At 26.0% G+C, this 57671-nt stretch carries 53 protein-coding genes, 2 tRNA genes and 1 pseudogene (2 of these 56 only partly in view); 26 read left to right on the plus strand and 30 right to left on the minus strand.

The annotated features are described in order from the left end of the window. Together asnS and rpoN are read left to right on the plus strand one after the other, a co-directional pair. Window positions 1–1312, plus strand: partial view of an asparagine--tRNA ligase gene (gene asnS / locus H0H47_RS02620; protein WP_185865932.1) — the 3' portion only. It extends 98 nt beyond the left edge of the window; only the last 1312 of its 1410 coding nucleotides appear in the window; its start codon lies off the left edge, out of view; its stop codon occupies window positions 1310–1312. Between the two features lie 13 nt (window positions 1313–1325). Then, window positions 1326–2795 (plus strand): RNA polymerase factor sigma-54, encoded by a 1470-nt coding sequence (gene rpoN / locus H0H47_RS02625; protein ID WP_185865933.1) that lies wholly within the window; start codon window positions 1326–1328, stop codon window positions 2793–2795. Here rpoN and H0H47_RS02630 read toward each other — a convergent pair. The 6 genes from H0H47_RS02630 to H0H47_RS02655 all read right to left on the minus strand — a co-directional run bounded on the left by H0H47_RS02630 (window position 2790) and on the right by H0H47_RS02655 (window position 9626). After that, window positions 2790–4148, minus strand: coding sequence for an aldehyde dehydrogenase family protein (locus tag H0H47_RS02630; RefSeq protein WP_185865934.1), 1359 nt, complete (start codon window positions 4146–4148; stop codon window positions 2790–2792). The genes rpoN and H0H47_RS02630 overlap by 6 nt on opposite strands. Window positions 4149–4159: 11 nt before the next feature. Then, a complete protein-coding gene (locus tag H0H47_RS02635) occupies window positions 4160–4606 on the minus strand; it encodes a SufE family protein (protein WP_185865935.1) in 447 nt (148 codons plus the stop codon). Window positions 4607–4656: 50 nt separating this feature from the next. Continuing rightward, window positions 4657–6960 (minus strand): 5-methyltetrahydropteroyltriglutamate--homocysteine S-methyltransferase, encoded by a 2304-nt coding sequence (gene metE / locus H0H47_RS02640; RefSeq protein ID WP_185865936.1) that lies wholly within the window; start codon window positions 6958–6960, stop codon window positions 4657–4659. A 73-nt stretch (window positions 6961–7033) separates the two neighbouring features. After that, the gene (locus H0H47_RS02645; protein ID WP_185865937.1) at window positions 7034–8224 is read right to left on the minus strand and encodes a putative sugar nucleotidyl transferase; all 1191 of its coding nucleotides are present in this window, start codon (window positions 8222–8224) and stop codon (window positions 7034–7036) included. A 34-nt stretch (window positions 8225–8258) separates the two neighbouring features. Then, on the minus strand, window positions 8259–8513 hold the full coding sequence (locus H0H47_RS02650; RefSeq protein ID WP_185865938.1) for a type B 50S ribosomal protein L31: 255 nt from the start codon (window positions 8511–8513) through the stop codon (window positions 8259–8261). Window positions 8514–8525: 12 nt separating this feature from the next. Beyond that, a complete protein-coding gene (locus H0H47_RS02655; protein ID WP_185865939.1) occupies window positions 8526–9626 on the minus strand; it encodes a 3-oxoacyl-ACP synthase III family protein in 1101 nt (366 codons plus the stop codon). Window positions 9627–9733: 107 nt separating this feature from the next. On the opposite strand from H0H47_RS02655, the gene H0H47_RS03190 reads away from it, so the two are divergent. Genes H0H47_RS03190 through H0H47_RS02680 form a run of 6 tightly spaced genes read left to right on the plus strand, consistent with a single transcriptional unit; the run spans window position 9734 to window position 15365 of the window. Next, on the plus strand, window positions 9734–9907 hold the full coding sequence (locus H0H47_RS03190) for a class I SAM-dependent methyltransferase (RefSeq protein ID WP_262887354.1): 174 nt from the start codon (window positions 9734–9736) through the stop codon (window positions 9905–9907). 23 nt (window positions 9908–9930) lie between these two features. Further along, window positions 9931–10455, plus strand: coding sequence for a class I SAM-dependent methyltransferase (locus H0H47_RS02660; protein ID WP_262887355.1), 525 nt, complete (start codon window positions 9931–9933; stop codon window positions 10453–10455). 41 nt (window positions 10456–10496) lie between these two features. After that, complete coding sequence (locus H0H47_RS02665) at window positions 10497–12014, plus strand: GH3 auxin-responsive promoter family protein (RefSeq protein WP_185865940.1); 1518 nt, start codon at window positions 10497–10499, stop codon at window positions 12012–12014. 24 nt (window positions 12015–12038) lie between these two features. Next, window positions 12039–12302: a 30S ribosomal protein S15 gene (rpsO, locus tag H0H47_RS02670; protein WP_185865941.1), complete on the plus strand. Its 264-nt coding sequence runs from the start codon at window positions 12039–12041 to the stop codon at window positions 12300–12302. Between the two features lie 32 nt (window positions 12303–12334). Beyond that, window positions 12335–14482 carry a polyribonucleotide nucleotidyltransferase gene (gene pnp, locus H0H47_RS02675; RefSeq protein WP_185865942.1) on the plus strand — a complete coding sequence of 716 codons (2148 nt, stop codon included), beginning with the start codon at window positions 12335–12337 and terminating at the stop codon, window positions 14480–14482. Between the two features lie 19 nt (window positions 14483–14501). After that, entirely contained in the window at window positions 14502–15365 is an 864-nt protein-coding gene (locus H0H47_RS02680) for a sigma-70 family RNA polymerase sigma factor (protein WP_185865943.1), read from the plus strand. A gap of 13 nt (window positions 15366–15378) precedes the next feature. Here the strand turns inward: H0H47_RS02680 and H0H47_RS02685 are convergent. The 3 genes from H0H47_RS02685 to H0H47_RS02695 all read right to left on the minus strand — a co-directional run bounded on the left by H0H47_RS02685 (window position 15379) and on the right by H0H47_RS02695 (window position 16746). Then, a tRNA-Arg gene (locus tag H0H47_RS02685) sits at window positions 15379–15452 on the minus strand. A 20-nt stretch (window positions 15453–15472) separates the two neighbouring features. Continuing rightward, complete coding sequence (gene tpiA, locus H0H47_RS02690) at window positions 15473–16231, minus strand: triose-phosphate isomerase (protein ID WP_185865944.1); 759 nt, start codon at window positions 16229–16231, stop codon at window positions 15473–15475. Between the two features lie 20 nt (window positions 16232–16251). Further along, window positions 16252–16746 carry a nucleotide modification associated domain-containing protein gene (locus H0H47_RS02695; RefSeq protein ID WP_185865945.1) on the minus strand — a complete coding sequence of 165 codons (495 nt, stop codon included), beginning with the start codon at window positions 16744–16746 and terminating at the stop codon, window positions 16252–16254. Window positions 16747–16802: 56 nt separating this feature from the next. Between H0H47_RS02695 and folP the strand changes: the two genes are divergently transcribed. The 5 genes from folP (at window position 16803) to H0H47_RS02720 (ending at window position 22005) form a co-directional block, all read left to right on the plus strand. Next, window positions 16803–17636, plus strand: coding sequence for a dihydropteroate synthase (folP, locus tag H0H47_RS02700; protein ID WP_185865946.1), 834 nt, complete (start codon window positions 16803–16805; stop codon window positions 17634–17636). 24 nt (window positions 17637–17660) lie between these two features. Next, the gene (locus H0H47_RS02705; protein ID WP_185865947.1) at window positions 17661–18455 is read left to right on the plus strand and encodes a diadenylate cyclase; all 795 of its coding nucleotides are present in this window, start codon (window positions 17661–17663) and stop codon (window positions 18453–18455) included. 12 nt (window positions 18456–18467) lie between these two features. Beyond that, the gene (locus H0H47_RS02710) at window positions 18468–19772 is read left to right on the plus strand and encodes a UDP-N-acetylmuramoyl-tripeptide--D-alanyl-D-alanine ligase (RefSeq protein WP_185865948.1); all 1305 of its coding nucleotides are present in this window, start codon (window positions 18468–18470) and stop codon (window positions 19770–19772) included. 69 nt (window positions 19773–19841) lie between these two features. After that, a complete protein-coding gene (gene pdhA, locus H0H47_RS02715; protein ID WP_185865949.1) occupies window positions 19842–20864 on the plus strand; it encodes a pyruvate dehydrogenase (acetyl-transferring) E1 component subunit alpha in 1023 nt (340 codons plus the stop codon). Between the two features lie 4 nt (window positions 20865–20868). Then, window positions 20869–22005, plus strand: coding sequence for a dihydrolipoamide acetyltransferase family protein (locus tag H0H47_RS02720; protein WP_185865950.1), 1137 nt, complete (start codon window positions 20869–20871; stop codon window positions 22003–22005). Here the strand turns inward: H0H47_RS02720 and H0H47_RS02725 are convergent. Next, window positions 22002–22709, minus strand: coding sequence for a TerC family protein (locus H0H47_RS02725; RefSeq protein WP_317168672.1), 708 nt, complete (start codon window positions 22707–22709; stop codon window positions 22002–22004). The two genes, H0H47_RS02720 and H0H47_RS02725, sit on opposite strands and share 4 nt — an antisense overlap. Window positions 22710–23156: 447 nt before the next feature. On the opposite strand from H0H47_RS02725, the gene secD reads away from it, so the two are divergent. Next, the gene (secD, locus tag H0H47_RS02730; RefSeq protein WP_185865952.1) at window positions 23157–25886 is read left to right on the plus strand and encodes a protein translocase subunit SecD; all 2730 of its coding nucleotides are present in this window, start codon (window positions 23157–23159) and stop codon (window positions 25884–25886) included. A 4-nt stretch (window positions 25887–25890) separates the two neighbouring features. After that, window positions 25891–26142, plus strand: coding sequence for a Sec-independent protein translocase subunit TatA/TatB (locus H0H47_RS02735; RefSeq protein WP_185865953.1), 252 nt, complete (start codon window positions 25891–25893; stop codon window positions 26140–26142). On the opposite strand, the gene H0H47_RS02740 is transcribed toward H0H47_RS02735, so the two are convergent. The 3 genes from H0H47_RS02740 to H0H47_RS02750 are packed head-to-tail and all read right to left on the minus strand — an operon-like array spanning window position 26139 to window position 29890. Continuing rightward, a complete protein-coding gene (locus H0H47_RS02740; RefSeq protein ID WP_185865954.1) occupies window positions 26139–28250 on the minus strand; it encodes a SurA N-terminal domain-containing protein in 2112 nt (703 codons plus the stop codon). The two genes, H0H47_RS02735 and H0H47_RS02740, sit on opposite strands and share 4 nt — an antisense overlap. Further along, entirely contained in the window at window positions 28247–29521 is a 1275-nt protein-coding gene (locus tag H0H47_RS02745) for a hemolysin family protein (protein WP_185865955.1), read from the minus strand. The genes H0H47_RS02740 and H0H47_RS02745 overlap by 4 nt, the downstream gene beginning before the upstream one ends. A gap of 6 nt (window positions 29522–29527) precedes the next feature. Beyond that, window positions 29528–29890, minus strand: coding sequence for a hypothetical protein (locus H0H47_RS02750; RefSeq protein WP_238785081.1), 363 nt, complete (start codon window positions 29888–29890; stop codon window positions 29528–29530). On the opposite strand from H0H47_RS02750, the gene H0H47_RS03160 reads away from it, so the two are divergent. Together H0H47_RS03160 and H0H47_RS02755 are read left to right on the plus strand one after the other, a co-directional pair. Next, window positions 29889–30041 (plus strand): hypothetical protein, encoded by a 153-nt coding sequence (locus H0H47_RS03160; RefSeq protein WP_238785082.1) that lies wholly within the window; start codon window positions 29889–29891, stop codon window positions 30039–30041. The genes H0H47_RS02750 and H0H47_RS03160 overlap by 2 nt on opposite strands. 40 nt (window positions 30042–30081) lie before the next feature. Further along, window positions 30082–30154 (plus strand) — tRNA-Phe (locus tag H0H47_RS02755). 4 nt (window positions 30155–30158) lie between these two features. Here H0H47_RS02755 and H0H47_RS02760 read toward each other — a convergent pair. Genes H0H47_RS02760 through H0H47_RS02775 form a run of 4 tightly spaced genes read right to left on the minus strand, consistent with a single transcriptional unit; the run spans window position 30159 to window position 34870 of the window. Then, window positions 30159–30659, minus strand: a complete 501-nt coding sequence (locus H0H47_RS02760; RefSeq protein ID WP_185865957.1) for an OmpH family outer membrane protein — start codon at window positions 30657–30659, stop codon at window positions 30159–30161. 21 nt (window positions 30660–30680) lie between these two features. After that, window positions 30681–33182: a BamA/OMP85 family outer membrane protein gene (locus tag H0H47_RS02765; RefSeq protein WP_185865958.1), complete on the minus strand. Its 2502-nt coding sequence runs from the start codon at window positions 33180–33182 to the stop codon at window positions 30681–30683. Window positions 33183–33194: 12 nt separating this feature from the next. Further along, window positions 33195–33926, minus strand: a complete 732-nt coding sequence (locus tag H0H47_RS02770) for an isoprenyl transferase (RefSeq protein WP_185865959.1) — start codon at window positions 33924–33926, stop codon at window positions 33195–33197. Between the two features lie 59 nt (window positions 33927–33985). Continuing rightward, window positions 33986–34870, minus strand: a complete 885-nt coding sequence (locus H0H47_RS02775) for an NAD kinase (protein ID WP_185865960.1) — start codon at window positions 34868–34870, stop codon at window positions 33986–33988. 106 nt (window positions 34871–34976) lie between these two features. Between H0H47_RS02775 and H0H47_RS02780 the strand changes: the two are divergent. The 3 genes and pseudogenes from H0H47_RS02780 (at window position 34977) to aroQ (ending at window position 37057) form a co-directional block, all read left to right on the plus strand. Beyond that, window positions 34977–35905: pseudogene (locus tag H0H47_RS02780) on the plus strand (mevalonate kinase family protein). A gap of 13 nt (window positions 35906–35918) precedes the next feature. Beyond that, window positions 35919–36629, plus strand: a complete 711-nt coding sequence (locus H0H47_RS02785) for a pseudouridine synthase (RefSeq protein WP_185865961.1) — start codon at window positions 35919–35921, stop codon at window positions 36627–36629. Then, window positions 36626–37057, plus strand: coding sequence for a type II 3-dehydroquinate dehydratase (gene aroQ / locus H0H47_RS02790; RefSeq protein ID WP_185865962.1), 432 nt, complete (start codon window positions 36626–36628; stop codon window positions 37055–37057). The genes H0H47_RS02785 and aroQ overlap by 4 nt, the downstream gene beginning before the upstream one ends. On the opposite strand, the gene yihA is transcribed toward aroQ, so the two are convergent. The 5 genes from yihA to H0H47_RS02815 are packed head-to-tail and all read right to left on the minus strand — an operon-like array spanning window position 37018 to window position 40698. After that, on the minus strand, window positions 37018–37647 hold the full coding sequence (gene yihA, locus H0H47_RS02795) for a ribosome biogenesis GTP-binding protein YihA/YsxC (RefSeq protein WP_185865963.1): 630 nt from the start codon (window positions 37645–37647) through the stop codon (window positions 37018–37020). The genes aroQ and yihA overlap by 40 nt on opposite strands. Further along, on the minus strand, window positions 37622–38413 hold the full coding sequence (locus H0H47_RS02800; RefSeq protein ID WP_185866314.1) for an alpha/beta fold hydrolase: 792 nt from the start codon (window positions 38411–38413) through the stop codon (window positions 37622–37624). The genes yihA and H0H47_RS02800 overlap by 26 nt, the downstream gene beginning before the upstream one ends. A gap of 13 nt (window positions 38414–38426) precedes the next feature. Continuing rightward, window positions 38427–39161 carry a ribonuclease III family protein gene (locus H0H47_RS02805; protein ID WP_185865964.1) on the minus strand — a complete coding sequence of 245 codons (735 nt, stop codon included), beginning with the start codon at window positions 39159–39161 and terminating at the stop codon, window positions 38427–38429. Next, window positions 39151–40410, minus strand: coding sequence for a beta-ketoacyl-ACP synthase II (gene fabF / locus H0H47_RS02810; RefSeq protein ID WP_185865965.1), 1260 nt, complete (start codon window positions 40408–40410; stop codon window positions 39151–39153). The genes H0H47_RS02805 and fabF overlap by 11 nt, the downstream gene beginning before the upstream one ends. A gap of 27 nt (window positions 40411–40437) precedes the next feature. After that, entirely contained in the window at window positions 40438–40698 is a 261-nt protein-coding gene (locus H0H47_RS02815) for an acyl carrier protein (RefSeq protein WP_185866315.1), read from the minus strand. Between the two features lie 108 nt (window positions 40699–40806). On the opposite strand from H0H47_RS02815, the gene H0H47_RS02820 reads away from it, so the two are divergent. Continuing rightward, window positions 40807–42390, plus strand: coding sequence for a phosphoenolpyruvate carboxykinase (ATP) (locus H0H47_RS02820; protein ID WP_185865966.1), 1584 nt, complete (start codon window positions 40807–40809; stop codon window positions 42388–42390). Here H0H47_RS02820 and H0H47_RS02825 read toward each other — a convergent pair. After that, entirely contained in the window at window positions 42377–42985 is a 609-nt protein-coding gene (locus H0H47_RS02825; protein WP_185865967.1) for a riboflavin synthase, read from the minus strand. The two genes, H0H47_RS02820 and H0H47_RS02825, sit on opposite strands and share 14 nt — an antisense overlap. A gap of 34 nt (window positions 42986–43019) precedes the next feature. Here H0H47_RS02825 and pdxA point away from each other — a divergent pair, with 34 nt between their 5' ends. Continuing rightward, window positions 43020–44069, plus strand: coding sequence for a 4-hydroxythreonine-4-phosphate dehydrogenase PdxA (gene pdxA / locus H0H47_RS02830; protein WP_185865968.1), 1050 nt, complete (start codon window positions 43020–43022; stop codon window positions 44067–44069). On the opposite strand, the gene H0H47_RS02835 is transcribed toward pdxA, so the two are convergent. Next, the gene (locus tag H0H47_RS02835) at window positions 44064–44297 is read right to left on the minus strand and encodes a F0F1 ATP synthase subunit epsilon (protein WP_185865969.1); all 234 of its coding nucleotides are present in this window, start codon (window positions 44295–44297) and stop codon (window positions 44064–44066) included. The two genes, pdxA and H0H47_RS02835, sit on opposite strands and share 6 nt — an antisense overlap. Then, window positions 44278–45801: a F0F1 ATP synthase subunit beta gene (gene atpD, locus H0H47_RS02840; protein WP_185866316.1), complete on the minus strand. Its 1524-nt coding sequence runs from the start codon at window positions 45799–45801 to the stop codon at window positions 44278–44280. Before atpD ends, H0H47_RS02835 begins: the two co-directional genes overlap by 20 nt. 87 nt (window positions 45802–45888) lie before the next feature. Between atpD and H0H47_RS02845 the strand changes: the two genes are divergently transcribed. Together H0H47_RS02845 and H0H47_RS02850 are read left to right on the plus strand one after the other, a co-directional pair. Next, window positions 45889–46827 (plus strand): bifunctional riboflavin kinase/FAD synthetase, encoded by a 939-nt coding sequence (locus H0H47_RS02845; protein WP_185865970.1) that lies wholly within the window; start codon window positions 45889–45891, stop codon window positions 46825–46827. Next, the gene (locus H0H47_RS02850; RefSeq protein ID WP_185865971.1) at window positions 46811–49483 is read left to right on the plus strand and encodes a PD-(D/E)XK nuclease family protein; all 2673 of its coding nucleotides are present in this window, start codon (window positions 46811–46813) and stop codon (window positions 49481–49483) included. Before H0H47_RS02845 ends, H0H47_RS02850 begins: the two co-directional genes overlap by 17 nt. Here H0H47_RS02850 and leuB read toward each other — a convergent pair. Genes leuB through H0H47_RS02870 form a run of 4 tightly spaced genes read right to left on the minus strand, consistent with a single transcriptional unit; the run spans window position 49477 to window position 53717 of the window. Then, window positions 49477–50538 carry a 3-isopropylmalate dehydrogenase gene (gene leuB / locus H0H47_RS02855; RefSeq protein ID WP_185865972.1) on the minus strand — a complete coding sequence of 354 codons (1062 nt, stop codon included), beginning with the start codon at window positions 50536–50538 and terminating at the stop codon, window positions 49477–49479. The genes H0H47_RS02850 and leuB overlap by 7 nt on opposite strands. Further along, the gene (gene leuD, locus H0H47_RS02860) at window positions 50535–51131 is read right to left on the minus strand and encodes a 3-isopropylmalate dehydratase small subunit (protein ID WP_185865973.1); all 597 of its coding nucleotides are present in this window, start codon (window positions 51129–51131) and stop codon (window positions 50535–50537) included. Before leuD ends, leuB begins: the two co-directional genes overlap by 4 nt. Further along, complete coding sequence (leuC, locus tag H0H47_RS02865; RefSeq protein WP_185865974.1) at window positions 51106–52500, minus strand: 3-isopropylmalate dehydratase large subunit; 1395 nt, start codon at window positions 52498–52500, stop codon at window positions 51106–51108. The genes leuD and leuC overlap by 26 nt, the downstream gene beginning before the upstream one ends. Before the next feature lie 2 nt (window positions 52501–52502). After that, entirely contained in the window at window positions 52503–53717 is a 1215-nt protein-coding gene (locus H0H47_RS02870; protein ID WP_185865975.1) for a 2-isopropylmalate synthase, read from the minus strand. Window positions 53718–53860: 143 nt separating this feature from the next. Here H0H47_RS02870 and H0H47_RS02875 point away from each other — a divergent pair, with 143 nt between their 5' ends. Beyond that, window positions 53861–55414 carry a hypothetical protein gene (locus tag H0H47_RS02875; protein WP_185865976.1) on the plus strand — a complete coding sequence of 518 codons (1554 nt, stop codon included), beginning with the start codon at window positions 53861–53863 and terminating at the stop codon, window positions 55412–55414. A 389-nt stretch (window positions 55415–55803) separates the two neighbouring features. After that, window positions 55804–57081: a tyrosine--tRNA ligase gene (gene tyrS / locus H0H47_RS02880; protein WP_185865977.1), complete on the plus strand. Its 1278-nt coding sequence runs from the start codon at window positions 55804–55806 to the stop codon at window positions 57079–57081. A 2-nt stretch (window positions 57082–57083) separates the two neighbouring features. Here tyrS and era read toward each other — a convergent pair whose 3' ends face one another. Beyond that, window positions 57084–57671: the 3' portion of a GTPase Era gene (gene era / locus H0H47_RS02885; protein WP_185865978.1), read on the minus strand. It continues 291 nt past the right edge of the window; the window shows 588 of its 879 coding nt (coding positions 292–879); its start codon lies beyond the right edge, outside the window — the gene reads right to left on this strand; it ends in the stop codon at window positions 57084–57086.

Genomic DNA, 57671 nt, shown 5'->3' on the forward strand with positions numbered 1-57671 from the left:
TTCTATTTTTATCACTTTAAATGACGGATCTACAATCAGGAATCTGCAAATTATTTTATCCAAAGAATTTAGAAAGAAAATTACAAAAGAAATAACAATTGGAACTTCAATTCAAGTTATAGGAATTATAAAAGAAAGTATAGGGGCAAAACAATGTATAGAACTGCATTCTTTAGAGATTAACATATATGGATCTGTTCCTTCGTCTATTCTTCAAAAAACTATTTTACAACCTAAAAAACATAGTTTTGAAAAACTTCGTAAACAGGCTCATTTACGTTTTCGAACAAATATTTTTAGCTGTATCATGCGAATTCGTCATCATATGGCTTTTTGTATCCATAAATATTTCCATGAAAATGGATTTTTTTACCTTCATACTCCAATAATTACTACTTCAAATTGTGAAGGAAGTGGAAAGATGTTTCAAATTACTACTATAGATTTAAAAAATAATCCAATAGATTATAAAAAAGATTTTTTTAAATGTAAAACTTATTTAAGTGTATCCGGACAACTAGAAGCTGAAACAGCTGCTTTGGGATTAGGAAAAGTGTATACATTTGGACCTGTATTTCGCGCAGAAAATTCCAATACTTCACGGCATTTATCCGAATTTTGGATGATAGAACCAGAAATAGCATTTTATCATCTAGAAGAAAATATGAATTTAGCTGAAGATTTTTTAAAATTTATTATCAGATACATTCTTGATAAGAATATGGAAGATTTATCATTTTTAAATGAACACTTAAAAAAATGGAAAAAGAAGGAGAAAGAATCCCTTTTAAAAAAATTAGAACTTGTACTAAAATTTCCATTTCAAAGAATCAGTTATACAGAAGCTGTCAAAATTCTTATTCAAGAAGAAAAAAAACAAAAAATAAAATTTTTTAATCCTGTTGTTTGGGGAATGGATTTGCAATCTGAACATGAACAATATTTAGTCGATAAGTATTTTAAGATTCCTGTTATTGTGTTTGATTATCCTTCTTGTATAAAAGCTTTTTATATGCGTATAAATAATGATGGGAAAACAGTTAGAGCTATGGATATTTTATTTCCAGAAATAGGAGAGGTTATTGGGGGGTCTCAAAGAGAAGAACGTTATGAAATTTTATTACAACGCATAAAAGATACAAATACGGATAAAAATAAACTTTGGTGGTATTTAGATACACGTCGTTTCGGTTCTGTTCCTCATAGTGGATTTGGTTTAGGTTTTGATCGTTTAGTTCAATTCATAACAGGAATGAATAATATTCGTGATGTTATTCCATTTCCAAGAACTCCAAATAATGCAGAGTTTTAAAACATATTTTTTTATGTTAAAACAGCAATTATCACAAAAAGGACAACACAAACTATCTCCACAACAAATTAAACTCATGAAATTAGTTCAGTTATCTACTTTAGATTTTGAACAAAGAGTAAAACAAGAATTGGAAGAAAATCCAGCATTAGAAGAAGAAAATTCTTCTGAATTAGAAGAAGAATTTTCAGAATCAGAAACATCTGAAAATGATTTTGATCTTCTAGAAGATCAAAATCAATCCATAGATATTTCAGAAATAGATGAATATTTGAGTGATGATGAAATTGAAGATTATAAAAATAATATCAATCATCAAAATTACGGTGTAGAAAAACATATTCCTATTATTTCTGGAATTTCTTTTCAAGAATATTTGAAAAATCAATTGCATACTTTTCGTTTGAACGAAGAAGATTTACTGATAGCAGATTTTGTATTAGGAAATATAGATGATGACGGTTATATAAGAAGAAAGATCACATCTATAGCAGATGATATTCTTTTAATACTTGGAATATCAGTTAATTCAGAAAAAATAGAACAATTAATTTTAAACTATATACAAAAATTAGACCCTGTGGGTGTAGGATCCAGAAACTTACAAGAATGTCTACTTATTCAATTGGAAAAAAAAAAAATGACAAAAGAGGTTCTTATCGCCAAAAAAATTATACAATATAATTTTGAATCTTTTGTAAAAAAACATTATCAAAAACTGCAAAAAAAGTTAGGAATAACAAAAAAAAATTTAAGAAAATCTATTTATCAAATAGAAAAATTAAATCCAAAACCAGGAAAAATTTATTCAGAAAATACCAAAAATTTAAATCACATCATTCCAGATTTTACTATTTGTATTTTAGATAATAAACTAGAACTTTCTTTAAATCAAAGAAATATACCAGAAATAAAGATATCACCTATATATTTAGATATGTTAAAATCTTATAAATCTTCAAAAAATAAAAATTTAAAGAAAAATGAGGAAACCATTGTTTTTCTGAAACAAAAAATAGATTCTGCGAAATGGTTTGTAGATGCAATCAAAAAACGTCAAAATACGTTGATGTTAACAATGAATGCTATTATGGATTATCAAAAAGAATATTTTTTAACTGGAGATCCAGTTAAAATAAAACCTATGATCTTAAAAAACATTTCACAAAAAATTGGAGTAGGAATTTCTACCGTTTCACGTGTAGCTAATAGAAAATATGTTAATACACCATACGGTACTTTTTTGATTAAAAGTTTTTTTTCTGAGAAAATGAAAAACAAAGAAGGAGAAGAAATATCCTCTATTGAAATCAAAAAACTTTTAGGAGAATCCATAGATAAGGAAAATAAAAAAAAACCTCTTACCGATGAAAAACTATCTAAAATACTCAAAAAAAAAGGCTATCTAGTAGCTAGAAGAACTGTTGCTAAATATAGAGATCAAATGCATATTCCTGTTGCAAGAATGCGAAAAAATTTATAATTTTTTTATAATCACCGTTTTCCAATTGGACAATTCTTTTATAGATAAAATAGATAGTTCTCTTCCATATCCAGATTTCTTGACTCCTCCAAAAGGAAAACGAACATCTGATTTCACAATATCATTAATAAAAATCATTCCAGTATCTATTTTCTTGGATAATTTTTCAGCTTTTTCCAAATCTTTTGTCCAAATAGATGCTCCTAACCCATAACATGTATTATTAACAATATCAGGAATTTCTTCTTCTCTAGAAAAAATAGAAACAATTCCTATTGGTCCAAAAATTTCTTCTTTTTTCACAATAAAATTATCTTTTTCTATTCTTAATAAAGAGGGAGAAAAAAAATTTCCATCTTTATTAGTTTCTAAACAGATTTTTCCTCCATTTAATATGATATTTTTATATTGATGATATAATTTTTCAGATAAATCATAACGAGATATATAACCAATCTTGGTAGATTCATTATATAAATCTCCTTTTTGATATTCTTTCATTTCTTGGATAACTATATCTATAAAATCATTTACTATAGATTGATCTACAATAAACCTTTTTGCCGAAATACATGTTTGTCCTGTATTATTTAATCGGGATTCTGTAGCTAATTTAGCTGTTTTTTTAATATCTTCAACATCTTTCATGACTACAAAAGCATCATTTCCTCCCAACTCCAAAACGGATTTTTTGATATATTTTCCAGATAATGATCCTATAATACTTCCAGAAAAAGAACTTCCAGTAAATGTCACTCCTTGTATCACTGTATTAGCTATAACTGATTCTATTTTGGGAATATCTATTAATAAAATTTGAAAAACACCTTCAGGAAAACCAGCCTTTATAAATATTTTTTCCAAAATCATAGAGCATCCTGCTGTATTTATAGCTGGTTTAATAAGAATTACATTTCCTAATAATAAATTAGGAATAGAAGATCTTATGGTTTGCCAAATAGGATAGTTCCAAGGCATGATTCCTAATATAGGACCTATAGATTCAAATCTTACATAAGATTTTTCATATTCAGTAGATATTTTTTGAAAAAAAATGGACTCTTTCTGTTGACAATAATATTTACACAAATTTATGCTCTTATTTACTTCTAAACGAGACTGAGTGATAGGCTTTCCCATTTCTTGGGTAATTAAATAGGATGTAATATCTATAGTTTTTTGCATGCAAGAGTATAATGTCGTTAAACATTGAACTTTAGATTCAAAAGAATAATCTTTCCACTTTTTGTATGCATGATGAGCTATAGATAATTTAGTTCTAATATCCTTTTCAGATAGAAAATAATAAGTATTTAAAATATTATTGTCTACAGGATTAATAGTTTGAAACATCTCATTTTTTTTTAAATTTGATCATTTGATCCAATAGAAATTTTGGCATTAAGAGCTATGGCATAAATTTTTATTTTTTTTAAAAATAAAAGCATGCCATTGGCTCTAATAGGGGATAAAAAAGTTTGAAATCCTATTTCATGAATAAAATTAGTAGTGTTCGAATAAATAATTTCAAAGGGGAAAAGTCCTGAATAAACACGAACCATAAGAGCCGCCATTCCTCTAGGTAATAAAGCATCACCATCTGCATCAAAGAAAATACGCGAACCTTTCAACTCAGCATCTAACCAAACTTTTGATTGACATCCATAAATTAATTTTTCATCTGATCTAAATTCATCTGGTTTTTTTGGCAATTTTTTTCCCAAATCTATTAAATATTCATATTTTTCTTCCCAATTTTTTAGAAGATGAAATTCTTTTTTTATTATTTCCTCTTTCTTATACAAATTCATTTCTAAATTTTTACACAAATATAGAAATATACTTTTATTTAATTCTTAAATTAAGAAGAGTGATTGGTCAGTTTCATTCTAGCTATTTTTGCCGCTTTTGTCATATTTTTTAAGGACTTCAAAACTTCTTCCCATTTTCTAGTTTTTAACCCACAATCTGGATTCACCCAAATATTTCTGATTGGTAATTTTTTTGAAGCTTTTTCTATTAAATCAAAAATTTCTTCTACAGTAGGAATTCTAGGTGAATGAATGTCATATACACCTGGACCTATTTCATTAGGATAAGAAAAAGTAGAAAAGGCTTTCAACAATTCCATTCTGGATCTAGAAGTCTCCATAGTAATTACATCTGCATCTAGATCTGCTATATGTTCTAATATATCGTTAAATTCACTATAACACATATGTGTATGAATCTGAGTCTCATCTTTCACTCCACTTGAAGAAATACGAAAAGCCTTAATCGCCCAATGAAAATAAGACTTCCAATTCTTTTTTTTCAAAGGTAATCCTTCTCTAATAGCAGGTTCATCAATTTGAATGACCTGGATTCCAGATTTTTCTAAAGAAAGAACTTCTTCTCTAATCGCCCAAGCTATTTGATATGCTGTATGAGAAATAGGCTGATCGTTCCGAACAAAAGACCATTGCAAGATAGTAACTGGTCCAGTTAACATCCCTTTCATTAACTTTCTGGTTTTAGATTGAGCAAAACATATCCAATCCACAGTCATGTCTCCAGTACGACTAACGTCTCCATAAATAATAGGAGGTTTAACACACCTACTTCCATAACTTTGGACCCATCCATTTTCAGTAGAAAGGGTTCCTTTAAGTTTGTTTGAAAAATATTCCACCATATCAGTTCTCTCAAATTCACCATGAACTAAAACATCCAAATCGATTTCTTCTTGTTTTTTGATAAGATCTACAATAAAGGATTGTGTTTTTTGATCATATTCCTCTTTGCTTAATTCTTTTTTACGAAATTTATTTCGCAAATTACGTATTTCTTTTGTTTGAGGAAAAGATCCTATAGTAGTAGTTGGAAACAAGGGAAGATTAAATTTTTCTTTTTGTTTTCTTTGTCGAATATGAAAAGGATTTTTTCTTTGTGTGTCTTTCTCTTTTATTTTTATTGCTCTCTCTTTGATTTTTTTATCATAAAAAAAAGAAGATTTCTTATATTTTTCTAGTAAGGAAAAATTATTTAATAAAATATCTTTATCTCCTTTTATAATACATTCTAAATCATTTAATTCATCGATTTTTTGTCTTGCAAAAGACATTCTTTTTTTTACATCATCATGAATGAAGTGTTCATATTCTATATTTATAGGAACATGTAAAAGAGAACAATTCGGAGCAATCATAACGCGATCTTCTCCTATGGATTCTATTGTTTTTTCAATTTTCTTGATTGAATCAGTGTAATTATTTTTCCATATATTTCTTCCATCAATAATTCCTAAAGACAAAATCATTTTTGATTCTTTGACAAAAGAAAGTATTTTTTCCAATTGTTCTGAATCTTCTACCAAATCTATATGTAAAGCTTTTACAAAAAAGCCTCTAAGAAGAGAAATATTTTCTGAAACCCCATCAAAGTAAGAGGTTAATAAAATATTGGTATCTGAACAAAATTTAGATATTTTTTTATAAGCATATTGAAACGCTTCTTTTTCTTTTTCAGACATATCTAAAACTAAAATAGGTTCATCTAATTGAATCCAATTAGTTCCTTGATTTTTTAAATCATTGATAATCTGTATATAAACAGGAACAATTTTTTCAATTAAATCCATTTTATGAAAGGATTTATCCTTTTCTTTTCCCAAGAAAAGGTAAGAGACTGGTCCTATTAATACAGGTTTTATTTTTTTTATTGATTTTAATAACCTTTTTGATTCTTCTAATTCATCAAAGATTTTCTTTGAAAAAATAGAAAATTTTTGATTTTTATCAAATTCTGGAACTATATAATGATAATTAGTGTTAAACCATTTCGTCATTTCCATAGCTTTTATGTCCCATCCATTTTTTTGAAATCCCCTAGCCATAGAAAAATATAGATCAATACTGTTTTGAATAATTGGAACGGAAAGATAAGACTCTGGAATGACTCCTAATAACAACGACATATCTAAAACGTGATCATAAAAACTAAAATCATTGCATGGAATCAAATCCAAATTTGCCATTTCCTGCATCTTCCAATTTTCTTTCCTTATTTTTTTTCCGACTTCAAATAAAGTTTCCGAATCTATTTTTTTCGACCAATAAGATTCACAAGCTTTTTTTAACTCTCTTTGTATTCCTATACGAGGATAACCCAGGTTATGTTTCAGCATATTTTATTTAATTAAATCTATTTTAATCACTTTATCCTTTCTCCATGGAACTCCATGTAATTTTTTTAAAAAACTAAATATCCAATAATTGATACAAATATTGTAAAATTTTTTTATCTAAAACAGAAAAGTTAACCTTTCTCCTTTTCATCATAATTTCAGCTGTTTCACAAACTTGATGAAAAGGTATTTTTTTTCTGTTTTGTATTCCCCCCAAAGAAAAAGAAGGAATATATCTAGGCGGAAATCCATATCCAAAAATACTATTGCTAACTCCTACTACCGTAGCTGTATTAAATTGAGTATTTATCCCTGATTTAGAATAATCTCCCATGATCATTCCAAAAAATTGTACATCAACAGGAATAAAATCTTTTTTTTCATAATTCCAAACTGTTACTTTACGATAATCATTTCTCAAATTAGAAATATTAGTTCCAGCTCCTAAATTACACCACTCTCCTAAAATAGTATTTCCTAAAAATCCATCGTGAGCTTTATTAGAATAGGAAAAAACTACAGAATTTATAATTTCTCCACCTACTTTACAAGAATGACCAATAGTTGTTCCTCCATATATTTTTGAACCTATATTCAAGGTAGATTTTTTTCCAATGGCTGCTGGACCCCTAACTACAGACCCTTCCATGATTTCAACTCCTTTTTCAATATATATTGGGCCCAATTGAGCATTTAATACAACATTATTTGCTTTTATATCTTCTTCCAAAAAAATTGCTTTTTTGCAAAGAACATGATTTTTACCCAATAAAGAAAAAGATTTTTTTCCTTTTGTGAAAAACATGAAATCTTTTTTCAACACAGTTTCATTATTCATAAATATATCCCATGGATATTGTATATGGATAATTTTTTTGATATTATATTTTTTTTTAAAAGAGAGAACATTTTCTTTTTCTTTTCTTTCACAGGAAAAAAAACTCTTTTTTACAGCTACAATTTTTTCTTTAAAAAAAATAGCTTCGTTTTCCTTTAAGGAAAAAATCATCTGAATTAATTCTTCGTTTGGCAAATATGAAGAATTAATTAATAATATATTTTTAAAAAAAGAATCATTATTTATCAATGAATATTTCTTTGAAAGAAATGATTGTGTAATAATGCCTGAAATTTTTTTTCCAATATATTTTTCCCATCTTTCTTTCATTGTGAATAAACCCAAACGAATTTCTGATACAGGTCTAGTAAATGTTATAGGAAATAAATTTCTCCATTCTATTCCATCATATAATATGAAATTCATATTACATATTAGTTTAGTTGATCTGATCAATTATTCACATTTTTTTATATTTTTCATATTTTCTTTTAAATCTTTCTGCCGGTCCTGTTTTTCCTAAAAACCTTTTTTCTCCAGTAAAAAATGGATGAGAATAACTAGATATTTCCATTTTATATAACGGATAATCGCATCCATCTATTTGAATGGAATCTTTTGTTTTTACTGTTGATCTGCAAATCAAAATTTTTTCATTATTAATATCTTTAAAAACAACAGGTCTATAATTTTCCGGATGTATTTTTTTTCTCATATTTTTTCATTTTTATTTTTTTAGTGGGAAACGATAAATCATTCCATTAATATTCATTCCTGCTCCTAGAGATGCCATTAATATAGTGTCTCCAGGTTCTATTTCATGAGGAGGCATTTTCCCCTGAATAATCAAATCCAACAAAGTAGGGACAGTAGCTACAGAAGAATTTCCAAATTTTCTTATTGTCATTGGCATTATTTTTGATATAATTCCTTTATTTAGAGATGTATAATTATACAATTTCAATAATCTTTTTAAGATTGCATAATCCATTTTTGCATTAGCTTGATGAATAAGAATTTTCTTAATATCTTTCAAATGCAAATTTGCATGATCAAGTATATTTTTTAACATATTTGGAACTTCTGTCAATGCGTATTCATAAATTCTTCTTCCATTCATTCTAATATTCACTAGAGATTTTTTATAATTTTGATTTAAAGAAGGACCATTAGTTAAGTAATACAACTCATCGTTATTATTGCATTGAGTCTCATAATGAATAATTCCATTTTTTTCATTCTCCAAATCTTCTATAGCTGATAAAACAGCTGCTCCAGCTCCATCCGAAAAAATCATAGCATTTCTATCATGTGGATCTATAACTTTAGATAAAGTTTCTGAACTGGTAACTAATATATTCTTAGCATATTTAGCTTGTAAAAGCTGATCGGCAAGAATCATACCTTCTATCCATCCTGGACAACCAAAAATCATATCATATGGTCTACATTTTTTATTCTTTATTTGAAGTTTGTTCTTTACTCTAGCGGCTATAGAGGGCATAAAATCAGATTGACAAGAAATAGGATGAATATCTCCATAATTATGAGCAGATATAATATAATCTATTTTTTCTTTATAAATTTTAGAATTAATCAAAGCTCTTTTTGCTGCAATCGTAGCAATATCCGAATTCAATAATCCTTTATTAATATATCTTCTTTCCTCTATTTCCGTAATTTTTTGAAACTTATTAATAATTTCTTCATTAGACTTATCAATTTTTAATCCTTTTTTATCGTAAAATTTATGTCTTAAAAAATGATCACTTTTTATAATTTTTTTGGGCAAATAGTGCCCAGTTCCTGTAATGATTGATCGAATCATTTTTTTCAAAAATAAAAATTAATGATAAAATAAAAAAAATAAAATTATTTAAAAGAGTTAAAGAACCGTTTTTTCTTCATAATTTAAAAGGTAAATTATACAACATTATGAACAAACATTCTATAAAAGAAGAAAAAATAAAAAATATGTTTGATCACATTTCTCATAAATATGATTTGATAAATCATATATTGTCTTTTGGGATAGATTTTTTTTGGAGAAGAAAAATAATTCATTTATTAGATAAATTTAATAAAAAAAAAAGATTCAAAATATACTAGATTTAGCTACTGGAACCGGAGATTTGGCTATTCTTTTAGCAAATAGATTTGATGATGCTTACATTATAGGATTAGATCCATCGGAAAAAATGCTAGAAGTAGCTCAAAATAAAATAAGAAATAATTTTTTGGAAAAAAGAATCAAATTAATTCAAGGATATTCTCAACATATTCCATTTGGAAATAGAACTTTCGATGCAGTGACTGTAGCTTTTGGAATAAGAAATTTTCAATATATTCACCTTTCTTTCAAAGAAATATATAGAATACTGAAACCTTTAGGAATATTAGGAATATTAGAATTCTCTAAACCTTCCAATTATTGGATTAAAAAAATTTACTATTTCTATTCTCATTTTATCCTAAATAAAATAGGAAGTTCCCTATCAAATAATCATATTGCATATAATTATTTAAAAGAGTCTATTAGATCATTTTCTTATTGTGGAAAAAGGATGAATAAACTTTTAAAGTTTCATAAATTTAACACAATATATATGAAAAAATTAACTTTTGAAATTGCTTCTATTTATTTGTCAAATAAATAAAATTCATTTTTTTGCATTTATAACTAACATTCTTTATCGTAATGATAAAATATTTATCCGGGTATTTAACATCTTCTTTTCTCAAAAAAAGAATTAAAAACATAGAATTTTTCATGCGTTATCCAACAGAAATACAAAATCAATTGATTAATCGATTGATTTTGTATGCAAAAGACACTGAATTTGGAAAAAAACATGGGTTTCGTGACATTAAGAAATATCAGCAATTTTCTGAAAGAATACCCATATGTAAATATGAAGATTTAAAATATGTAATCAAAAGAATTCGTAGAGGAGAAAAAGATATATTATGGCCAGGAACAGTAAAATGGTTTGCCAGATCTTCTGGAACTACAAATACAAAAAGTAAATATATTCCTGTGACCAAACTCTCCATGAATGAGTGTCATTACAAAGCAGGAAAAGATATGTTATCTATTTATATTCATAATCATCCAAAAACGAAAATTTTTTTCGGAAAAGCTGTTCGTTTAGGAGGAAGTCATGAATTATATAAAAATTACAACACTTTTTATGGGGATTTATCTTCTATTTTGATCAAAAATATGCCTTTTTGGGCGGAAAATATTTGTATTCCTGGTAAAAAAACAGCTTTAATGAGCGAATGGGAAACAAAACTGGAAAATATAGTAAAAGAAACAGGATGCAAGGATGTTCGAATTTTGTTGGGAGTTTGTTCTTGGTTATTAATATTTTTAAACAAATTGCTAAAAAAATTTGACAAAAAAAGAATTAACGAAATATGGCCTAATATAGAAGTCATATTTCATGGAGGAATGAGTTTAAAACCTTATATACATCAATATCAGAACTTATTCGAAAAATCTATTAATTATTACGACATATATAGTGCTTCAGAAGGTTTTTTTGCTATTCAAGATCAAAGAAATGTTGAAGATCTTTTGCTTTTATTAAATCATGGAATTTTTTATGAATTTATTCCTGCAGAAGACATAGATAAAAAAAATCCTAAAATAATCTCCATTGAGAATGTGGAATTGAATAAAAATTATGCATTAGTTGTTTCTACTAATGCCGGATTATGGAGATATATTGTTGGAGACACTATTAAATTTACTAATTTATCACCATATAGAATTTCTATTTCAGGAAGAACCACTCTTTACATTAATTCCTTTGGGGAAGAATTAATTATTGAAAATGCGGAGGAAGCTTTGAATAAAACTTGCCTAAAAACAAATTCTATTATTCATGAATATACAGCAGGTCCCATTTATATGAATCAAAACAATTCTGGTGCTCACGAATGGATTATAGAATTCAAGAAACATCCGAAAAATTTGTGCAATTTTAGAAACATTTTGGATAACGAATTAAAATCTCTGAATTCCGATTATGAAATTAAACGATATAAAAATATTGTTTTGGGGCCTCCTATTATACATGTAGCTAGAAATGGGTTATTTTATAATTGGTTGAAAAAAAATAAAAAATTAGGTGGACAAAATAAAATTCCTCGTTTATCTAATGATAGAAAATATATAGATTCCATTCTCAAAATGGAAAAAAATTTTTAGTAGAAATATTTTTAACTTTATATCATGACTGCAGAGAAAAAAAAAGAAATATTCAAGATCTATGGAACATCTGTTAACGATACAGGTTCTTCAAAAGTACAAGTAACCTTGTTCACTTACCGGATTAATCACTTAAGCAATCATCTGAAAAACAATAAAAAAGACTTTAATACAGAAAGAGCTTTGGTAAAATTAGTGGGTAAAAGAAAAAAACTATTAAAATATATAGAAAAACGTGATATTAATTGTTATAAAAAAATAATTAAACATCTAGGATTGAGAAAATGATATAGTATTTCTAGATAGAAAAAAAATAAAATATGCCAGATATAGTTAAAGAAACCATATCTCTTAAAGATGGTCGTACTATCATTATTGAAACAGGAGAGTTAGCTAGACAAGCAGATGGAGCTGCTGTAGTACGTATAGGAGATACAATGCTATTGGCTACTGTAGTTGTTTCCAAAGAAATAAAAAATGAAAAAAATTTTTTTCCTTTAACAGTAGATTATAGAGAAAAATATTCCGCAGGCGGAAAAATTCCTGGGGGGTTTATAAAAAGGGAAGGAAGACCTTCCGATGAAGAAATATTAACAATGAGATTAGTTGATCGAGTTTTAAGGCCAACATTTCCAGAATGGTTCAAAAATGAAATACAGATAATGATTTCTTTATTGTCATATGATAAAAATGTTTTGCCGGATGGATTAGCTGGATTAGCCGCATCAACAGCTCTATCTGTAGCAGGAATCCCTTTCAATGGTCCTATATCAGAAATACGTATTATACGTTTAAAAAAAAAATTTATTATTAATCCTAGTTTAGATCAATTGAAAGAAGCAGATATAGATTTGATAGTGGGTGCTTCTATAAACTCTATTATCATGATAGAAGGAGAAATGAAAGAAATAAAAGAAAGTGAATTATTGAATACTATAATTCAAGCTCATGAAGAGATTAAACCTCAGATAGAAGCTCAAATACGTTTATCTGAAAAATTATCCAAAAAAAATAAATTTTTTTTTGAAGATCAAGAAGAAAAAATAGAAAAATCAGAAAATGAATTTTTCAAAAAAGAACTTTTTTCTTTTTCTTACGAAAAAATTGAAAAAATTTACAATGATTTTTTAGAAAAAAAAACTAGATCTATTCAAGAAAAAATTATCTTAAATAATTTCAAAAAAAAATTTTTAACAGAAGAAAAAATAGAAAAAGAAAAAAAAGAAGCTATCATTGATCAATTTTATGAAGAAATCAAAAAAAAAGTAACCAGAAATTTGATTTTAGAAAAAGGAATTCGATTGGATGGTAGAACTAATAAACAAATACGTCCAATATATAGTGTTGTAGATTACTTACCAGGAGTCCATGGTTCTGCTTTATTTTCTAGAGGAGAAACTCAATCACTCACAACTGTCACTTTAGGGTCATCTTTAGATGCTAATAAAATAGATAATGTTGTTGTGGAAAATCAGGAAAAATTTTATCTACATTACAATTTTCCACCTTTTTCAACAGGAGAAATACGTCCAATCAGGGGGGTTTCTAGACGTGAAGTTGGTCATGGTAATTTAGCTCAACGTGCATTGAAAAATATTATACCTGATAATCCATATACGATACGTGTTGTATCAGACATTTTAGAATCTAATGGATCTTCTTCTATGGCTACAGTTTGTGCTGCAAGTTTAGCTTTGATGGATGCTGGTATTTCTATTAAAAATCCAGTTTCTGGAATTGCAATGGGATTATTGATGGAAAAAGAAAAAAAAATTATTATATCGGATATAATAGGTGAGGAAGATCACTTTGGAGATTTAGATTTTAAAATAACGGGAACCCAGTATGGAATTACAGCTTGTCAAATGGATGTAAAAAAAACACATGGATTAACATATGATCTTTTAAATCAAATTTTGATGCAAGCTTTAGAAGGACGAATTTTCATCTTAAAAAAAATGATAGAAGTCTTACCAAAATATAGAAAAAAAATGAAACCTAATGCTCCAAAAATATACACTTTTAATATTCCCAAAGATTTCATTGGATCAGTCATAGGACCAGGAGGGAAAGTTATTCAAGAAATACAATCATACACAAACACTAACATACTAATTGAAGAAAAAGGAGATTTTGGTTACATTGAAATTGTCGGTAAAGATTATGAAAAAATAGAAAAAGCTATTGATAGAATTAAACAAATTACTTTCGTTCCAGAATTAGGAAAAGTTTATAAGGCAAAAGTGAAATCTATAAAAGATTTTGGAGCTTTTGTTGAAATAGCTAAAGGGGTAGAAGGATTACTACATATTTCAGAAATCAGATGGAAAAGATTGAATCGCATAGAAGAAGAGTTACATATTGGTGACATTATTGATGTAAAATTTATGGGAATGGATGAAAAAAATAAAAAAATGAAACTTTCTAGAAAAGTTCTTTTTCCTCGTCCAGGAAAAAAAAATGATTAAAAAAAAATATGATAAAACTATGAGACAACTTAAAATTACTAAACAAGTAACAAATCGTGAATCTGAATCATTGGATAAATACCTTCATGAGATAGGAAAAATTCCATTACTAACGCCAGAAGAAGAAGTAGAATATGCTCGTAGAGCAAGAGAAGGAGATGCATCTGCTATAAATAAACTTGTAAATGCAAATTTACGTTTTGTAGTATCTGTCGCTAAACAATACCAAAATCAAGGATTAAGTTTATGTGATTTAATTAATGAAGGAAATTTAGGTTTGATAAAAGGAATATTGCGCTTTGATGAAACAAGAGGTTTTAAATGTATATCCTATGTTGTATGGTGGATAAGACAAGCAATTTTACAAGCCATAGCTGAACAATCACGTTCTATTAGACAACCCACAAACAAATTAGCTTTATTAAATAAAATTTTAAAAACTCTTGCTCAATTAGAGCAAGAATTGCAAAGAACTCCTTCTTCCAGAGAAATAGCAGAACATCTAGATATGAATGAAAAAGATGTAGAAGAATCTATTAAAAATTCAGGAAGACATGTTTCTATGGACGCTCCTTTAATCGAAGGAGAAGATTCCAATTTATATGATTTGGTAAGATCTGATGAATCTCCTCGTCCAGATGAACATTTGGAAAAAGAATCTCTCCGTAAAGACATAAAAAGAATCTTAGAAACTTTAAGCGAAAGAGAACGTCGTGTTATTATTTTACATTTTGGATTAAATGGATCTCCTCCAATGACTTTAGAAGAAGTAGGGCAATCTTGCGATTTAACAAGAGAAAGAGTAAGACAAATAGAGAGCATTGCCCTAAAAAGACTCAAACATTCTTCTAGAAGCAAAATTCTTAAACCTTATTTAGGGTAAATTTAGGAAAACACGACCTCGAAGGGACTCGAACCCATAACCTTCTGATCCGTAGTCAGATGCTCTATCCAATTAAGCTACGAGGCCTATAAAGAAACAAATATATATCAAGATTGAATAATTTTTAAGAAATTCTCGATTTTAAGTGAGGATTTTCCTACAAGACCTCCATCTATGTCTTTTTGTAAAAAAAAATCTCCTGCATTAAGATTATTTATACTCCCTCCATACAGAATGGGAATTCTATTTGAAATACTTTCTCCATATTTTTCCAAAAATAAAGATCGAATGAATTTATGCATTGTTTGAGCTTGTTCATACGTCGCGTTTTTTCCTGTTCCAATAGCCCATATTGGTTCATATGCTATATAAAAAAAACCAATTTCATCTCGAGTACAATGAAAAATAGTTTCTTTCAATTGATTTTTCACAATGTAAAATTGTTGATCTCTATTTCTTTCAAAAGAGGTTTCTCCTACACAAAAAATGATATCTAATCCATATTTCAATGCTATTTTTATTTTTTTGAATAAAATATCATTATTTTCAAAAAATAACTCTCTACGTTCACTATGTCCTAATATTACTTTAGTAATTCCTATAGATTTTAACATAGAAGCTGATACTTCACCTGTATATGAACCTTTGTCCATTTGATAGATATTTTGAGCAGCAATCTTCAAAGTAGTTCCTTGTAAAATCTGATTTGAAATATGTAAAAAAGGAAAAGAAGGAGCAATAATAATTTCTTTGTTATGATTTATTTTTTTCTCTAAAAGAATTTTCAAAAAATTCCTAAGAAAAAAACTCGTTTCATGAAAATCATGATTCATTTTCCAATTTGCGATGACAATTTTTTTCCTCATAAGATATAAACATTTTTAGATCAAAAATTTTTTTTTAACAAAAAAATGGTTTCAATTAACATTTTAAGATAAAATTTTTCTAATTTTTTGAATGCAACTTTTCCTTCATTTTTTTTCAAGTATAAAATATTTTCTAGAATATTCTTAATAGAAATTATCTTATTTTTGGAATTTTTATGAATACAATTTTTGATTTTTTCAAATTTTTGATTATAAATAAAAATAACATCACAACGTGATATTGTATCAATATTTAATATAAAAAAAATATCCAATTTAATTAATATAATTATTATATAATTTATAATATCCATATATGTATCTGTTATTTTTTCTTCTTTAATTTCTTGATATCCTTTTGATTGAATATTTTTTATTCGAACTACTTTAATAAGAATTTGATCTATTATAGAAGAATTTTTTAAAAATTTCCATGAAAGATCATAATCTATTAATTTATCTAAAAATAACTTTCTACATTTTTGAAAAATAAAATTAATAGAAGGACGACTCATGTTATTTAATTTTATTATATGTATATGATAATATATTACAAATAAATAGTTTTTAAATGACAATTAATTGTGCAGGATCCTTATTACATTTAAAAGAACCCAAAATTATGGGAATAGTGAATTTAACTCCTGATTCTTTCTACGATGGTGGAAAATTAAATTCTGAAGCTAGCATACTGAAACACGTAGAAAATTTATTAAACGAAGGTTCTGACTTTATAGATATTGGAGGTTGCTCTACTCGTCCAAAATCAAAATTTATAACAGAAAAAGAAGAAATAAAAAGAGTCATAAAACCTATTCGCGCTATCATAAGAAATTTTCCAAACATTAGAATTTCTATAGATACTTTTCGCAGTGAAGTAGCAAGAATAGCTGTTGAAGAAGGAGTCGTAATGATAAATGACATATCAGGAGGAAAATTGGATAATAATATGTTCCCTTTGCTCGGAAAACTTAAAATTCCATATATATTAAATCACATGAAAGGGATCCCTGAAAATATGCAAGAAAATCCATACTATGAAAATAATGTAATCACAGAAATAAATAATTTTTTTTCGAAAAAAATTTTCCATTTAAAAAAAAACGGAATTCAGGATATTATCCTGGATCCAGGATTTGGTTTCGGAAAAACATTAGAACAAAATTTTCAATTATTAAAATACTTGTCTTTATTAGGATTTCAAGATCATTTAATATTAATAGGAATTTCTAGAAAATCTATGATTAAACATCTTCTACAAATTTCTTATGAAGAATCATTAAATGCTACATCAGTCATTCATACTATAGCACTATTGAATGGATCTAAACTATTGCGAGTACATGACGTTAAAAAAGCAGTGGAATGCATTAAATTAGTACAATATTACAGAAATATTTTCTAATTCCCTAATAATTTTATATTACTTTTGTATGAATCCTTTTTTTCATTATTATATTCTTTGAAAATTTCTTTCATCGATATTTTAGATCTATTCTTGGTGGGGATTATTTTATTCCAAGTCTATAGATTGGTTTATAGAACTGCTGCTCTGAACATTTTTTATGGAATCATTGCAACATTTATTTTCTGGAAAATAGTAGAGATTTATGAAATGAAACTCCTTAGCATAGTTATAAGTGCTTTTTTCAAAGGAGGGTTTCTAGCACTAATTATTGTGTTTCAACCAGAAATTAGAAAATTTCTACTCATAGTAGGAAGCAGAATATTTTTCAAAAAATTTATATTTTCTCTTTTCTTCAAAAAATCAAATGTTTCAATCAAAACTGAAACTATAGATAGTATTGTAAAATCTTGCGCTATTTTTTCAGGAGATAAAACAGGTGTTTTAATAGTCATTCAATTACATCAAGATCTTAAAGAATTTATTCAAAATGGAGATGAAATGGATGCTAAAGTTAATATTCCTATTCTAGAAAGTATTTTCTACAAAAATAGTCCATTACATGATGGAGCTGTGGTTGTTATAGGAAATAGAATAGTGAAAACAAGAGCTATCCTTCCTGTATCTTACAACAAAGAAATCCCATCACGTTTAGGATTACGTCATAGATCTGCTATTGGTTTATCTGAAAAAACAGATGCTATATGCCTTGTTATTTCTGAAGAAACAGGTTATATATCTTATATTAAAGATCAAAAAAGAATTGTTATAACCAATATTAACAATCTAAAAATGAAACTTGAAGAAGATTTACTTTAATTTGATTAAAGAATGAACATTCAAAACATATATCAATTATATACGATTTCTTCTGGGGTAGAAACAAACAGTAAAAAAGTTAAAAAAGGATCTATTTTTATAGCTTTAAAAGGAAAAAATTTTGATGGAAACCAATTTGCTCATGAAGCCATTTCAAATGGAGCAATCCTAGCGATAGTAGATGATAATAGGGGCCTTTCCTCTAAAAAAATTGTTCATGTAAATAACACTTTATACTTCTTACAAAAATTAGCTATGTATCATAGATATCAATTACGTCATATCCCAATTATAGCTATTACAGGGAGTAATGGAAAAACCACCACAAAAGAGCTTACGAAAGCTATTCTTTCCAGAAAATATGAAAGAGTTCATTCTACTAAAAATAATTTTAATAATCATATAGGAATTCCATTAACTATACTTTCCATGCCTATTAATACAGAAATATCTGTCATGGAAATTGGAGCTAATCACGAGAAAGAAATAGAAAAAATGTGTTCTATCATTAAACCGGATTATGGATATATAACTAATTTTGGAAAAGCTCATTTAGAAGGATTCAAAAGTATAGATGGAGTTATCCGTGGAAAACTTGAATTATATAACTTTTTAAAAAAAAATAAAAAAGTAGTATTTGTAAATGGAGATGACTCTATTCAATTAAATAATAGTATAGGGATGAATAGATACGTTTTTTCGGAAAAAAAGAATAAAAAATCAGATGTAAAAATTGAATATTTGTGGGATGGACACAATTTGGAATCAATTTTATATATTGAAAAAATGAAAATAAGTTCTTCTTTAATAGGGAATTATAATCTATATAACATAGCTTCTGCTATATCCATTGGAAAATATTTTAAAATATCTTTAGAAAAAATAAAAAAAGCAGTAGAAGAATACATTCCAAAAAATCATCGTTCTCAGATTTTGAATAAAAAAAATATCAAAATTATTATAGATTGTTATAACGCCAATCCTACTAGTATGATAAAAACTCTTACCTTTTTTAGTAATCATGTGAAAGGAAATAAAATTGCTATATTGGGAGATATGTTGGAATTAGGATTTTATTCTTATCATGAACATGAAAAAATAATTTCTTTTATAGAAAAAAGCAACATAAATATAACATTCTTGATTGGAGATATATTCTTTAGAAATAATCTAAAAACTTCTCAAAAAATAAAAAAATTTATAGATAAAAAAGAATTCATTGAATGGATCAAAAAACAATCCTTTCAAAAAGTTGATTATGTACTCATTAAAGGATCCAGGAAAGTTGCCTTGGAAAGCCTTATTGATTTAATTTAATTATTCTTTGTAGATTGAATCTTAAAGATTAAATTTGCATACGATAGATAATCTCATAAATTTTTTCTTATGAAAGAAATTACCACAGAAACCTATCTCAAGTGGTTTAAGGATATGTCTTTTTGGAGAAAATTTGAGGACAAATGTCGTTCACTATACTTGAAACAAAAAATTAGAGGATTCTTACATTTATATAATGGACAAGAAGCAGTTCCTGCAGGATTAACTCATGCAATGGATATGTCTAAAGATAAAATTATAACAGCTTATAGATGTCATATTTTACCCATATCTATGGGAGTAGATCCAAAAAAAGTTATGGCAGAACTTTTAGGGAAAAAAACAGGAACTTCTTATGGGATGGGTGGGTCCATGCATATTTTTAGCAAAAAACATCGTTTTTATGGAGGTCATGGAATTGTAGGAGGACAAATACCATTAGGTGCTGGAATCGCCTTTGCTGATAAATATTTTAATAGAGACGCAGTCACTATAACTCTTATGGGAGACGGTGCTGTAAGACAAGGATCTTTACATGAAACGTTTAATATGGCTATGATATGGAAACTTCCTGTTGTATTTATATGTGAAAACAATAAATATGCTATGGGAACTTCTGTAGAAAGAAGTACAAACATGGAAGAAATTTATAAAATAGGTTTATCATACGGAATGCCTTCTCATCCTGTAGATGGAATGGATCCTGAAAAAATAGCACAAGCAGCTTCTATTGCAATAGAAAGAGCTAGAAAAGGTGAAGGAGCTACTTTTTTAGAGATTAAAACATATAGATATAGAGGGCATTCCATGTCAGATTCCGAGTCATATCGAAGCAAAAAAGAAGTCCATTCATATAAAAAAAAAGATCCCATTTTAAAATTAAAAAATATTATTATACAAAATAAATGGGAAACCATGGAAAATCTGAACACTATAGAAAATGAAGTAAAAAAAGAAGTAGAAACATGTGTAGAATTTGCAGAAAAATCGGATACACCTTCTTTAGAAGAAATGTATAATGTTGTTTACAACGAAACAAATTATTCTTTTTTAGATAAATTAGACCATCGTAAGATCAAAAAAAAACCTTAGAATAATGGCAGAAATAATATCTATGCCCCAATTAAGTGACACAATGGAAGAGGGGACTGTAATCAAATGGAATAAAAAAATAGGAGATAAAGTTTCGGAAGGTGATATTTTAGCTGAAATAGAAACAGACAAAGCTACTCAAGATTTTGAAATAGATATCAGTGGAGTTTTGCTTTTTATTGGGGTTAAAGAAGGAGAAAAAACACGAGTGAATGATATCTTAGCGATTATAGGAGAAGAAGGAGAAGATATCAGTCATATCATTTCAAAATCAAATAAAAGAGATACAAAATATCAAAATAATAAACAGGATAGAATATTTATTTCTCCTTTGGCAAAAAATATGGCTAAAAGTATAGGAGTTTCTATAAGTGACATCAAGGGAAAGGGAAGTGGAGAATATGGAAGAATCGTAAAAAGAGATATTGAATACTATGAAAAAACGAACTTAAAGGAAGTTAATCAAAAAATCGCTCATTCTTCCATGAGAAGAAAAATAGCAAAACATTTAACTTTTTCTAAATTGTCTGCTCCACATTATTATTTGTTTAGTGAAATAAATGTGGATAAATTGATTGAATTCAGGAAAAATTTAAACAATAAACTTTCTTTGGAAGAAAAGATATCATTTAATGATATTATTATAAAAGCAGTAGCTCAATCTTTGAAAAAACATCCTGACATAAATATATCTTGGAAAGAAGAAGAAGTTATACTTCATTCACAGATTCATATTGGAATAGCTGTAGCAGTAAAAGATGGATTAATAGTACCAGTTATTAAAAATGTAGATAAAAAATCACTATTACAAATATCCAAAGAAATCAAAGATAAAGTCTTACGTTCAAAATCAAAAAAAATACAACCAGAAGAAATAGAAAACAGTACATTTACAGTTTCTAATCTGGGAATGTATGGAATAGAATCTTTTACTTCCATTATTAATACCCCTAACTCTTCTATTTTATCTGTAGGATCTATTATGAAACGACCAATTATTAAAAATTCTAAAATAGAAATAGGGAATGTCATGAAAATTACTTTGTCTTGTGATCATAGAATTATAGATGGGGCTATAGGAAGTAGCTATATTCATTCTCTTAGGAAGTTTTTAGAAGATCCTATAACCATATTATTTTAATTTTTTATGATTTTTTTTACCCATGAAAAAAAAATGGGAAAAGCGAATATAGAAAAAGTGAGGAATGAGAACATTCCCTCGGATGGGAAAAAACTATAATTTTTAAAAGAAGAAAAAATAAGTTTGATTCCGAGAACAATAATTATGAAAAAAGAAGAATTTTTTAATTCTGGAATCCTTTCCATTAATTGAATAAAAAATTGAGACATCAATCTCATTGACAAAATTCCTATAAATACACCTAAAAAAATTAATATAAAGTTTTCTGAAAGAGCAACAGAAGCGAAAATATTATCAATAGAAAAAGACAAATCCATAATTTCTATGAATAGAACAATTTTCCAAAAAGAATCTTTTTTTTTTACATTTTTTGAATCTTTTAATAAAAAATTTCTTTTTTTTAAGAAATGATTTAATCCCAAAAAAATTAAATATAAGCCACCTAATGGTTTCAACCACCATATTTTTATTAATACAGAAGCAAACAGTAAGCATAATCCTCTAAAAAAATAAGCTCCAATAATTCCATATTTTATAGCTTTTTTTCTATCTTCTTTTTTTAAATTCATAATCATAGAAGCCAATATTGCTGCATTATCTATGGATAAAATACTTTCTATTAAAAATAGATTTCCTATAATGGAAATAGATAAAACAGGATGATCAAAAATTTCTGTAATAGATTTTACAAGATTCATTTTCATTCAAAAACTTTAACATCATTAGATAATCTAGGGATTAAATTTTCTATCATTTCTAATATTTTTAACGATAAAAGTTATTATGTTCAGATATTATGTTCAGATTAAAAAATATTCTTTCAAATATCGAAAAATATTTCTGATTAAAAAAAGGAAGATGACAAAAGAAAAAAAATAAATATTTTTTTCGTATTTATCTGATAATGTTTTTATATAATAAAAAAATATTTTATGATAAAATCAAAAAAACTATTAAAATAATTAAAAAATGTTGTTTTATTTTCGTTCTTGTAAGATTCAAGTAAAATTACTAATACAGGTGAAATCTGTATCCATTGAAAATCAAAAATTCAGAATATAGCATAATATGTTTATATTATCGAAATAATCATTTCACATTTAATTTTTATATTTTTACTATGCAAATCTGAAAATATTTAGAAAAATAAAATGCGTATAGGAAACTTTTTTACGGTTTTTACAACCATAATATTAACTGCAATTTGTTTATATTATATACATTCCAGCGTATTTAAAAAATATAATCAAAAAATTCTAAATCTAGGTTTAGATTTGAAAGGAGGAATTAGTATAATTTTGGATATATCTGAAAAAGATTTATTGAAAAAATTTTCTGAAAATTCTAAAAATCCTTTTTTTATAAAAGGATTAGAATATGCGGATAAGAAAAAAAAAGAAAATCCAAATGAAGATTATTTATCATTTTTTATTAATTTTTTTAATCAACTAAACATTAGTTTATCTTCTCCAGATTTATTTGGAAATAGAATCAATATAGAAAAAATTGATTCTAACAGTTTAAATTCAGAAATAGAGACTTTTCTTAGAAAAAAAATAGAATCATCTATTATTTCTATTCAAAATATATTAAGATCTAGAATAGATCAATTTGGAGTCCTACAACCGAATATACAACGTATAAAAAATTCGAATCGAATTTTGATAGAATTATCTGGAATTAAAGATCTAGATAGAATAAAAAAAATTTTAGAAAAAAAAGCAGAACTGCATTTTTTTGAAACTTATAACTTCCAAGAAGTTTTTCCATATTTTAACGAAATAAACAAATTTTTTCATAGAAAATTAAATAAAAAAAAATCTTTTATAGATCTTTTGAATATTTCTAACTTAAAGTCAAACAATATAGTAGGATTAGTTCATAAAAAACATAAAAAAGTAGTTTCTGAATTTTTAAATTCAATAGAAGCATCGGAAGCTTTACCATATAATTTACATCATGTAAAGTTTTTGTGGGGAGCTAAAAGTCTTTTAAATAAAAATTTTTTGCAATTATTTGCTGTAAAAATAAATAATGAAGAAAAATCTACATTCTTGAATGGAGATATTGTGACTCGTGCCTATAAATCTTTTGGGGCTTTTAATGAAATATCTATTAACATAAAAATGAATCAAGAAGGAACTAAAAAGTGGAAAATGTTTACTGAAAAGAATATAGGTCAAAATATAGCAATAGTTCTTGATGATTTAGTCTATGCAGTTCCTTTAGTTCAATCAGTTATTCCAAATGGAATGTCTCAAATATCTGGGAATTTTTCAATACAAGAATCAAATGATTTAGTTAATGTATTGAATGCAGGAGAATTTCCTACTTCAGTAAACATTGTCCAAACTGATATGGTAGGACCTTCTTTGGGAAGAGAATCAATTCAAAAGGGAGTAAAATCTTTTTTAATTGCCTTATTTTTTGTATTCTTTTGGATGATTTTTTATTATTCAATTCCAGGATTGTATTCTGATATAGTTTTAATTTTCAACATAATATTTATTTTTGGGATTCTTATTTCCATGAACGCCGTATTAACTTTTCCTGGTATTGCAGGAATTATATTGACATTAGCCATGTCTATGGATGCAAACATTCTGATTTATGAAAAAATTAAAGAGAATATAAAAAATAAAATTTCTATTTTCAAATCTATTCATAACAGTTACACGTTACAAGGGGCATTATCTTCAATTATAGATGGACAAGTTACCACTTTGTTGTGTGGAATTATTTTGTTTTATTTTGGAACAGGACCTATTCAAGGGTTTTCCACAACTTTAATTATTGGGATCATAACATCTGTGTTTACTTCTACTTGTTTAGGAAAATTGTTATTAGAATGGCATTTAAAAAGATATCAAAATATTATTTTTAATAATAAAATGATGTTTATGAATGTTTTTCATAAAATTCAAAACATACAATGGGATTTTTTATCTAAAAGAAAATGGTCTTATGTTATTTCTTCTTTTATTTTGATAGTCAGTATTTTTTCTCTGAATTTTCAAGGGTTAAACCTTGGATTAGATTTCGTTGGAGGACGTTCTTATGTCATTATTTTTGATCGAAAAATAAACCCTGAAAAAATTTCTGAAATTTTATCAAAAACATTCATAGAAAAAGAAAAGCCTTCATTTCCAAATGTCTTTACATTTGGAAATGAAAAGCAACTGAAAATAGTAACTAAATACAAAATATGGGAAGATAATAATAAAGTAGACGAAGAAATTTTGCAGAAAATGTTCATATCTTTAAAAAATTATTTTCCCGTTCATTTTGATTTTAAAGATTTTAAAAATATAGAAAAAAATAAATCTTTAGGAATTTTATCTTCCGAAAAAGTGGAACCTTTAATAGCTAAAGATATGAGATATAAATCTTTTATATCAATTATTCTTTCTTTAATAGGAATATTTTTATACATTTTAATAAGATTCAAAAAATGGCAATTTGGATTAGGAGCTGTAGTTTCTTTAATTCATGATTCAGTAATTGTTCTTGGAATATTCTCTTTTTTTTATAGAAAATTTTCTATTCTAGAAATCAATCAATCTTTTATAGCGTCGTTATTAACCATAATTGGTTATTCTATTAATGACACTGTAATTGTTTATGATCAAATTAGAAAAATATCAAAAATAACAATGTTTTCAACAATGAAACAAATTATTAATACAGGTATTTCTAGTTCTCTAACAAGAACTATAAATACTTCATTTATCACTCTATTAGTAATTTTTATCATTTTTTTATTTGGAGGAACAACTCTTCGTAGTTTTATGTTGTCTTTATTTATTGGAGTAAGTATTGGAACTTATTCTTCTATATTCATCGCCCCATCTATAGTATACGATTTTTGTAAAAAAATATAGGGAAATGAAAAATTTTTTATTTATTAGTATTGAAGAAAGTTTTTTTATCATTTTAATAGCTATTATTGTTTTTGGACCGAAAAAAATACCGGAGATAGCTCGTGGGTTAGGAGAAGGGATCCGATATTTAAAAAATGCTAAGGAAAAAATAAAAAATGAAATTCTTATGCAGGATGATCAAAAAAAACAAACTTCTATTTTTCAAAAAGAAAAAAAAAAAAAGAAAAATATACCCCCTTATTCTGTTAAACGCTAAATATTTTTTCTATAATCTTTAATTCTTGATTTTCCAATTAAGACATCTCCTAATTTTTCTAAAACGTTTCTCCTTAAGTCAGAATTTAAAAATTCTATTTCAGAAGAAAAATAAGAAGGTTTTCTAGATGTGTTAAAACGTTTTAATGATCTTACAAAAAAAACCCCTTTCTTCCCTAATATGGGTTTAGAAGTTTTGTATAATTTTGAAGAAAAAGCATATCCTACTACTTTAGGCTCTTTGTATTCACCAATCATAGAATCATAAAAATTAATTTGACAATATTTATTGATTTTTTTAGAAAAATGAATAGCTATATTTTCTAAACTATTAGAATTATTTATCATTTTAGAAAAATCAATAAATATTTTTCTATTCATTAATAAAGGAATCAAATTATTTTTTATTTCTTCAATAGGATATCCCTTTTTTTGAATTTCAGACAGAAATACTATAATGTAATCTCTGTTTGAAGTGTAAAAAATTTTAAGATCTCCTTTTTTTCTATTCTTTTGGTAAGACCAATTTATGATTTCTTTATCTAATTCAGTATTTAATCCATGGATATTCCATTGATGATTTTTTACTGTTTTTAGAAATATAGTTTCGTATCTTTTTTTTCTTGCATTATTAATAAATGTATTCAAATTGGAATTTTTATTTTTTTTCACAAATTGAACAACATTTTTATGAAGTATATCTTCCGTTTTTTTTGATGGAATAAGTGTTTTTATGATTATAGAAAATTGATATACAGGCTGTAATTCTTTTTGTTTTTCTATTCGGATAATATGATATCCAAATTTAGTTTCAGTAAAAATTATTATTCCTTTTTTGTTTTCTGACGAAAAAATATCGAATTTTTTTACATCATTTTGTTCTTCGTATTTCATCCATCCTAAACTTCCTTTATTTTTTTTCGCATTAATGAAGTCATCAGATTTTTTCATAACTAAAGAATCAAATTGAGAAGGACTTTTTTTAACAATATTGTATATTTTTTTTGCTAGATTTTCAGCCTCTTTTTTTGTTCTATGATTAGAAGATCGTATAGCTTTTTCGTGCGAAATCAATATATGACTGGATAAAACAGAATTGTATACCATTTTTTTTCCAGTTAATTTAGCCATAATATAAATATTGTTTTCTTTCACAGGACCAAACATGCTTCCAATCTTATTCTTTTTTTCAACAAAATTTTGGAAAATAGGAGGAAGATTTTTTTTTAAATAAAAATTAGAATCAAAAGGTCTTTCAGATTGATTAGAAACAATCATAGAATGATGATCAGAAGATTTAAATTTTTTAAATAACTTACTGATTTTATCATCCATATTTTTCTCATCATTCAAAGATGGATGAGAACGTAAAATAACGAAACTAAGATTTCTTAAATTTTCTGTTTTATAAACAAATTTGTTCTTTTTAATGTAATCATAAATCTCATAATTTTTTATTGGTCTATATCTTTTTTCTATCTCTGAATAAGGAATCAAAACATAATCAATGATAGAAAAATAATTTTTATTTCTGTAATTTAATTCAGCTTCTATAAAAGAAGTATTCAATCCATACATCAACATTTCTACATATTTTTTTGCAACAATTCTTTTTATAATATTATTTTTCTCATAAGACCAAATATTTTTTTCTTCTTCAAATTGAGGAGTTTTATTAGATAATTTTTCTAAATTTTTTAAATATAATCTAAATTTATCTAGATCCATTTTTCCATTTTCATTTTGAAATTCAGGAATTTGACTATATATAGATTGTTTTTCTATAGCTTTCCAAAAATCTTTTTTTGTGCTTTGTATTCCTAATTTTTCCGCTTGTTGGGTTAATACTTTTTCATGAATTAACAATTTCCAAACATCATTTTTTAATGATGAATCAGATTCTGATTCACGAAATCGTTTCAAAAATTGAATGTTTTCAAAATATTCTTTGAGAAAAATATTATCTCCATTGACTTTTCCTATCACATTAGAATTTTCAGAAAAAAATTTTAACAAAATATTAGGATCTAATACAAAAAATACTAAAAAAACCCCTATAAATAAGAAAATTAACCACGTTTTTTTTCTGATTTTTTCTAAAAAACTCATTTTAAGTCAAGATTTTTTTTAAGAAAAACTTCTTCTATTTTATTTTTAGATACTTTTTTAATTTCAATAAAAAAATTTTTATTAATGACAATTTTCTCTCCATATTTAGGAATATTTCCTGTATAAGTCACAATCAATCCTCCTAAAGTTTCATATTTTTCGGATTTTGGAAGATCTAAATCATACTTAGCATTAATAAAATCGATTTCTAAACGTGCAGAAAATAAAAATTCGTAATCATTTAATCTTTTATCTAATAAAATATTTTCATCATGCTCATCTTTTATATCTCCAAGAAATTCTTCTAGAATATCTTCTATAGTTATCATACCTGCCGTTCCTCCATATTCATCTAAAACTATAGCTATGCTTCTCTTTTTTTTAATTAAAAGATCCATGATCTCTCTCACAGGTGTGGTAATATAAACTAATTCTACAGATCTAATTAAAGATTCAATATTTTTTGGTTTTTTCAAAAGTTCTAAATAATGAATGTATCCTATAATATTGTCTATATTATTTTTATAAATCACTATTTTAGATAATCCACTTTCTGTGAAAAGATTACGAATATTATCCACAGAAGAAAATGTAAAATTAGAAGAAACTATTTCTTTTCTAGGGACCATACACTCTCGTGCTTTTTTTTCTGAAAAATCCAAAGCTTTATGAAAAATTTCAATTTCAGATTCTATAAGATCTTTTCCCTTAATATTGTTTTCCATATTCTCTGATAGGAAATAGATTAAATCTTCTTTATCAAAAATTTTTTTTTTATTATTTTCTTTTTCTCCTAAAATTTTTAGAAAAACATTAGAAATCCAAATAACAGAGTTAGTAATAGGAGAAAAAATTTTACATATAATATATACGGGAACAATAAATAAACTCAATAATTCATTTGAATATACACTAAATATTATTTTAGGAATAAATTCTCCAATAATTAAAATAATAGTAGCGGAAAAAACCGTTTCTAAAAAAATTATCCATAAAGAATTATCCAAAAATTCTTTTGGTAAAATCGAAAAAAATAATTTTCCCATATAAATCCCATATATGACTAAAGATATGGTATTTCCAATTAGCATTGTAGTTATAAATTTTTTAGGATTACTAATGCTTTTAGAAAGAATTTTAGAACGAAAAGATCCTCTTTTCTTCTCCAATTCTATTTGAAATAGACTAGAAGAAATTAAAGCCATTTCCATCCCAGAAAAGAAAGCAGATATAAGTATAGTAATAAAAACTATACTAATATGAAAAATCATATTATATCAAATCAAAGGTAAAGTCCCACTAATATTTTTTAATTTTATTTTTTTGAAATTTTCAGAAGCTTCTATTCCATTTATTGCATGTAATATAGTTCCATCTGAATTATATATCATTGTATACTTTTCATTAAATATTTTTTTCTGTTTTCTATTCCAGAAAATTTCTTCAGTTTTCACAAAGTATCCATTAGAATTCATAATTTTAATATTTCCTTTAATATGATAAATTATTTTTCCAATTGATTTAACCCAATCAGCTTTAAGATAAGTATATTTATTGGTATTATTTTCATAAATAAACAAACAAAAACCATTTGGAAATAAGGTGTAATAAGTATATTCTTTTATGAGAGGTGAATACATGAAAGTTTTCAGTAAACCATTTTCTTTGTATAAAAGACTTGTTTTAATGAAAATTCTTTTAGGAATTTTTATTTTATTTTTTTTTATTAAAAATTCTTCTTTTTTGCAAGAAAAAATAAACGAAATTAACAAAAAAAATATGATTGTGTAACTTTTTGATTTATTACTTATTATTGTATTTTTGTTTGCATGGTATCTTAGCTCAGTAGGTAGAGCAAAGGACTGAAAATCCTTGTGTCCCCGGTTCGATTCCGGGAGATACCACCTTTTATATTCCTAATTCTTTTTTAACTTCCTCTGTTATATCTTTTCCTTTATTAAACAAAACTCCTTTTCCAGGACTACAATCATCAACTCTTATAATATTTTTATCTTTTTCTATTACTTTATGAATTGCATTTTCTATTCTCCTATATATAGGATTTAATAATTTATTTTGTTTTTTAGTTAAATCATCAGATGCTGTTTTTTGATATGCATGAGCTCTTGCTTGCAAAATTTCTAGTTCTTTTTTAAGAATTGGATTTCTATTTTTTTGAAATTTTTCTGCTTTCTTGTGAAATTCTTTTGCTAATTTATCTAGTATATTCTCATGCATTTTACTAATCCTATCTAATTCTCTCTGAGCAGTAGAAAATTCTGGCATTTTTTCTATAATAAACATACTATTAAGACAAACTATTTTTTGTTGACATTCTTTAGAATAAGAGTATGAATATCCAAATAAAAAGAAAAATAATAAAAAATAAAAAACTGTATTTTTTTCCATATGATTTTTATATTTTGTTAATTACAAATCTTTTCCTATAATGAAATGAGTTCTCCATTTTGATTGAGTTTTATCTGCAATATCTAGAGGGTATCCAAAATCCACTCCTATAAATCCTATTGGATTCCAGAATAAACGAAATCCAAATCCAAAAGATTTATTCATTGTGAATGGATGAAAGTTTTTATAAGAATCGCTGACATTTCCTCCTTCCATAAAAAAAGTAGTCCAAATTTTTAAATTTGAAAAATCCTTAATTAAATAACGCATTTCCAAAATAAGTTTATTGTAAATGACTCCTCCAGAACTTGGAATTGAATATCTAAAATTCTTTGTTAGAAAAGAATACCCCCTTAAAGGAATATGATCTCTATCTTCTAATTTTGATCCAAACAAATTATTTTGGACTCCCCCTATATAAAATTTTTGAAATGGAAACAATTCTTTTGAATCATCATATTTTCCTAGATATCCAAATTCTCCTCCTATTTTTAATACCATATTTTCTATAATTTTTTTATACCAGAGAAAAATTATTTTCAACTTATAATACTCCATCCATTTCATTTTATTTTGATCATTCTCCTTTAAAATTATAGAATATGGAAGAGTGAATATATTATTCAATTGTATTTTTGATCCTCTAAATGGAAATATGATATCGGGTTCAGTAGAAAGTCTTTGTAACGAAATTAAAAAGCTAAGATTATGAAATTTATGTTTTTGATACGAATCGATTTCTTTAATATCGTAAATAAATTTATCGTAATCTATAGATGTTAAAATTTTTGAATAAGGATCTAAAAAAGTTAAAAACTTATTTAAGTTAACAGAAATTCCTATTTTTTCTAAAGATTGTTTTTCTTCTATTTTAGCATTTTTATATATTTGAGATAAAAAATAAAAATCTTCCTCTTTTTTGATTTTTTTTGTTGAATAATCTCCTTTCAAAGTTAGGGATGTCGGATTTGTTTTTTCTATCCAAGGTTCTGTGAAAGAAAACCCATAAGACTTAAAATCTTTTCCTAATTGACTAAAAATAACTAATTTTTGCCCCTCTCCTTGAGGAATAGGATTCCAGAATTTCCATTTAAAAAAGTTTTTAGAAGAAAAGTTTCCAAAGTTTAACTTAAAATATCCAATAATTTTTTTAAAATCTTTTCCTCCAAATCCTCCATGAAATTGAAATTCATTAGTATTTTTTTCTACAACATGCCATTCTATATCTGCAGAATTATTTTCTTGATTTGGCTTAATTTCAGAATGTACTTTTTCGAAAAGATTTAAATTTTCCAAATTTAATAAACTATATTTCATATTTTTAGGAGAAATCAAATCCCCTGGATAAGTTTTTAATTCTCTTCTAATTACATGATCTTTAGTTATTGAATTCCCTAATATTTCAACTTTATTTATATATACAGGTTGATTTTCTGTAATTTTTATCTCCAAATCTATTTTATTGTCTATGATTCTCTTTTCTATCGGAATTATATTAACAAATAAATAGCCTAAATCTAAATAAGTATATAGAATGCTGGAAGGAAAATAAGTATTTAAAATATTTTTTTCAATTTCAATTTTATTGTAAATATCTCCCTTTTTGTAGAAAAAAATTTTTTTTAGATAATTTGTTTTTAATTTTTTATTTCCTAAAAAATCTACATTTCCTAAATAATATCTATTCCCCTCAATCACTTTTATTTTCATTCCATAATTTCCAGATTTTTCTTTCCAAACAGAATCTAATAATACTTGAATGTCAATAAAACCCATAGATTGATACTTCTCTGCGATATTCTTTAAATCTTTTCCTATATTCTCTTGAACAAAGAGATAAGTAGATTTTTCTACAATTGGAATATAAAAACTTTTTTTTGTTTTGATCATTAGACTGATCAATTCTTTATCGTTAATCACATTGTTCCCTTCAAATAATATCTTTTCGATTTCAATTTTTTTTCCTTTATCAACAAAAAAATATAATATATTTTTATTGTTTTCTCTGATTATTTCATTTTTTATATTAATTTCATTATATCCTTTTTTTCTGTAATACTCTTGAATATCGTTTTTTATAATTTGAATAAAATCATCAGAAATTTTATCTCCAGATTTAATTTTCTTTATATTAGGAAATTGTTCTTTTCTAATTCCTATTACTTTAACTTCATGAATTTCTATTAAATCTTCCAGTTCAAAAAATATATCTATTTCATTTTTAGATACATTTTTTTTATAAATAGATATATTTCTAAACAGATTGCTTTTCCACAATTTTTGGATAGCATTATCTATTCCATAAGAATCAATTAAATCTCCAGAATAAATTCCAGATAAATCGGAAATAAAATGACTATCATATTTTGTTTTTCCCATTACATGAACTGATTTAACAACGGAATTTGAATTTTGATTTATTGAAATATTAAAATTTTCTTTAGAAGAGTAACCTTGTTGTATTTGCATTATCATTAATATTAATAAATAAAAAATGCTTCTTAGAAAAATGTTTTTTTTCATGAATGCAAAAATTTATTCAACGTTTCCAAAACGACGTTTTCTTTTTTGATAATTGATGATGGCTTCAAAGAAATCTTTTTTTCGAAAATCAGGCCACAAAATATTTGTAAAATACAGTTCTGCATAAGCAGACTGCCAAAGCAAAAAATTGCTAATACGTTGTTCTCCACTAGTTCTGATGATTAAATCGACATCTGGTAAATCTTTAGTGTATAAATGATCTTGAAAAATAGAATCATCTATATCTCTTAATGAAAATAAACCATCGCAAATTTTTTTAGCAATGTTTTTCGTTGCTCTTAAAATTTCTCTTCTAGCACTATAACTTAGTGCGAGTATCAAGGTTCCTGATGTATTATGTTTGGTTTTTTTCATGAAAAAAAATAGTTCTTTTTGAATAATTTCGGAAAATCTTTCAATTTCTCCTATTGTAATAATTTTCACATCTTTCTCATGAATTTCTTTTAAATGAATTTTTAAATTCGTATGAAATAAACGCATTAAATCATCTATTTCTTTCTTTGGTCTATTCCAATTTTCATAAGAAAACACATATAAAGTCATATAAGGAATTCTCAATTCTTTGCATCCGTTTATAGTTTCTCTTACTGATTGTATTGCTTTTTCATGACCAAATGTTCTTAATTTTCCTTTTTTTTCGGCCCAACGACCATTTCCATCCATAATAATAGCTACATGATGAGGAATATTATTATGATCTATTTTTTTTAATAAATTTTCCATAAAAAATCATAAATACATCTTTGACAAAGATATAAATAAAAAATAAAGATTTTTTACATTCAATTTCTTTGATCCATTCCCCATAAAAGTTTTTCTCGCAATGTTTTATAATAAGTATTCTTTCCTTCCTGAAGAAGATAAATATAAAAGGGAGCTTTTTGAATATACAATTCATTCTCCTTATTTAGAGAAGTAAGTCTAGTATCCATAGATAAAGAATAAGATTTAACACGACTATGTATTTTCAAATGAACTTTTTGATGATCTGATATAATTAGTGGACGTGAAAATAGATTATGTGGAGATATAGGTGTAAGAACAAAATTTTTATTATCAGGACTGATAATAGGACCTCCACAACTCAAAGAATATCCAGTTGATCCAGTCGGAGTCGAAATAATCAATCCATCCGCCCAATAAGAAGTTAGAAATTCATTATCAATATAAGCATCTATGGTGATCATAGAAACTGTTTCCTTGCGAAGAATCACAATCTCATTTAGGGCAAAATTAAAAAACTGATGATGATCAGTTCTTGAAGTTTTCAACCACAATAAACTTCTAGGCATTATATGAAGCTTTTTATTGAAAATTTGATCTATTTTTTGAATAAATACATCTTTGTTGAAAGTAGCCAAAAAACCGAGATTTCCTGTATTTACTCCAACTATAGGGATTCCAGAATCCCTGATCAATGTGATAGCAGATAAAATAGTTCCATCCCCTCCAAAAGTAAACATTAAACTGAAATCCTTAGTTAATTCTTTATAATGAGAAAATACAGGAAAATCTAAATTTTTAAATTTCTCAAAAGAGGACAAAACATCAAAAAATGATTTTTCAATATGAATTTCTATTGAATGACTACATGCATAGCCTATGAACTGATTTAAATATGGTATATTTTTTTCTCCAAATTTCTGTCCATATACGGCTATTTTCATTTTAATTTTTCTTAAAAAAACTAAAAGAAAATTACGAAATTAAATATTTAAAAAAAATTAATTCAGTTTTTATTAAATTTGTTTCCTAAAAAAGAAAAAAAATAATATGAAAGAATCTTTATTTTCTGCAAAAGTTTTGTTATTTGGAGAATATGGAATTCTAGAAAACTCAAGTGGCCTTTCTATCCCTCACAATTTTTATAAAGGAACTTTAAAATTTAATTCTGTACTTAATAAAGATATTTTATGTTCTAATCATGAAATTAAAAAATATTATAATTTTTTATCTGTTTTAGAAAAAAAAAACTAATTTTAACAAAATTAGATCTAAAAAAACTACGTTTAGATATACAAAGAGGGTTATCTTTTCATTCAAATATCCCTCAGGGATATGGAATAGGAAGTTCTGGAGCATTAGTTGCAGCCATTTATGACAAATATGCAAAAGATAAATTCAAAAAATTTTTGAAAAATGAAAATATAATAATTTTGAAAAAAATATTTAGTCAAATGGAATCTTTTTTTCATGGAAAAAGCTCCGGAATAGATCCTTTGATTTGCTATTTAAATTTGCCTCTACTTATTCGTTCAGAAACAGATATATCCATAATCGGACTTCCCAAAAAAAACAAAGGAGAAGGAGCTGTTTTTTTATTAAATTCTGGAGTTCCTAGAAAAACTTCTTCTATGATAGAATTTTTCTTTGGAAAATTAAAACATGATAAATTCAAGAAAATTCTAAGAGAAGAATTTATAAAATACAATGAAAAATGTATTGAATCTTTTTTAAAAAAAGATTTCAAAATTTTATTAAAAAATGTTAAAAAACTTTCTACTTGGGTTTTTCATCATTTTCGTCCTATGATTCCAAAAAATTTCCGGAAAATATGGAAAGAAGGAATATTTAATAATATTCATTATTTAAAATTGTGTGGATCTGGAGGAGGAGGATTTATTTTGGGATTTACTCCAAATTATGACCTTTCGAAAATAAAATTGGAAAAATATACAATGGAAGTCCTCTTTCGTTTTTAATTTTTAATTTTCTATGCATCATAATAAAATTAGACTAAATCATTACTTATCTAATGCAGGAGTTTCTTCCAGAAGAAAAGCCGATAAACTTATTAGATCTGGTTCTATAGAAGTTAATGGAAAAACTATTTATAAATTAGGGACTATTATTCATACAAATGATATTGTAAAATGTCATGGATCAAAAATTAAAATTCAAAATAAAATTTATATATTACTTAATAAACCCAGAGGTTTTATCACTACAACAAAAGATCCATTTAACAGAAAAACAGTAATGAATTTAATTCCAAATTTTTCTAAATACAGAATTTTTCCCGTAGGAAGATTAGATTATTCGACTACTGGAGTCTTGCTTCTCACAAATGATGGATTTCTAGCTGAAAAACTAACTCACCCAAAATATAATGTCAGAAAGACATATCATGTTTCATTAAACAAAGAAATTAAAAATGAAGATTTAGATAAAATCAGAAAAGGAAAAATTCATTTAAAAGAAGGAAGGGTTAAAGTGATTTTTGTAAATAAAAGTCATTCAAAAAATAAAATTAAAATAGGATTATATATCGGATGGAATAGAATTATTAAACGCATTTTTAAAAAATTAGATTATAAAGTCATTCAATTGGACAGAGTCTGTTTTGGTGGATTCTCCAAAACAAATATTCAAGTAGGGAACTGGTGCTTTTTAAATCAAAAAGAAGTAAAAAATATAATAACATGAAAAAAATAACCATTGTAAATGGTCCTAATTTGAATCTTTTAGGAAAACGAGAACCAGAATTATACGGAACTGAAAATTTTCTAGATTATCTTAATAAGATAAGAAAAAAAAAACTTTTCTCTAATATAGAAATTATTTACTATCAAAATAATAGTGAAGGTAAAATTATAGATATTTTGCATTCTTTAGGATTTCAATCGGATGGTATTGTATTGAATGCAGGTGCCTACACTCATACTTCTATAGGAATTGCTGATGCAATCAAATCTATACCAGCTCCGGTTATAGAAATTCATATTTCCAATATTCATTCAAGAGAATCTTTCAGAAAAAAATCATTCCTTTCTCCAGTGTGTAAAGGAACTATTTTTGGTTTTGGTTTAAAATCCTATGAATTAGGAATAATTAGTTTTTGTTTACAGGATTGATAAAAATCATTTAGTTTTTTTTTAATATATCTAATAATATTATCTCTTCCATATTTTTTCTTTGCGGAAATTTTAAACCATACCGGCATAATTAAACCGTTTTTTTCAATTTTTTCGATACAAAAAGAAATATTTTTTTCAATAAATTGATGATTTAATTTGTCTATTTTTGTAAAAACAATGCAAAAATTTATTTTTGTACTGTTTAATCTTTGCATGAAATCCAAATCTATTTGTTGTATCACATATCTAGAATCTATTAACAGAAATAAACAAACAAGATTTTTTCTATGAAAAATATAATCTACAATTAATTTTTGTGTTTTTTTTTTATTTTTTTTTTCTGAAAAAAATCCATATCCCGGTAAATCGATCAAATACCATTGATCATTGATCAAAAAATGATTGATATATTGAGTCCTTCCAGGATAAGAAGAAACTTTAGCTATTTTTTTTCTTCCAGTTATGCAATTTATTAAACTGGATTTTCCAACATTAGAACGTCCTGCAAAAGCATATTCAGGAAAATCATCAATCAACATGTTGATCCTTCTTGAACTTCCTTTAAATTTTACAGAAAAAATTTTCATGATTAAAATCAAATTTAGAAAGCCATTTTTCTAATATTTCTATAAATTTTTTAGGATGTTCCATCATAGGAACATGTCCACATTTATCTATCCAATGTAATTCAGAATCAGGCAACAATCTATGAAATTCTTCCGCAACTTCTGGTGGAGTCACATGATCTTGTTTCCCCCAAATTAAACAAATAGGTTGTTGAATAATAGATAAATCTTTAGACATATTATATTTCATAGCACTTTTAGCAATATATAAAGTTTTAATTCCCCTTTTTTTATCATTGACAATATGAAACACTTCATCTACTAATTCTTTGGTCGCTATTTTAGGATCATAAAATACTTCTTGTGATTTTTTTCTGATATATTCATAATTTTCTCTTTTGGGGAAAGCATCTCCAAAAGCTTTTTCAAACAAACCTGAACTTCCCGTAAGAACTACAGAATGGACTAAATCTATTCTTTTTTTTGCTATAATTAAAGCAATATGTCCTCCAAGGGAATTTCCTACTAAAGTAGCTTTTTTAATTCCTATTTTCATCAAAAATTGGATAATATATTTAGATAAACTAGAAATATTTGTAAGAAATAATGGCATATTATAAAGAGGTAATGAAGGGATAATTACTTTATAACCTTTTTTTGGAAAAAAATCTAAAAGAGCTTTAAAATTACTTAATCCTCCCATTAACCCATGAAGCAAAATCAAAGGATGCCCACTTCCCTCTTTTATATGAGGAAATTTTCTTTCTTTTTTATCAAAATTAAGCATATTAAGCATCCTATTAAGTATTATTTTTTATACATTTTTTTTGAACAAGAAAATAAGCAGCTTTTGCAGCCATCTCCTCCGATTTTTTTTTTGAAGTTCCTTTTCCTTCAGCTTGAATTCCACATTCTAATACGGTCAACTCAGATAAATAAATAATTATGTTTTTATTTTCTATTTCTCTAAAAGTTTTAAAATTTATAATAAATTTATTTTTTTGAGACCATTCAATCATCCATACTTTATAACTAAAAATTTCATTTTGCAACTTCGTAATATTTACATAAGTATGCAATATTTTCTGATGTACGAAATCTTTACAACCTTGATATCCTATTTCTAAATAAATAAATCCTATTAAAGCTTCAAGTGTATTTCCCAATATGTTATCAGATATGACTGATTTATTAAAAATAATATCTGTAAGAGTTAATTTTCTAGAAATATCATTCAAATTTCTTCTGCATACTATTTTAGATCGTATTTGAGTTAACTCTCCTTCTTTTTTATCAGGAAGTTTTTCACATAAAAAATGTGAGATAATAGAATTTAACACAGCATCTCCTAAAAATTCGAGTCTTTGAAAATTAACAGAATAATTTTGATTCAAATTTTTTCTTTTTGGAGAAAAACTATAAATGAATACTTCCTTTAAAAATTTCGTGTTTTTTGGACAAAACCCTAATATATTTATTAATTTTTCGACTAGAATAGAATCTTCATCTTTTTCAAAAGTAGTATTAGACAACATTTATTTTTTTGAATAAAATACAAACATTGTGTCCTCCAAATCCGAAAGTATTACATATACTAATTTTTACTTCTCTTTTTATAGATTTATTTGGAGTAAAATTAATTTTTGGATCTATATTTCTATCTATATGAAATAAATTTATAGTTGGAGGGATTATTCCTTTTGTTAAAGGAAGTATAGAAGCAATAGCTTCTATTGCTCCTGCAGCACCTAATAAATGTCCTGTCATAGATTTTGTAGAATTAATATCTATATTATATATATTTTTATTAAAAACTTTTTGAATAGCTTTTACTTCTGCAAGATCTCCCAACTGAGTAGAAGTTCCATGAGAATTAATATGATCAACTTCTTCACATTTAATTCCTGCATCTTGAATAGCCGTCTTCATCGCTAAAACAATTCCTTTTCCTTCTGGATGAGGTGCCGTAATATGATAAGCATCTCCAGACATTCCTACTCCTCCTATTTCAGCATATATATAGGCTTCTCTTTCTTGAGCATGTTTATATTCTTCAAGTATAAGACATCCGGATCCCTCACCTAATACAAAACCATCTCTATCTTTATCAAAAGGACGTGATGCTGTTTGATAATCTTCATTTCTAGTAGACAAGGCATGTAAAGCATTAAACCCTCCTACTCCACTTTGGGTTATAGCAGCTTCAGAACCTCCTACAACCATTATATCTGCTTTTCCTAAACATATTAAATGATAAGCATCTACAATCGCATTAGAAGAAGAAGCACAAGCAGATACTGTTGCGTAATTTGGACCATGAAGGCCATAATTCATAGAAATAAAACCAGCAGTGATATCTATTAGCATTTTAGGAATAAAAAAAGGACTAAATCTAGGATATCTTCCTCCATTTACATAATCAGAAATAGATTCTTCCAAATTGAGGAGTCCTCCAATTCCTGAAGCCCAAATCACTCCAATTCTTTCTCTTTTTTCTTTTAAAAAATTAATTCCACTATTTTTTATGGCCTCTTCAGAAGCAACTATTCCATATTGTGCACAGGGGTCTAATTTTCGTCTTTCTTTTTTATTGAAAAAAAGACTCGGATCATAATTTTTTAATTCACAAGCAAATTTAGTCTTATATTTTTTAGTATTAAAATAAGTGATAGGAGCACATCCACTTTTTCCATTAATAAGAGAAATCCAATATTCTTTTACATTATTTCCTATCGGGGTAATAGAACCAATACCAGTAACTACTACTTTTTTTAATTTCTCCATATTCATACATACATAAAAAAATGCTAATCAGATTTTTTTATCAATATTCTTATCAATTAAAAGATCTTCTATAGCCTGTATGGCTTCGCCTACTGTTGTTATTTTTTCTGCCTTTTCATCAGAAATACTAATGTTAAATTCTTTTTCAAATTCCATGATAAGTTCTACTATATCTAAGGAATCTGCTCCTAAATCATTAGTGAAACTAGCAGTAGGAACAATTTCGCTTTCATCTACACTTAATTTATCTACAATAAGAGCATTGACTCTGGATGCAATGTCAGACATAGGATCATAATTTTTTTTATTGTACAAAATTAGTAAACTTTTGTAAATCATATATAAATTTGCTATATGCAGAAATAGTATATAATTACAGAAATCACAGAAGAATATATGATGCCTCTTTCTCTAGAAAATTACGGAATATTGAATTCTTATGACTATTATCAGTTAAATCCTTATGAATTACAAAACATAATTATTCAAAACGGAATGGGTGTAGAAACTAAATCAGGAGTTTTAGCAATAAATACTGGTTTATTCACTGGAAGATCCCCTGAAGATAGATTTATTGTAAAGGACAGTGTCACAGAAAAAAAAGTTTGGTGGGATGAGAAATTTAATCGATCTTTTAATCCAGAAAAATTTGATCATTTATATCGAAAAGTAGTTCGATACTTATCTGGAAAAACATTATACATTAGGGATGGATATCTTTGTTCTGATAAACGTTATCAGTTTAATGTTCGTTCTATTAGTGAATATCCATGGTCCGATTTATTTATTCATAATCTTTTCCTAAGGATTCCAAAGATTGGTAAAATTTTACCAGATTGGTTATTATTTTGTGCTCCAGGATTTCAAGCTGATCCTATGGAAGATGGAACACGTAAAAAAAATTTTTCTATATTGAATTTTTCCAAAAAAATAGTTTTGATTGGAGGGTCAGGATATACAGGAGAAATAAAAAAATCTATCTTTTCTGTCCTAAATTTCATACTACCTGTATACAAAAATGTATTCCCCATGCATTGTTCTGCAAATGTAGGAAAATATGAAAAAGATACAGCTCTTTTTTTTGGATTATCTGGAACAGGAAAAACGACTATATCCAATGATATCAACAGAAATTTGGTGGGAGATGATGAACATGGATGGACTTATGATAACATCATTTTTAATTTTGAAGGAGGATGTTATGCAAAAATATTAGGTATTTCTAGCGAAAAAGAACCTATGATATATCATGCTATAAAAAAAGGAGCTATGTTAGAAAATGTCATTTTAAAAAAAGAAACCAAAGAAGTTGATTTTTTAGATGATTCTATTACTCAAAATATTAGGATAAGCTATCCTATTCATTTTGTAAATAATATTGAGAAAAAATTATTATCTTCTAATATCAAAAATATTTTTTTTCTTACATATGATGCTTTTGGTGTTTTACCACCCATAGCTAAATTAAATAGAGCACAATCTTCTTATTATTTTTTATTAGGATATACATCTAAAGTTGCTGGAACTGAACTAAATATAGTTAACCCGAAAGCTACTTTTTCTTCTTGTTTTGGAGCTCCGTTCATGCCTTTACATCCTGTTCAATACACAAATATGCTAATGAAAAGATTAGAGAACACTAAAATAAATGTTTGGATGGTTAATACAGGATTAATATCAGGAGGATATTCATCCGGATATCGTATCAAATTAAATGATACTCGAAAAATAGTAAAAAGTGCTTTAGATGGTTTTTTATTAGAGGTCCCTTACGAAAAATATCCAATTTTTAATTTTAAAATCCCAAAATATTGTCCAGGAATATCTTCTCATATATTAAATCCAAAAAATTCATGGAAAAATGAAAAAATATATCAATATCAAGTCAAAACACTTGCTAGAAAATTTATTAACCATTTTAATATGTACAAAAAATATACAGACAAAAATATTTCATCTGGAGAACCTATTTTAGAATAAACATATCATTATAATTACTGATATATTTACTAATATATTTTCCTAATATATCAAACTCTACATTCACAATATCTCCTACTTTCATAAGGTTAAAATTTGTTTTCTTATAAGTATAAGGAATAATGGAAACGCTAAATATATAGTGATTACATGTTCTAATAGTAAGACTTATTCCATTTATAGCAATGGATCCTTTTTCTACAACTGTGTGATTTAATTTTTTTTTAGATCTAAAAAAAAATATCCAACTACCATTTCTATTTTCTATTTGAATAATTTCAGCAGTTGTATCTACATGTCCTTGTACTACATGTCCATTTAATCTTTCAAACATCATTAATCCTCTTTCTAGATTTACTTCATCTTTAATTTTTAAAAAATTTAAATTAGTACATAAAAAAGTTTCTTCAGAAGCTATAACTGAATAAGTTTTTTCATTAATATCTATAATAGTAAAACATATTCCATTATGACAAACACTTTCATTTATTCTAATTTCATCTAAAAATGGATTAATGAAAGTAATACAAAGATTATTTTTATCACGATTGAATTGATATACTTTTGTTGTACATTCTACAATACCAGTAAACATAATTATTTATAATTTTTATCAAATTAAATATTAAATGAATTATAGAAAAAAAAAAATTAGAGTGGGAGTTACCACAGGGGACATTCACGGAATAGGGATAGAGATTTTTTTAAAAGTATGTCGTAAAAAAAGACTTCTAGATTTTTTTACACCAATATTATTTGGATCTACTAAATTATGTTCTTATTATAATAAAATCTTAAATCTGGAGATAAATCATATCCGAGAAGTAAAAAATTTTAAAGAAATTATTGATTACAAAATCAATGTATTCAATATATGGAAAGAAGAACCCAAGTTTGATTCTATAAAAATCAATCATCCAGATTCAGGAAAATATCCTATTTTATCTTTAAAAAAAGCTGTGAAAGCTTTAAAAGAAGGAAAAATTGACGTACTTGTAACAGCTCCAGTCAACAAAAAATATATGAATTTGAAAGGTTTCTCATTTTTTGGACATACTGAATATTTACAAAATGTTTTGGAAGGAGAATCCCTAATGATAATGATTCATGATATTTTGAAAATAGCTTTAGTAACTAATCATTTGCCTTTAAAAAAAGTCTCTTCAGAATTAAACATAAAAAAAATAATAAAATCAATAAAAATTCTACATCAATCCCTTATTATTGATTTTTCTATAGAAAAACCAAAAATCGCAGTTTTAGGATGTAACCCTCATTCAAGTGATAATGGATTAACAGGAGATGAAGAAAAAACAAAAATTAAACCTGCTGTTGATTGTTTATTTCAAAAAAAAGGATGGCTGGTTTTTGGCCCTTATTCTTCAGACAGTTTTTTTGGAAATCAACTCTACCGTAATTTTGATGCTGTTTTAGCTATGTATCATGACCAAGGATTAATTCCTTTTAAAACATTAACTTTTAATCACGGTGTGAATTTTACAGCAGGTCTTTCCCACGTACGAACTTCTCCAGATCACGGTGTTGCCTATGATATAGCTAAAAAAGGAATTGCTAATCAAAATTCTTTTGAAGAAGCTATTTTTAGCGCTATAAAAATATTTAAAAATAGAAAAGAGTACATGAAACTCAGTTCTTATAAATCATCAAAATCATTATAAAATAACAATAATTGAATTATTTTTAACTTTCAAAAGTCCACTTTTTATTTTTATTTTTTTTCTATTTTTTTCATCAATATATAATTTGATGACCCCATTTTTTAATATGGATATAAAATAATCATGATTTTCTAATAGTTGAAAATATCCACATAAGCCAGGAGCTGTAATGGAAATTATATTTCCTTGATATAATATATGATCACAATCAAGAATTTTTACTTTCATAAGTTATCATTTTTTTTCCAGTTTCTATTACTTGTTCAATCGTTCCTTTTAGATTAAAGGCTGTTTCTGGAATGTGATCTAACTCACCATTTATTATCATATTGAATCCTTTGATTGTATCCTCAATTTTTACAAAAATCCCTTCAATCCCTGTAAACTGTTTTGCAACATGAAATGGTTGAGATAAAAAACGCTGAACACGTCTAGCCCTGGAAACTATTAATTTATCTTCTTCACTTAATTCTTCTATTCCTAGAATAGCTATAATATCTTGTAAAGAATTATATTTTTGTAAAATTTCTTTAACGCGTTGTGCGCAATTATAATGATCTTTGTCTATTATATCCGGAGACAAAATACGAGAAGTAGAATCCAAAGGATCTACTGCAGGATAGATTCCTAAAGATGCTATTTTTCTGGAAAGAACTGTTGTTGCATCTAAATGAGAAAATGTAATAGCAGGAGCTGGATCTGTTAAATCATCTGCAGGAACATAAACAGCTTGTACTGAAGTAATGGATCCTTTTTTCGTTGAAGTAATTCTTTCCTGCATAGAACCCATTTCTGATGATAAAGTTGGCTGATATCCTACAGATGAAGGAATCCTTCCTAATAATGCTGAAACTTCTGATCCTGCCTGAGTAAATCTAAATATATTGTCTATAAAAAACAAGACATCTTGTCCTTCTTTTCCTTCTACATATTGATCTCTATAATATTCAGCTAATGTTAATCCAGATAAGGCGACTCTAGCTCTAGCTCCGGGAGGCTCATTCATTTGACCAAAGACAAAAGCTGCTTTAGATTGCTTAAGTGCATCTTTATCTACTTTGGAAAGATCCCAATATCCTTTTTTCATGGATTTCATGAAAGAATCTCCATATTTTATAATTCCAGATTCTAACATTTCTCTTAATAAATCATTTCCTTCTCTAGATCTTTCTCCTACTCCCGCAAAAACAGATCTTCCTCCATGTCCTTTCGCTACATTATTGATTAATTCTTGTATTAGAACAGTTTTTCCTACACCTGCCCCACCAAATAAACCAATCTTTCCTCCTTTTGGATAAGGCTCTATTAAATCAATAACTTTAATCCCTGTATACAATATTTCTGTTTCTGTTGATAAGTCTTTAAATGCTGGAGGATCGCTGTGAATAGGTCTAGTTATAGATTTATCTATATCTCCTAATCCATCTATGCAATCTCCCAAAACATTAAAAACTCTACCATTGATGGATCCCCCTACAGGAACGCTAATTGGTTTTCCTAATCCATTTACTTCTAGTCCTCTTTGCAATCCATCTGTTACTTCCATAGAGATGCAACGAACATTTTTGTCCCCAATATGTTGTTGAACTTCTAAAACTATTTTGTTTTTTTTTGATAAATTGACTTCCAAAGCATCGTAAATTTTAGGAAGTGTCTCACTGTTTTTAAAAGAAACATCAATAATAGGTCCTATAATTTGAGTAATTATCCCCTTTATTTTTTTCTTATGCATCATGCAATCCCTTTTGATTAAAAAATCATAAAAATATAAATTCAGTATCTTTGTATTTGTAAATGTAAGAGAAAAAAGACAAAAATTTTGAAAATTTATTCATTTATTGATGAATTTTCTTCTTTTTCTCCATGTATATTGACTCTTGGAGTTTTTGATGGGGTTCATATGGGACATCAAAAAATAATTCAAAATCTAATTTTTAGATCTGAAAAAAAGTATTGTCCCGTTTTGCTTACTTTTTATCCACATCCAAAAGAAATATTAAATCCTGGTAAAAAATTTTTCTATTTAAACACTCTTCCTGAAAGGATATATAATTTGAAAAAATTAGGAGTAAAACATTTGATTATTCATCCTTTTACTATAAATTTTTCAAAATTAAGTACAAAAAACTTTTTCAAAAAAATTTTACATTCTAAATTTAGAATCAAAGAAATTATTACTGGATATGATTCTCATATTGGAAAAAATAGAGATGGTTCTCACGAAAAATTAAAAAAATTCTCTCATATTTACGGATTTAACCTGATAAAGGTTGAACCATATATATTTAACAAAAAAATAATTAGTTCTACCGATATTAGAAAATCTATTTTACTAGGAAATATACAATGGGCAAACAAAGCACTGGGGTCTTTTTATACATTATCCGGTAATGTAATAAAAGGAAAAGGAATAGGGAACACTATTGATTTTCCAACTGCAAATCTACAAGTAGATTCAAAAAAATTAATCCCAAAAAATGGAGTTTATGCTGTGAAAATTAATTATATGGATAATATTTATCGAGGAATGTTAAATATAGGAGTTAATCCTACTATTAATCCAAAAAATCAAAAAATCAATATAGAAGTACATATTTTTGATTTTTTTGAAAAAATTTATGGAAAAAAAATAGATGTTTTAATAATTCATATGATTCGAGAAGAAAAAAAGTTTAACACACTTCAAGAATTAAAAGAACATCTTAGAAAAGATGAAATAAATATTAAAAAATTTTTTTCTTGTGAAAAAAAAAATTGATCAAATCATTCAACACCTATTATTGTCAAAAAAAAAGAATCAGAAATATATATTAATATCAAAAGAAGATCCTGTTATAGAATATATAAAAAATAAATATAAATCAAAATTTAGCTTAGAGACTGAATTTTTTACAATTGAAAAATTTTTCGAAAAAATTTCCGGATTAAAAATTTTAGACAATCATTTTATTCTTCTTTATTTCTTTTCTATCTTAAAAAAAGATGATTTTTTAGAGAAAAATTTCAATAATTTTTTTAATTGGGGCCCTAAAATATTGAACGACTTTCAAAATATAGATATCAATATGATTGATGTGGAACGCTTTTTTTCTTCTATTATCTCTACAGAAAAAATAAAAAAGTGGAATTTTAATATTTTAGAACAAGAAAAATTTCTTTTTTGGGAAAAGATTCATGAATATTATTATACACTGCAATCTCAACTTTTAAAAAAAGGAATCACTTATCAAGGAATGCTTTTCAAAATAGCTATTTCTCGTTTTGGTTTTTTTTTATCTGAAAATTCACGTACAAAAATTTTGTTGTTTATAGATCTTATATTGAATAAATGTGAAAAAATTTTTGTTCAAAAAATCATTCAATATAGTCATGGATTAGTCTATAACTTATATGAATATGAAAATAAGATCCAAAAAAATATCCTTGAATCTAAAAATCAAAATAAAATTTATAAGACACATAAAAGATTTAATAATTTAAAAGTAATTGAAGTTTCAAAAGAAATAGAACAAGTAAAGATTGTAGAAAATATAGTATACAAATTGCTCAAAAAAGGAAAAAAACCCTACAGTATACTCATAATACCAGGAGATAAATGTTTATTTATACCGTTGTTAGATTCTATGAAAAAATTAGGAGTAAACATATCTATAAATATAGATTACTCCTTCAAAAATATTCCTATTTATTATACTTTTTATTCCATATTCCAATTATTATTAAGAAAAGAGAAATTTAACAAATTCACTAAAAAAGATGTTATTAGAGTTCTGTCTGATGGATATATTCAAAAGTTTTTTCTTAAAAAAAATTCTTTATTAAAAATATTGAAAACTGAAAACGATTCAGATTTTATTTCCGAAGATTTCATAAAAAAATATCTACTAAAAAATGATTTATGGATCATTTTTCAAATTTCAACTCACAACACAAGAATTATTCTTCTAAGTCTTATTGGTTTTATCAGAAAATTAAAAAAAATGCTTTTTTCAAATATGAATAAACATTTTATAGAATTAAAATTTCTTTTTAAACTAGAAGTTTATATCTACAAACTAAAAATAATAGTTAGAAAGAAGAAAAATTTATTTTTCGGAATAAACGACGTTTTTAATATATATGAACAATTCGTGAAAACAAAAAGTATACGATATATACATAAAAATAAAAGAGGGTTATACATAACAGGTTTTATGGATATTTTTTTTAAAAATTTCGATGTAGTGATCATTACCTCTTTTAATGAAGGAATTATTCCTCCAAAAAATCATGAAAAAAACTATTCTTTTATTCCTTTTGATCTTCGTCAAGGATTAAAAATGAAGGATTTTAATAATAAAGATTTTAATAATGATGTTTATTTTCATCATTTTATAAGAATTTTTCAATCTTCTGCAGAAACATATTTAATATATAAAAATCAACCAGATGAAATTAATTCTGGAGAAAAAAGTCGTTTTCTACATCAAATGGAAATGAATTATAAAATATCAACAGAAAAAATAAACAATCCATTTATTCCTATCAACTTACTAAAAGTCCCTATTGTAATTGAAAAAACAAAACCTATCATTTATCGTTTGCATGAATTAATTGTTCAAGGACTATCTCCTTCTTCTATTCATTTATATAATTACAACCCTCTTTTATTTTATTACAAAAAAATACTTAGTTTAAATGATCCAGAAGAAATTTCCTTTAAGAAAAAAGTAGGAAAAGTCATTCATCAGATATTAAAAATTTTATATTATCCCATAAGAGAAAATTTTATAACAATTAATTGTATTCACAATATGAAAAAAATTTCTGAATCTATTGTTAAAAAAGTTCTTTTAGAAAAACAAAAAACGATTGAAGGAAAAAACATGTTATTTTATTGTATAATAAAAACTTATATAGAAAATTTTATTTCATGGGATGAAAAATGCATTCAAAATGGACACAAAATCTTTGTGAAAGAAATAGAATGCAAAGTTTCTGCAATATTAAATGTAGGATCAAAACAAGTAAATCTACATGGAATCATCGATCGTATAGATGAATATGATGGTGTTCCTCGTATTCTTGATTACAAAATAGGATTTCAAAAAATTAAAGAAATGAATGTTTCTCTAAGAAATATTGAAAACATTTTTCATGATCCAAATTATGCCAATACTATGCAATTACTTATTTATGTTTATTTGTGGTTTAAATCCCCTATTTTTTTTGGAAATAAAAAAAGACCTCCTTCCATAGGAATTCTTTCCCCTGAAAAGAACGGAGAAATATCGAAAATTCCTATAAATTTTTTTCAGAAAAAAAAAATAAATATTACGTACGAAGATTATAAAAAAAATTTTCTTCCATTTCTTATTAAAAGGATATTAGAAATATTAGATCCAAAAAAGCCAATTATAGAAAAAATTTATTGATTTTGAATATATTTTTCTATATAATTTCCCACTTCTTCAGTGGTTGAAAAAAACTCTGATTCGATAATATCTGGTGTACATACTTTCTCTTCAATAGATTTTCTCACAGCTTTTTCTAAAAGATTTTTTTCTTTATGCATTCCAAAATATTCTAACATCATAGCCCCTGAAAGAATACATCCCAAAGGATTTGCTATATTTTTTCCCTTCGCTTGGGGGTAAGATCCATGTATGGGTTCAAACATAGATTTATGATTTCCTATAGAAGCTGAAGGCAATAATCCTAAAGAACTTGTAATTACACTAGACTCGTCTGAAAGAATATCTCCAAACATGTTATCTGTTAGAATAACATCAAATCTTCTAGGATTCATAATAATTTGCATAGCAGCATTATCTATATACAAAAAATCCAGATTTACACTTGGATAATCCAATGCTATTTTTCGAATAACTTCTCTCCATAATCTGGAAGTTTCTAATACATTTGCTTTATCCACTAATGTTACTTTTTTTTTTCGTCGATAAAGAGCTGCTTTAAAAGCCATCTCTCCAACTCTTTCAATTTCTTTTTTTGAATAAAAACAATAATCATAAGCTTCTTCTCCATTTTTAGAACGACCTTTTTCTCCAAAATAAATTCCTCCTGTCAATTCACGGTATATTATAAAATCAACCCCATCCAATAGTTCCTTTTTTATAGGTGATTTATTAACTTCTGAATAAACCATTATAGGACGAATATTGCAATATAAATTCATTCTTTTTCTTAATTTTAATAATCCATCTTCAGGCCTTTTCCCTCTTGGATTATGATCATATTTTTCGTCTCCTATACAACCAAATAAAACAGCATCTGATTTTAAACAAGTATCTATAGTTTTTTCCGGCATTGGATCTCCAAATTTTTCTATGGCTATAGATCCAGCTATAGTTTTATGATAATAAAAATCATGATTATATTTTTTTGCTATAGAGTTTAAAACTTTTATTGTTTGTTTCATGATTTCAGGACCTATTCCATCTCCTTCTATTACAGAAATATTTTTTTTCATAGAATATTTTTTCTATTTTTTTCAAAATTTTCTACATCTTTTCTTATGGAAACTAGAAAATCTATATCATCATAACCATTTAAAAAACAATTTTTTTTGTATGGATGCATATAAAATTTATCAAATTCTCCTGTTTCCATTATTGAGACCTTTTGATTGATTAAATCAACTTTTATTTTAATTTTCGGATTTTTTCCAATTGTTTCAAACAATATTTTCAAAAAATTTTCAGAAACTTCTACAGTTAGTAATCCATTGTTCAATGCATTTTCTCTAAAAATATCAGCAAAAAAACTAGATATTACAACTTTAAATCCATAATCGTAAATAGCCCATGCTGCATGTTCTCGACTGGACCCGCAACCAAAATTTCTTCCTGATAAAAGGATTTTTCCACTAAAATTAGAATTATTTAATATGAAATCTTCATTTAAAGATCCATCTTTTCTATAACGCCAATCTATAAAAAGGTTTTTCCCACATTCTTCACGTTTAATTTCTTTTAAAAAACGAGCTGGAATAATCTGATCTGTATCTATGTCCTCTATAGGCAATGGAATTGCTTGGCTAGTTAACATCGTAAATTTTCTCATGAATATATTTATTTACATCTACAATTTTTCCTTCAATAGCTATAACAGCAGCTGTTAAAGGACTTGCTAATAAAGTTCTAGATCCTGGGCCCTGTCTTCCTTCAAAGTTTCTATTAGATGTAGAAACACAATATTCTCCTGAAGGAATTTTATCCTCATTCATTCCCAAACAAGCAGAACATCCTGGTTGACGAAATTCAAATCCACAACTTTTAAAAATTCTATCTAATCCTTCTTCTTTAGCTTGTTTAACAACTTGATTTGACCCAGGAACTATCATTACACGAACATGATTCGCTTTCTTTTTCCCTTTTACTATAGAAGCAACTAATCTTAAATCTTCTATTCTAGAATTAGTGCAACTTCCTATAAAGATATAATCAATTTTTTTTCCTATTAAAGAATCTACATTAGATAATCCCATATAATTTAAAGATTTTAGATCTGTCTCTAATTTTGGAATAGATTCAGAAATTTTTATTGCCATACCAGGATTTGTTCCATAAGTTATCATAGGTTGTATTTCTTCAACATTAAAAACATACTCTTTATCAAATGTTGTATTCTCATCTGTTATTAAATGTTTCCAATATTCTATCATTTTATCCCCTTTTGATTTCTTGAAATATTTGCATTTTTTAATGTAATCAAAAGTAATTTGATCTGGAGCAATTAATCCTCCCTTTGCTCCCATTTCAATACTCATATTACAAATAGTCATTCTTCCTTCCATGCTCATTTTTTGAATAGAAGATCCTGTATATTCTATAAAATGACCGATTCCCGCATCCACTCCTAATTTTGAAATAATATACAAAATGACATCTTTTGGGGTGACTCCTCTCTTTAAATTTCCATTTAATTGAATTCTCATTTGTTTCGGTTTGGATAATAATAAACATTGACTAGCCATAACCATGGTTACTTGACTAGTTCCAATTCCGAAAGCTATACATCCAAAAGCCCCATGAGTAGAAGTGTGACTGTCTCCACAAACTATTGTCATCCCTGGTAAAGTATAACCTAATTCAGGACCAATCACATGGACTATTCCATTATTTTTATGACCTAGTTGATATAACGTGATTCCAAATTTTCGGCAATTATCTGTTAACAAATTGATTTGTTTTCTAGACAAAGAATCTAAAACAGGTAGATGTTGATTTATTGTAGGAACGTTATGATCCGCAGTTGCTATAATTTTCTTAGGTCTTAAAACAGAAAAATTCCTTTTTTCTAATTCTAGAAAAGCTTGAGGACTCGTTACTTCATGTATATAATGTCTATCAACATAAATAACATATATTCCGTTTTCTAATTCTTTGACTATATGAGACTCCCAAATTTTATCAAATAATGATTTTGACATTTTTACAAAACATTTATTCTTCTGTTAGCATTATTAGTAGAATGCAATATTTTATTATTTGCATTTAAATTAGCTTTTTTCAATATCGTTCTTAATTCCATATCAGTAATTTCTTTCTTTTCATCTGCATATTTTAAAAAAATAGAATAAACCAAATCTAAAGAATTTTTACTCAAAAAATGACCCAATTTTTTATAACGATAAGACAAAGCGGCTCTACCACTTCTAGCTGTTAGAATAATTGAAGATTGATCTATTCCAACATCTTCTGGATTAATACTTTCATAAGTTTCCCTCTTTTTTATTACTCCATCTTGATGAATTCCTGATGAATGAGAAAAAGCATTAATTCCTACAATAGCCTTATTAGCTTGAACTCTCATTCCTGTACATTCAGATACTAGATGACTTGTGGAATAAATAAGTTTTGTATTTATATTAGTAAATAAATTCAAATGAGAATTTTGTTTCATAATCATAACTATTTCTTCCAAAGAAGTGTTCCCAGCTCTTTCTCCAATCCCATTAATAGTACATTCCACTTGTTCTGCTCCATTCATTATTCCAGATAAAGAATTAGCCGTAGCTAGTCCCAAATCATTATGACAATGAGTAGATAACTTAATTTTATGAATCCCTTTAACATTCTCTTTTAAAAATCGTATTTTATTTCCATATTCTTTCGGAAGACAATACCCTGTAGTATCAGGGATATTAATAACCGTAGCTCCATATTTTATCACATTTTCACATATTTTTGCCAAAAATTCATTTTCTGTACGCCCCGCATCTTCCGCATAAAATTCAACATCTTCTACAAAACTCTTTGCATATTTTACTGCAAGAATAGCTCTTTCTATAATTTTATCCGGAGTGCTATTGAATTTATAACGTATATGACAATTTGAGGTTCCTATTCCCGTATGAATCCTTGGTCTTTTCGCATGTTGTAACGCTTGTCCTGCTATCTCTATATCTTTTTCTACTGCTCTAGATAATGCACAAACTACAGTTTTTGAAACTGATCTACAGATTTCTTGAACAGATTGATAGTCTCCTGGACTAGAAGTAGGAAATCCTGCTTCAATAACATCCACTCCTAAAGATTCTAATCTTTTAGCTATTTTTATTTTTTCTTTAGTATTTAATTTGCATCCAGGAACCTGTTCTCCATCTCGCAAAGTTGTATCAAAAATTTGTATTCTTTTCTTTTCCATACCATTGGATTATTTGATAATCTCAAAACTATTTTTTCCAAGAAAGAAATAGAAATGAATTATTTTAATACTTACAATGTTCAATTAATAAAATTATTCTATATTTTTCTATTTATCAAACTAAATATTATTATAAAATTACAATGTCTAACTACAATAAATCAGATAATCTTCTTTTATTGATTCAAACTTTGTCAAAATCAGAAAAAAGAAATTTCAAACTTTATGCTAGTCGCATAAAAAAGAATAAATGTGCCAAGTTTATGAAACTTTTTGAAATCATGAGCAAAATAAATTCTTATGATGAAAAAAAAATATTAAAATCACCTATAAGCAAAGTGCAACTATCCAATGTAAAAGCTAATTTATATAAGAAAATTTTGATTAGTCTTAAGTTACAACACACTGAAGAAAATTATGATATACAAATACGTGAATATTTAGATTTTTCTAAAATATTGTATAACAAAGGTTTATATATACAAAGTTTAAAATTATTAGGAAAAGCAAAAATTATTGCTAAATGTTATGAATATAACACAATTCTTTTAGAACTAGTAGAGTTTGAAAAAATGATAGAGTCTCAACATATAACTAGAAGTCTTTATTCTAGATCCGGAGAATTATCAGCAGAATCTAAAGAATTAATTGAAAAAATACAATGTAATAATGCTTTATCTAGCCTTTCTTTGGAATTATATGGTTTATATTTAAAAGTAGGATATGTCAGAAATGAAAAAGACAAAATATTTATAGAAACATATTTTCGTACAAATCTTCCAAAATTTGATATTGAAAAACTTAGTTTTTACGAAAAATTGTTTCTATATCAGGCTCAAGTTTGGTATCATTACATACGACAAGATTTTATTATGTGCTATAGATCATCTTATAAATGGGTAGAATTGTTTCAAAATCATACAAAAGAAAAGAAAATAGCTCCTGTCAATTACTTAAAAGGATATCATTACTTATTAGATACTTTATTTTATTTGAATCATTACTCAAAGTTTACTAATGTATTAAAGCAATTTGAAAAAGAAGTCAAAAATGGAGAAATACTTATAAATGGAAATACCAGAATATTAATTTTTATGTATACATATACTAATCGTATTAACAAACATTATATGGAAGGTAGTTTTTCAGAAGGAGTGAAAAAAGTCATTCCATCATTATTTATGGATTTCAAAAAAATTCATAATCGTTTAGATTCTCATTATATTATGGTTCTTTATTACAAAATTGCTTGTTTATATTTCGGAAGTGGAGATCATGAAAAAACCATTCTATATTTGTCAAAAATTATGGAAAATAAGAAAAAAAATTTACGACAAGATTTACAATGTTTTGCCAGACTCCTACATTTAATTGCTTGTTACGAAAGTGGATTAGATGAAAATATGGATCAAAAGATTCAGTCTGCATACAAATTTTTTATTCAAATGGACGATTGGTATATTGTGCAAAAAAAGATTATTCATTTTTTTAAAAATTTGGGAAATGTATATCCACATCAAATCAAAGGTCAGTTTAAAAAATTAAGAGATAAATTAATTAAATATTATGATCATCCTTATGAAAAGAGAACTTTCCTATATCTAGATATTATTTCTTGGCTAAATTCTAAAATAGAGAATAAACCAGTAGAAGTCATTATAAAAGAAAAGTTTCTAAAAAATAACCCTCAAAAATAAATTCTTTTTACATCAATAGAAAAAAAATTCTAAAAAATAGAATCATAAAATATGAAAAAGTGAAATTTGCAAAAGCTGTTAATAAATTAGAAAAATCATCATATTCAATCATTAAGAATACAAAAATAAAAACACAAAAAAATAACTTAATTGTACCACATAGTAGATAAACACATACAGTTAATTTGGTTTTTTTTATACTTGCAAGTAAACAAATAAAAAACAAAAAACTACTGAAAGGCAACAAAAAGATATATATTCTTAATATGAAAAAAAAATCCATTCTGAAAAAAACGGCATTAAAAATGACGTGCATTAAACTAAAAAATAAAGTGAAAGAATTATATCCTATAATCTTTTTTCTCATTAAATAATATCACTTTTAATACATGCAACAAAATATCATTGACGAACTATCATGGAGAGGTTTAATAAAAGATAAAGTTTCTGGTATAGAAAATCAATTAAAAAAACCTACCACAATATATACAGGTTTTGACCCGACATCTGATTCTCTTCACTTAGGAAGTTTGCTTCCTATTATTATTCTCATTCATTTTCAAAAAATGGGACATAAATCCTTAGCATTGATTGGGGGAGCTACAGGTTTTATAGGAGATCCTTCTGGGAGAAAAGATAACAGGATTTTTCTTAGTCAAGAAATTTTACAAAAAAATACAGAATTCATAAAAAATCAAGTTATAAAACTTATGAAGTTCCATTCAGAAAAAATAGAATTATTAAATAATTTAGATTGGATTCAAAATGTTTCTTTTTTGGAATTTATTCGTGAAATTGGAAAATATTTTACTGTAAATTATATGATATCTAAAGATTCTGTGAAGAAAAGAATTAATAATGAAAAAAACGGAATTTCCTTTACTGAATTTTCTTATTCTCTGATACAAGGATACGATTTTTTATATTTAAATCAAATGAAAAATTGTTTATTACAAATAGGTGGATCTGATCAATGGGGAAATATAACAACAGGGATAGAACTGATCAAAAAAAAAACAGGAAAAAAAGCATATGGATTTACTTTTCCTTTAATAACAAAACCGAATGGGATTAAATTTGGAAAAAGTGAAAAAGGAGAAAATATATGGTTGGATAAAAATAAAACTTCTCCATATAAATTTTATCAGTTTTGGATCAATATATCGGATTTTGAAATTGAAAAATACATAAGAATATATACTTTTTTTTCTAAAGAAAAAATTGATGAATTAATTATTCAACATAGAAAAAATCCAAATAAAAGATTTTTACAAAAGAAATTAGCTCATGAAATTACGAAATGGGTTCATGGAAAAGAAATTTCCGAAAAAATCATAAAAATCACACATATATTATTCAATAAAAAAAATAAAATTTTACAATTATTAAATGAGGAAACTTTCATTTCCATATACAATCAAATTCCACATATGCTTCTATCTTGTGAAGAATTTGAAAAAGGAATTTTTTTATTAGATATTTTAAAAAAAAGTGGATTTTTTTATTCTAAAAGTGAGGCTAGTCGTGCTCTAAAATCAAATTCAATTTATTTAAATAAAATTCTAATAAAAGAAAATATTTTGCTCCAAAAAAAGAATATTATAGGAAAAAAGTACATTTTACTCCAATTTGGAAAAAAAGAATTTTTCATCATAAAAATTGAATAAATTCAGTATCCAAAAAATTTTAATTTTTTGTAATCATGCCTCCAATTTGGACAAACTTTCACATTAAGCTTTAATTTGATCTTTTTTTTCAAGAAAGACTCTATGCTTTTTACAGAAAAGAATTTCAATTTTTTAAGAGTCTCTCCTCTCTTTCCAATTAAAATTCCTTTTTGAGAATTACGTTCTACATATACACAAGATAATATATCTATGAAAGTTTTTTCTTTTTTAAAAAGGACTGTATTTATTTCTACTGAGTAGGGTATTTCTTTTTTGTATAGAAAAAATATTTTTTCTCTAATTATTTCATTTACAAAAAAACGTTTAGATCTATTACTTAAAAATTCTTTGGGATAATAAGGAGGGTGTTCAGATAATAAAGTTATAATTTTATTCATCAAAAGATCTTGATTGGTTTTTTTTAATGCAGATATTGGTAATATTTCTGAATTAGGAAATAATTTATGCCAATAATCAATTGCATGATATAATATATTTTCTTTGAATTTTATTCCTATTTTATCAATTTTATTAATCAATATAATAATGGGAGCCTTTTTTTTAATTTCATTGAATATTGGAAAGTATTC

The sequence above is a fragment of the Blattabacterium cuenoti genome, from assembly GCF_014252075.1.
Lineage (GTDB): Bacteria > Bacteroidota > Bacteroidia > Flavobacteriales > Blattabacteriaceae > Blattabacterium > Blattabacterium cuenoti_AC.

Bases quoted from the DNA above. Each gene is read 5' to 3' on its own strand.
- H0H47_RS02655 (WP_185865939.1), bottom strand. From the start codon at position 9,626: ATGATTCGATCAATCATTACAGGAACTGGGCACTATTTGCCCAAAAAA.
- H0H47_RS02835 (WP_185865969.1), bottom strand. From the start codon at position 44,297: ATGAAAGTAAAAATTCTTGATTGTGATCATATATTATATCAAGGAAAT.
- H0H47_RS02745 (WP_185865955.1), bottom strand. From the start codon at position 29,521: ATGATTTTTCATATTAGTATAGTTTTTATTACTATACTTATATCTGCT.
- rpoN (WP_185865933.1), top strand. From the start codon at position 1,326: ATGTTAAAACAGCAATTATCACAAAAAGGACAACACAAACTATCTCCA.
- H0H47_RS02825 (WP_185865967.1), bottom strand. From the start codon at position 42,985: ATGTTTACTGGTATTGTAGAATGTACAACAAAAGTATATCAATTCAAT.
- H0H47_RS02760 (WP_185865957.1), bottom strand. From the start codon at position 30,659: ATGGAAAAAAATACAGTTTTTTATTTTTTATTATTTTTCTTTTTATTT.
- H0H47_RS02815 (WP_185866315.1), bottom strand. From the start codon at position 40,698: ATGTCTGACATTGCATCCAGAGTCAATGCTCTTATTGTAGATAAATTA.
- tpiA (WP_185865944.1), bottom strand. From the start codon at position 16,231: ATGAGGAAAAAAATTGTCATCGCAAATTGGAAAATGAATCATGATTTT.
- H0H47_RS02765 (WP_185865958.1), bottom strand. From the start codon at position 33,182: ATGAAAAAAAACATTTTTCTAAGAAGCATTTTTTATTTATTAATATTA.
- H0H47_RS02820 (WP_185865966.1), top strand. From the start codon at position 40,807: ATGATGCCTCTTTCTCTAGAAAATTACGGAATATTGAATTCTTATGAC.
- H0H47_RS02630 (WP_185865934.1), bottom strand. From the start codon at position 4,148: ATGTTTCAAACTATTAATCCTGTAGACAATAATATTTTAAATACTTAT.
- H0H47_RS02870 (WP_185865975.1), bottom strand. From the start codon at position 53,717: ATGGAAAAGAAAAGAATACAAATTTTTGATACAACTTTGCGAGATGGA.
- H0H47_RS02695 (WP_185865945.1), bottom strand. From the start codon at position 16,746: ATGAGTCGTCCTTCTATTAATTTTATTTTTCAAAAATGTAGAAAGTTA.
- H0H47_RS02645 (WP_185865937.1), bottom strand. From the start codon at position 8,224: ATGAATTTCATATTATATGATGGAATAGAATGGAGAAATTTATTTCCT.
- H0H47_RS02710 (WP_185865948.1), top strand. From the start codon at position 18,468: ATGAACATTCAAAACATATATCAATTATATACGATTTCTTCTGGGGTA.
- pnp (WP_185865942.1), top strand. From the start codon at position 12,335: ATGCCAGATATAGTTAAAGAAACCATATCTCTTAAAGATGGTCGTACT.
- H0H47_RS02635 (WP_185865935.1), bottom strand. From the start codon at position 4,606: ATGAATTTGTATAAGAAAGAGGAAATAATAAAAAAAGAATTTCATCTT.
- H0H47_RS02805 (WP_185865964.1), bottom strand. From the start codon at position 39,161: ATGTTGTCTAATACTACTTTTGAAAAAGATGAAGATTCTATTCTAGTC.
- H0H47_RS02665 (WP_185865940.1), top strand. From the start codon at position 10,497: ATGATAAAATATTTATCCGGGTATTTAACATCTTCTTTTCTCAAAAAA.
- rpsO (WP_185865941.1), top strand. From the start codon at position 12,039: ATGACTGCAGAGAAAAAAAAAGAAATATTCAAGATCTATGGAACATCT.
- H0H47_RS02750 (WP_238785081.1), bottom strand. From the start codon at position 29,890: ATGTATTCACCTCTCATAAAAGAATATACTTATTACACCTTATTTCCA.
- H0H47_RS02775 (WP_185865960.1), bottom strand. From the start codon at position 34,870: ATGAAAATAGCCGTATATGGACAGAAATTTGGAGAAAAAAATATACCA.
- H0H47_RS03190 (WP_262887354.1), top strand. From the start codon at position 9,734: ATGAACAAACATTCTATAAAAGAAGAAAAAATAAAAAATATGTTTGAT.
- leuB (WP_185865972.1), bottom strand. From the start codon at position 50,538: ATGAAAAAAAATATTTCTGTAATAGAAGGAGATGGAATAGGTCCTGAA.
- H0H47_RS02740 (WP_185865954.1), bottom strand. From the start codon at position 28,250: ATGAGTTTTTTAGAAAAAATCAGAAAAAAAACGTGGTTAATTTTCTTA.
- yihA (WP_185865963.1), bottom strand. From the start codon at position 37,647: ATGAAAATTTTTTCTGTAAAATTTAAAGGAAGTTCAAGAAGGATCAAC.
- folP (WP_185865946.1), top strand. From the start codon at position 16,803: ATGACAATTAATTGTGCAGGATCCTTATTACATTTAAAAGAACCCAAA.
- leuD (WP_185865973.1), bottom strand. From the start codon at position 51,131: ATGAGAAAATTTACGATGTTAACTAGCCAAGCAATTCCATTGCCTATA.
- tyrS (WP_185865977.1), top strand. From the start codon at position 55,804: ATGCAACAAAATATCATTGACGAACTATCATGGAGAGGTTTAATAAAA.
- H0H47_RS02725 (WP_317168672.1), bottom strand. From the start codon at position 22,709: ATGAAAATGAATCTTGTAAAATCTATTACAGAAATTTTTGATCATCCT.
- pdxA (WP_185865968.1), top strand. From the start codon at position 43,020: ATGAATTATAGAAAAAAAAAAATTAGAGTGGGAGTTACCACAGGGGAC.
- H0H47_RS02770 (WP_185865959.1), bottom strand. From the start codon at position 33,926: ATGGAAAATTTATTAAAAAAAATAGATCATAATAATATTCCTCATCAT.
- H0H47_RS02785 (WP_185865961.1), top strand. From the start codon at position 35,919: ATGCATCATAATAAAATTAGACTAAATCATTACTTATCTAATGCAGGA.
- secD (WP_185865952.1), top strand. From the start codon at position 23,157: ATGCGTATAGGAAACTTTTTTACGGTTTTTACAACCATAATATTAACT.
- aroQ (WP_185865962.1), top strand. From the start codon at position 36,626: ATGAAAAAAATAACCATTGTAAATGGTCCTAATTTGAATCTTTTAGGA.
- atpD (WP_185866316.1), bottom strand. From the start codon at position 45,801: ATGCATAAGAAAAAAATAAAGGGGATAATTACTCAAATTATAGGACCT.
- H0H47_RS02800 (WP_185866314.1), bottom strand. From the start codon at position 38,413: ATGCTTAATTTTGATAAAAAAGAAAGAAAATTTCCTCATATAAAAGAG.
- H0H47_RS02680 (WP_185865943.1), top strand. From the start codon at position 14,502: ATGAGACAACTTAAAATTACTAAACAAGTAACAAATCGTGAATCTGAA.
- H0H47_RS02720 (WP_185865950.1), top strand. From the start codon at position 20,869: ATGGCAGAAATAATATCTATGCCCCAATTAAGTGACACAATGGAAGAG.
- H0H47_RS02735 (WP_185865953.1), top strand. From the start codon at position 25,891: ATGAAAAATTTTTTATTTATTAGTATTGAAGAAAGTTTTTTTATCATT.
- metE (WP_185865936.1), bottom strand. From the start codon at position 6,960: ATGCTGAAACATAACCTGGGTTATCCTCGTATAGGAATACAAAGAGAG.
- pdhA (WP_185865949.1), top strand. From the start codon at position 19,842: ATGAAAGAAATTACCACAGAAACCTATCTCAAGTGGTTTAAGGATATG.
- H0H47_RS02875 (WP_185865976.1), top strand. From the start codon at position 53,861: ATGTCTAACTACAATAAATCAGATAATCTTCTTTTATTGATTCAAACT.
- leuC (WP_185865974.1), bottom strand. From the start codon at position 52,500: ATGTCAAAATCATTATTTGATAAAATTTGGGAGTCTCATATAGTCAAA.
- H0H47_RS03160 (WP_238785082.1), top strand. From the start codon at position 29,889: ATGAAAGTTTTCAGTAAACCATTTTCTTTGTATAAAAGACTTGTTTTA.
- fabF (WP_185865965.1), bottom strand. From the start codon at position 40,410: ATGGAGAAATTAAAAAAAGTAGTAGTTACTGGTATTGGTTCTATTACC.
- H0H47_RS02650 (WP_185865938.1), bottom strand. From the start codon at position 8,513: ATGAGAAAAAAAATACATCCGGAAAATTATAGACCTGTTGTTTTTAAA.